Origin of the sequence: Candidatus Tiamatella incendiivivens (genome assembly GCA_015522635.1) — an archaeon.
Lineage (GTDB): Archaea > Thermoproteota > Thermoprotei_A > Sulfolobales > Acidilobaceae > Tiamatella > Tiamatella incendiivivens.
This window is the reverse complement of the sequence record WALW01000025.1, coordinates 1-57671: the sequence shown is the minus strand read 5'-3', so window position 1 is coordinate 57671 and position 57671 is coordinate 1. Positions and strand designations below refer to the sequence as shown.

53 protein-coding genes (1 of these 53 running past the window's edge) are annotated in these 57671 nt (G+C 40.6%); 26 read left to right on the top strand and 27 right to left on the bottom strand.

The features are described from left to right. Nucleotides 1-829 carry the 3' portion of a signal recognition particle-docking protein FtsY gene (gene ftsY, locus F7B60_06570; protein MCE4615173.1) on the top strand. The gene continues 101 nt to the left of window position 1, outside the view, so only the last 829 of its 930 coding nucleotides appear in the window; its start codon lies beyond the left edge, outside the window; it ends in the stop codon at nt 827-829. A gap of 11 nt (nt 830-840) precedes the next feature. Here ftsY and F7B60_06565 read toward each other — a convergent pair whose 3' ends face one another. The 4 genes from F7B60_06565 to F7B60_06550 are packed head-to-tail and all read right to left on the bottom strand — an operon-like array spanning nt 841 to nt 5365. Next, nucleotides 841-1692, bottom strand: coding sequence for a CBS domain-containing protein (locus tag F7B60_06565; protein ID MCE4615172.1), 852 nt, complete (start codon nt 1690-1692; stop codon nt 841-843). A 5-nt stretch (nt 1693-1697) separates the two neighbouring features. Continuing rightward, nucleotides 1698-2636 carry a CBS domain-containing protein gene (locus F7B60_06560; protein ID MCE4615171.1) on the bottom strand — a complete coding sequence of 313 codons (939 nt, stop codon included), beginning with the start codon at nt 2634-2636 and terminating at the stop codon, nt 1698-1700. A 43-nt stretch (nt 2637-2679) separates the two neighbouring features. Beyond that, a complete protein-coding gene (locus F7B60_06555; protein ID MCE4615170.1) occupies nt 2680-3498 on the bottom strand; it encodes a CBS domain-containing protein in 819 nt (272 codons plus the stop codon). A gap of 37 nt (nt 3499-3535) precedes the next feature. After that, entirely contained in the window at nt 3536-5365 is a 1830-nt protein-coding gene (locus F7B60_06550) for an ABC transporter substrate-binding protein (protein ID MCE4615169.1), read from the bottom strand. A 145-nt stretch (nt 5366-5510) separates the two neighbouring features. On the opposite strand from F7B60_06550, the gene F7B60_06545 reads away from it, so the two are divergent. Further along, on the top strand, nt 5511-6698 hold the full coding sequence (locus tag F7B60_06545) for a GldG family protein (protein MCE4615168.1): 1188 nt from the start codon (nt 5511-5513) through the stop codon (nt 6696-6698). Here the strand turns inward: F7B60_06545 and F7B60_06540 are convergent. From F7B60_06540 to F7B60_06530, 3 genes are all read right to left on the bottom strand, one after another. Further along, complete coding sequence (locus tag F7B60_06540; protein MCE4615167.1) at nt 6688-7404, bottom strand: DUF115 domain-containing protein; 717 nt, start codon at nt 7402-7404, stop codon at nt 6688-6690. The genes F7B60_06545 and F7B60_06540 overlap by 11 nt on opposite strands. Further along, nucleotides 7398-7871 carry a DUF447 family protein gene (locus F7B60_06535; GenBank protein MCE4615166.1) on the bottom strand — a complete coding sequence of 158 codons (474 nt, stop codon included), beginning with the start codon at nt 7869-7871 and terminating at the stop codon, nt 7398-7400. The genes F7B60_06540 and F7B60_06535 overlap by 7 nt, the downstream gene beginning before the upstream one ends. An 86-nt stretch (nt 7872-7957) precedes the next feature. After that, nucleotides 7958-8767, bottom strand: a complete 810-nt coding sequence (locus F7B60_06530) for a hypothetical protein (protein ID MCE4615165.1) — start codon at nt 8765-8767, stop codon at nt 7958-7960. A 246-nt stretch (nt 8768-9013) separates the two neighbouring features. Between F7B60_06530 and prpB the strand changes: the two genes are divergently transcribed. From prpB to F7B60_06500, 6 genes are all read left to right on the top strand, one after another. Beyond that, nucleotides 9014-9919 (top strand): methylisocitrate lyase, encoded by a 906-nt coding sequence (prpB, locus tag F7B60_06525; protein MCE4615164.1) that lies wholly within the window; start codon nt 9014-9016, stop codon nt 9917-9919. Between the two features lie 73 nt (nt 9920-9992). Beyond that, nucleotides 9993-11930 (top strand): hypothetical protein, encoded by a 1938-nt coding sequence (locus tag F7B60_06520; GenBank protein MCE4615163.1) that lies wholly within the window; start codon nt 9993-9995, stop codon nt 11928-11930. Nucleotides 11931-11961: 31 nt separating this feature from the next. Further along, nucleotides 11962-12201: a hypothetical protein gene (locus F7B60_06515; GenBank protein ID MCE4615162.1), complete on the top strand. Its 240-nt coding sequence runs from the start codon at nt 11962-11964 to the stop codon at nt 12199-12201. Nucleotides 12202-12211: 10 nt separating this feature from the next. Further along, a complete protein-coding gene (locus F7B60_06510; protein ID MCE4615161.1) occupies nt 12212-13657 on the top strand; it encodes a hypothetical protein in 1446 nt (481 codons plus the stop codon). Between the two features lie 9 nt (nt 13658-13666). Next, nucleotides 13667-14986 carry a DUF87 domain-containing protein gene (locus F7B60_06505; GenBank protein ID MCE4615160.1) on the top strand — a complete coding sequence of 440 codons (1320 nt, stop codon included), beginning with the start codon at nt 13667-13669 and terminating at the stop codon, nt 14984-14986. A 26-nt stretch (nt 14987-15012) separates the two neighbouring features. Continuing rightward, nucleotides 15013-16248, top strand: a complete 1236-nt coding sequence (locus F7B60_06500) for an IMP dehydrogenase (GenBank protein MCE4615159.1) — start codon at nt 15013-15015, stop codon at nt 16246-16248. Here the strand turns inward: F7B60_06500 and meaB are convergent. Genes meaB through F7B60_06485 form a run of 3 tightly spaced genes read right to left on the bottom strand, consistent with a single transcriptional unit; the run spans nt 16243 to nt 19340 of the window. Then, nucleotides 16243-17220, bottom strand: coding sequence for a methylmalonyl Co-A mutase-associated GTPase MeaB (gene meaB / locus F7B60_06495; GenBank protein ID MCE4615158.1), 978 nt, complete (start codon nt 17218-17220; stop codon nt 16243-16245). The genes F7B60_06500 and meaB overlap by 6 nt on opposite strands. Then, the gene (locus F7B60_06490) at nt 17204-17626 is read right to left on the bottom strand and encodes a cobalamin B12-binding domain-containing protein (protein MCE4615157.1); all 423 of its coding nucleotides are present in this window, start codon (nt 17624-17626) and stop codon (nt 17204-17206) included. Before F7B60_06490 ends, meaB begins: the two co-directional genes overlap by 17 nt. Before the next feature lie 13 nt (nt 17627-17639). After that, nucleotides 17640-19340, bottom strand: a complete 1701-nt coding sequence (locus F7B60_06485) for a methylmalonyl-CoA mutase family protein (GenBank protein ID MCE4615156.1) — start codon at nt 19338-19340, stop codon at nt 17640-17642. Nucleotides 19341-19505: 165 nt separating this feature from the next. Here F7B60_06485 and F7B60_06480 point away from each other — a divergent pair, with 165 nt between their 5' ends. The 5 genes from F7B60_06480 to F7B60_06460 are packed head-to-tail and all read left to right on the top strand — an operon-like array spanning nt 19506 to nt 22944. Next, on the top strand, nt 19506-20315 hold the full coding sequence (locus F7B60_06480) for an ABC transporter substrate-binding protein (protein ID MCE4615155.1): 810 nt from the start codon (nt 19506-19508) through the stop codon (nt 20313-20315). A 12-nt stretch (nt 20316-20327) separates the two neighbouring features. Then, nucleotides 20328-21371, top strand: a complete 1044-nt coding sequence (locus F7B60_06475) for a M20/M25/M40 family metallo-hydrolase (protein ID MCE4615154.1) — start codon at nt 20328-20330, stop codon at nt 21369-21371. Further along, nucleotides 21368-21973: a hypothetical protein gene (locus F7B60_06470; protein MCE4615153.1), complete on the top strand. Its 606-nt coding sequence runs from the start codon at nt 21368-21370 to the stop codon at nt 21971-21973. The genes F7B60_06475 and F7B60_06470 overlap by 4 nt, the downstream gene beginning before the upstream one ends. Further along, nucleotides 21966-22556: a metallophosphoesterase family protein gene (locus F7B60_06465; protein ID MCE4615152.1), complete on the top strand. Its 591-nt coding sequence runs from the start codon at nt 21966-21968 to the stop codon at nt 22554-22556. The genes F7B60_06470 and F7B60_06465 overlap by 8 nt, the downstream gene beginning before the upstream one ends. A gap of 22 nt (nt 22557-22578) precedes the next feature. Next, entirely contained in the window at nt 22579-22944 is a 366-nt protein-coding gene (locus F7B60_06460; GenBank protein MCE4615151.1) for a hypothetical protein, read from the top strand. Between the two features lie 156 nt (nt 22945-23100). Here the strand turns inward: F7B60_06460 and F7B60_06455 are convergent, their stop codons facing one another. Next, nucleotides 23101-23649, bottom strand: a complete 549-nt coding sequence (locus tag F7B60_06455; GenBank protein MCE4615150.1) for a gamma carbonic anhydrase family protein — start codon at nt 23647-23649, stop codon at nt 23101-23103. Nucleotides 23650-23654: 5 nt separating this feature from the next. Beyond that, on the bottom strand, nt 23655-25142 hold the full coding sequence (locus tag F7B60_06450; protein MCE4615149.1) for a hypothetical protein: 1488 nt from the start codon (nt 25140-25142) through the stop codon (nt 23655-23657). A gap of 168 nt (nt 25143-25310) precedes the next feature. On the opposite strand from F7B60_06450, the gene F7B60_06445 reads away from it, so the two are divergent. The 5 genes from F7B60_06445 (at nt 25311) to F7B60_06425 (ending at nt 30426) form a co-directional block, all read left to right on the top strand. Continuing rightward, on the top strand, nt 25311-26768 hold the full coding sequence (locus tag F7B60_06445) for an amino acid ABC transporter substrate-binding protein (GenBank protein MCE4615148.1): 1458 nt from the start codon (nt 25311-25313) through the stop codon (nt 26766-26768). Nucleotides 26769-26929: 161 nt separating this feature from the next. Next, a complete protein-coding gene (locus F7B60_06440) occupies nt 26930-27910 on the top strand; it encodes a branched-chain amino acid ABC transporter permease (protein ID MCE4615147.1) in 981 nt (326 codons plus the stop codon). A 2-nt stretch (nt 27911-27912) separates the two neighbouring features. Then, nucleotides 27913-28929, top strand: a complete 1017-nt coding sequence (locus F7B60_06435; protein ID MCE4615146.1) for a branched-chain amino acid ABC transporter permease — start codon at nt 27913-27915, stop codon at nt 28927-28929. 12 nt (nt 28930-28941) lie between these two features. Next, entirely contained in the window at nt 28942-29703 is a 762-nt protein-coding gene (locus F7B60_06430; GenBank protein ID MCE4615145.1) for an ABC transporter ATP-binding protein, read from the top strand. Nucleotides 29704-29709: 6 nt separating this feature from the next. Then, entirely contained in the window at nt 29710-30426 is a 717-nt protein-coding gene (locus F7B60_06425) for an ABC transporter ATP-binding protein (GenBank protein MCE4615144.1), read from the top strand. Nucleotides 30427-30555: 129 nt separating this feature from the next. On the opposite strand, the gene F7B60_06420 is transcribed toward F7B60_06425, so the two are convergent. From F7B60_06420 to F7B60_06410, 3 genes are all read right to left on the bottom strand, one after another. After that, complete coding sequence (locus F7B60_06420; GenBank protein MCE4615143.1) at nt 30556-31776, bottom strand: methionine adenosyltransferase; 1221 nt, start codon at nt 31774-31776, stop codon at nt 30556-30558. A gap of 136 nt (nt 31777-31912) precedes the next feature. Continuing rightward, the gene (locus F7B60_06415) at nt 31913-32407 is read right to left on the bottom strand and encodes a hypothetical protein (GenBank protein ID MCE4615142.1); all 495 of its coding nucleotides are present in this window, start codon (nt 32405-32407) and stop codon (nt 31913-31915) included. Next, a complete protein-coding gene (locus F7B60_06410; GenBank protein MCE4615141.1) occupies nt 32404-33588 on the bottom strand; it encodes a nicotinate phosphoribosyltransferase in 1185 nt (394 codons plus the stop codon). Before F7B60_06410 ends, F7B60_06415 begins: the two co-directional genes overlap by 4 nt. Before the next feature lie 111 nt (nt 33589-33699). Between F7B60_06410 and F7B60_06405 the strand changes: the two genes are divergently transcribed. Continuing rightward, nucleotides 33700-35166, top strand: a complete 1467-nt coding sequence (locus tag F7B60_06405; protein MCE4615140.1) for an amidohydrolase family protein — start codon at nt 33700-33702, stop codon at nt 35164-35166. On the opposite strand, the gene F7B60_06400 is transcribed toward F7B60_06405, so the two are convergent. Beyond that, complete coding sequence (locus tag F7B60_06400; protein MCE4615139.1) at nt 35158-35769, bottom strand: flavin reductase family protein; 612 nt, start codon at nt 35767-35769, stop codon at nt 35158-35160. The two genes, F7B60_06405 and F7B60_06400, sit on opposite strands and share 9 nt — an antisense overlap. A gap of 86 nt (nt 35770-35855) precedes the next feature. On the opposite strand from F7B60_06400, the gene F7B60_06395 reads away from it, so the two are divergent. The 4 genes from F7B60_06395 to F7B60_06380 all read left to right on the top strand — a co-directional run bounded on the left by F7B60_06395 (nt 35856) and on the right by F7B60_06380 (nt 39675). Then, on the top strand, nt 35856-36704 hold the full coding sequence (locus F7B60_06395; protein MCE4615138.1) for an NTP transferase domain-containing protein: 849 nt from the start codon (nt 35856-35858) through the stop codon (nt 36702-36704). Between the two features lie 51 nt (nt 36705-36755). Continuing rightward, nucleotides 36756-37088 (top strand): twin-arginine translocase TatA/TatE family subunit, encoded by a 333-nt coding sequence (locus tag F7B60_06390; GenBank protein ID MCE4615137.1) that lies wholly within the window; start codon nt 36756-36758, stop codon nt 37086-37088. Between the two features lie 104 nt (nt 37089-37192). Continuing rightward, nucleotides 37193-38098 carry a twin-arginine translocase subunit TatC gene (locus F7B60_06385; protein MCE4615136.1) on the top strand — a complete coding sequence of 302 codons (906 nt, stop codon included), beginning with the start codon at nt 37193-37195 and terminating at the stop codon, nt 38096-38098. Between the two features lie 98 nt (nt 38099-38196). Beyond that, entirely contained in the window at nt 38197-39675 is a 1479-nt protein-coding gene (locus F7B60_06380; GenBank protein MCE4615135.1) for a 4Fe-4S binding protein, read from the top strand. A 7-nt stretch (nt 39676-39682) separates the two neighbouring features. Here F7B60_06380 and F7B60_06375 read toward each other — a convergent pair whose 3' ends face one another. From F7B60_06375 to nrfD, 5 genes are all read right to left on the bottom strand, one after another. Next, nucleotides 39683-40699, bottom strand: coding sequence for a LysR family transcriptional regulator (locus tag F7B60_06375; protein ID MCE4615134.1), 1017 nt, complete (start codon nt 40697-40699; stop codon nt 39683-39685). Nucleotides 40700-40772: 73 nt separating this feature from the next. After that, nucleotides 40773-41447, bottom strand: a complete 675-nt coding sequence (locus tag F7B60_06370; protein ID MCE4615133.1) for a molecular chaperone TorD family protein — start codon at nt 41445-41447, stop codon at nt 40773-40775. Between the two features lie 101 nt (nt 41448-41548). Continuing rightward, on the bottom strand, nt 41549-42343 hold the full coding sequence (locus F7B60_06365; protein ID MCE4615132.1) for a 4Fe-4S dicluster domain-containing protein: 795 nt from the start codon (nt 42341-42343) through the stop codon (nt 41549-41551). Nucleotides 42344-42357: 14 nt separating this feature from the next. After that, nucleotides 42358-45141: a molybdopterin-dependent oxidoreductase gene (locus F7B60_06360; GenBank protein MCE4615131.1), complete on the bottom strand. Its 2784-nt coding sequence runs from the start codon at nt 45139-45141 to the stop codon at nt 42358-42360. A 22-nt stretch (nt 45142-45163) separates the two neighbouring features. Beyond that, nucleotides 45164-46381 (bottom strand): polysulfide reductase NrfD, encoded by a 1218-nt coding sequence (nrfD, locus tag F7B60_06355; GenBank protein ID MCE4615130.1) that lies wholly within the window; start codon nt 46379-46381, stop codon nt 45164-45166. A gap of 179 nt (nt 46382-46560) precedes the next feature. On the opposite strand from nrfD, the gene F7B60_06350 reads away from it, so the two are divergent. Then, the gene (locus tag F7B60_06350; protein ID MCE4615129.1) at nt 46561-46875 is read left to right on the top strand and encodes a thiamine-binding protein; all 315 of its coding nucleotides are present in this window, start codon (nt 46561-46563) and stop codon (nt 46873-46875) included. A gap of 7 nt (nt 46876-46882) precedes the next feature. On the opposite strand, the gene F7B60_06345 is transcribed toward F7B60_06350, so the two are convergent. Continuing rightward, nucleotides 46883-47347 carry a peroxiredoxin gene (locus tag F7B60_06345; protein ID MCE4615128.1) on the bottom strand — a complete coding sequence of 155 codons (465 nt, stop codon included), beginning with the start codon at nt 47345-47347 and terminating at the stop codon, nt 46883-46885. Between the two features lie 121 nt (nt 47348-47468). Between F7B60_06345 and F7B60_06340 the strand changes: the two genes are divergently transcribed. Further along, nucleotides 47469-49223 carry an AMP-binding protein gene (locus F7B60_06340; GenBank protein MCE4615127.1) on the top strand — a complete coding sequence of 585 codons (1755 nt, stop codon included), beginning with the start codon at nt 47469-47471 and terminating at the stop codon, nt 49221-49223. Between the two features lie 158 nt (nt 49224-49381). Here the strand turns inward: F7B60_06340 and F7B60_06335 are convergent, their stop codons facing one another. Continuing rightward, nucleotides 49382-49522, bottom strand: a complete 141-nt coding sequence (locus tag F7B60_06335) for a hypothetical protein (GenBank protein ID MCE4615126.1) — start codon at nt 49520-49522, stop codon at nt 49382-49384. A gap of 61 nt (nt 49523-49583) precedes the next feature. Between F7B60_06335 and F7B60_06330 the strand changes: the two genes are divergently transcribed. Then, complete coding sequence (locus F7B60_06330) at nt 49584-50672, top strand: hypothetical protein (protein ID MCE4615125.1); 1089 nt, start codon at nt 49584-49586, stop codon at nt 50670-50672. A 307-nt stretch (nt 50673-50979) separates the two neighbouring features. Here F7B60_06330 and F7B60_06325 read toward each other — a convergent pair whose 3' ends face one another. The 4 genes from F7B60_06325 to F7B60_06310 form a co-directional block, all read right to left on the bottom strand. Beyond that, a complete protein-coding gene (locus F7B60_06325; GenBank protein ID MCE4615124.1) occupies nt 50980-52641 on the bottom strand; it encodes a hypothetical protein in 1662 nt (553 codons plus the stop codon). Between the two features lie 5 nt (nt 52642-52646). Next, nucleotides 52647-53249 (bottom strand): hypothetical protein, encoded by a 603-nt coding sequence (locus F7B60_06320; GenBank protein MCE4615123.1) that lies wholly within the window; start codon nt 53247-53249, stop codon nt 52647-52649. A gap of 11 nt (nt 53250-53260) precedes the next feature. Beyond that, the gene (locus tag F7B60_06315) at nt 53261-55042 is read right to left on the bottom strand and encodes a type II secretion system F family protein (GenBank protein MCE4615122.1); all 1782 of its coding nucleotides are present in this window, start codon (nt 55040-55042) and stop codon (nt 53261-53263) included. Continuing rightward, on the bottom strand, nt 55014-57671 hold a 2658-nt coding region (locus F7B60_06310), incomplete at its 5' end, for a hypothetical protein (protein MCE4615121.1). The genes F7B60_06310 and F7B60_06315, both read right to left, overlap by 29 nt.

The window sequence follows — 57671 nt, the reverse complement described above, 5'->3', positions numbered from 1 at the left end:
TGAAGGAATGGAAGAAGAACTCATACTTGAACTTGCTGGAAGCGATATAGCATACGATGTAGCTGTAGAAATAGTTGAGAATGTTAAGAGGGGACTTTTAGGAGTTAAAGTCAAGAGAGGGACAAACGTGAAGAGACTTGTTGAAGAAACTTTTAGAGAAGCCGTACTAAAAGTTTTGTCAAAACCAGAACAAATAGATCTTCTAGATGAAATAGATATGAGATGTAAACGGAAGCAGCTAACTAAGATAATGTTTCTGGGTGTGAATGGAGTCGGTAAAACAACTACTATAGCAAAAATAGCCTATCTCTTAAAGAAAAAAGGAATAACACCTGTCATAGCAGCTACAGATACATTTAGGGCTGGAGCTCAGGAACAGTTGAAGCTTCATTCGGAAAAACTAGGATTACCTTTTATAGGAGGTAAGTACGGGGCTGACCCAGCCTCTGTAGGGTATGATGCTATAAAATATGCTGAAGCTAGAGGATATTGTGTTGTCCTTATCGATACGGCTGGGAGACTTCACGTTGATCAAGACTTAATGGATGAATTGAAAAAAGTGACGAGGATTACTAGGCCTGACTACAAGGTATTAGTTATCGATTCCCTTACAGGTAATGATGCATTGGATCAAGTTAGATTTTTCGACGAAGCCGTCTCTATTAACGGTATAATATTAACGAAAATGGATGCAGATGTAAAAGGTGGAACAGCAGTTTCTGTCATAACAATGTCAGGCAAACCAGTAATATTTGTAGGAACCGGTCAGGAATATGATAATTTAGAACTATTCGTTCCAGCAGACCTAGTTGAGAAGATATTCTCTTAGTAACAAAAAATTTACTCGAGAAGTTTACTAATAATATCCCTTGCTGAAACTATTTTGATAAGCCTACCATCATCATCTACTACAGGGTATATCTCCGATCTTGTCTGAACCATCCACCCAATAATCCGTTTCAAATCCTCGTTTTCGTGTACTTCTATGAAGTTCCTAGACATTACTTCTTGTGCTGTAATGAAAAATGCCGTGTTGCTGAAGATCATCATGTTTCTACATTTAACACCTTTCTTACAAGGAGTCACCAAAATCTCTCTGGCAAGACTATGTCTGTAAGCAATACCCACTGGTTTATTATTATCGTCAGTTACAATTATAGCGTTATGATTACTAGCACGGATATTAGCAGCAACATAGTAAATGCTATGATCCTTATTGCACGTGATAACGTTCGACGAGGCGATGGATCTAACCTTTAAGCTTGCATCAACTTTCGATTGTATGGCTATTAAAAGATCCCATAAAGTTATCCTACCGATTAGTTTCCCTTGGTAATCTACTACAGGAAGTTCGTCTAGGTACAGGTTATTGACGATCTGACTGGCTGCAGTCTTTAACGTTTGCCGAGTTCGAACTATTCTTTCATCGTTATCTCCATAAGGCTCCATTAAATCTTCAATTCTTACTTTGGTAAGAGGTTTTTGGTAGAGTTTCTTGTCCATAAACTTATTTCCTACTAGGTCTGTGTGTACGAATCCTTCCAGTTTACCCTCATCTAGAACATATATTGTTTTCAATTGAGTTCTTTCTATAAGGTCTAAAGCTTTTGTGAAGCTTGTTTTCATAGGGACTGTAAGGACATCTCTGCGATAAAACCTCGCTATCCTATCGTATAGGTGAATTTTCGGCATGAAATTCACCTGGCTAGCAGGCCATATAAGACATCGCGTTCAGTGATTACGCCAACAATAGATTCCTGCTCTATGACAGGCAATCCGCTTAGCCCTGTTTTTATCATTCTTTCTGCAACTTCTCCGATGTCTTCGTTGGGATGGGCAGCACTGTAATATGGAGTATAGATTTCAGCTATAGGGATATTTAATACGTCTCTTATATCTCCCGTTTTGACGTAATCGAATGCTTTATGAGACCCGAAGAAGGAAATTATTCCCTTGGCTGTAATAAATCCAGCTAATTTATCTCTGTCAAACACTAACAGCCTTCTGAATCCGTACTTAACGATAAGCTTCATTGTTTTCCAGAGAGTTTCTTCTTTATTTATACCTACTACCGTTTTACTCATAACTTCGGCAACCGTCCTCCCGGTAGTTTTACCGGCAAGATGCTTTACTAAATCGTGCTCTGTTAGAACACCGTTTACATTGTTTTCCTGATCTGTAACAGGTAGGAATCCGACTCCATGTTCAACCATGATTTTAAGGGCTTCATCGATCTTTGCAGTATCCTCTATGAAGATAGGTGATTTGTAAACTAGTGCTTCAATGTTCACCTTTTCCAGCGACTCGTATATATTGAACTTGAACTTTTTGCTAACTATATCAAAGAGACTTCCGCCTCCTAGGTAGTTGATCAGATCACTACTAGTTAGTACACCATAGAGTCTACCGTTAGACTCAACTACAGGTAATCCTCTAACGTTATTTGACGCTATTTCCCCTATTGCTTCAAGGACATTAGAGTCTTTCAATATTGTTATAGGAGGTTTAGAAGCTATCAGAAGAGCCTCCCCCAGCTTCTCCACGATGTGTTGGTTCCAGTTAGGTTGCCCATCGCTTCTAACCCATCTGTAACCTTCTACTCTACGCCTAATCGGAGGCGGAATATGATGAGTCATGAGTTATCACCTCGTTATAAGCTTGGATCTATTAATGAATGGATTATGTGTCTTCCAGAATAAATCTTGTTATATCTGATCTATCAATTATTCCTACTAACTTGCTGTGTTCCTCTGTAACTGGTATCCTGCCAAAGCCTGTTGAAGCCATTATTTCAATGAGCCTCCATAAATCTTGGCTGGGTTTAACAGTGATAGCAGGGGTAGACATTATTTCTTTCACTTTCACATTTCTAGCAGGCCCAGATTCTGAGTCAAGTACTATTCCAGATGAACGTTTCCGCAGGATATCATATTGAGTAAGGATGCCTATACATTTTAATTTAGAATCGACAACGGGGAGTCCCGCAAATTTTTCTTTAACTAACTTCCTTATCGTATGTGAAATCGCGTTATCTTGAGTGACATATATCAAGTTGGTTGATGACATGACTTCTGAAACTTTATTTTTGGATAATTTTTCCTTCAAGAGCCTATTTCCGTAGATCCATCTAATGAAGGCCTCAAGGCTTATGGTGCCTGTGGGATTCCCATCTTTGTTAATCAAGGGAACAGTCCATTCATCCTCGTCGACCATTAGTTTTAGTGTAGTCGGGGCATTATCCAAACTTTCAACTAAAATCTTTGGTCTCTCCATCAAACTCCTTACGTATAGGTTTGATTTGGTGGAGGTCAAGGTGATTATTGTAGCTCTATAGATTATTCCGCTAAGTAACTGACGTTCATCTGTCACAAGAGCTATTCTAGGTGCATATTTCCGGAACTCCCTTCTAGCTTTGGTTAACGGGTAGTCCGGTTTGAGTTCAAGGAAATATGAATCCTTTATCTCTTTAAGAGAAAGGGATAAGGTGTGCAGAAGCATTCACCAAAAAATAATAGGTAGTTAGTTTCTAATAAAACTACTTCTTCATAGCCCACCATGCTGCAGCTATGATTATTATGATTATTATGATTACTGTAGTCCATAGGAGGGCAGCGTTACTCTTCTTCGGAGCAGTTGAAGTTGAAGAAGACGTTGACGTCTGAGTAGTTGTACTTGTTTGTACGGGCGGTGTTGTAGTTGTCGTACTCGTTGTGGTGGTTTGTGTCGTACTTGATGACTGTGTTGATGTGGTCTGACAATCTGCTGGCAGATTCATAGGCGTCTCGTTCAGGAACTTCTTCCACATGTTAACGAGTTGGTATGCTATACATGGAACTTGCGGTGCCGGTTTGCTATGATCTGTAGACTCGAACTGTTTAAGCAAGCTGTCCGCTCTATTTATCATAGCATTCTCCCATTCAAGTTTCAGCTGGTTGAGTAATGTTGCATCACTACGCATCTTATTGTTCATGCTTGCAGCATATTTCTCTGAGAATGTTACATTCTTACCAGTAGCAGGATCCTTGAAAGATAGCGGGCTCAACAGTTTCCACGAGTAATATGCCATCCATTCATCACTTATCTTATGGTTGATCCATGCATTTGCTATTTCGCTCCATGTAGTCTGAAGATCCTGGTGGGCATTCCCTACTAGAGCAGCTGAGAAGTACTGTTGCATAACGAACTCCCAGCTAGCTGCTCTTGTATCGTTGAAAATGAAGCCTATATTCCCTAAAGCATTCTCGTAACTCTGTTGGAGGTCAGGTCTCTTCAAATCAGGTGGGGCAACTTTGAATACTGCTGGATTTATAGGAAGCCTGTTTATGTCTTTGTCAAGCCAAACCTGCTGTCCACCATACTCGCTAAGTACCCATGCTATGAACGCTAGAGCTTGAATAGGGTGCCTTGTTTTCTTAGATAAGGCAATCGGATCTCCATTGATAGCCGTTTGTTTTTGCGGCATTATATACTCGGTATGCGGGTTTATCTGCATAGCAATATAGCCGTAGAAGTCTATTGTCACACCTACTGCAATCTCTCCTTGGATTACTCCTTCTCTTACAGCATCACTTGCATCGTAAATCTTAGAGTTACCTGCAAATCCTGTCAGAATCATCCACCCTAAATCCCATCCATACACCTGGAGCATTATCTCGTATATCCTTGTGTTGCTCGTGGATTTTGTTGGATCAGCCCCTCCTACGCTTAACTGTGGTGTAGTGGCGAATATAGGGTTCGATAGGTCTACCCATGTACTAGGTGTAGGTAGATTCCATTCCTTCAGCTTGTCATGGTTGACTGTGAAGCCGAAACTACTTAAAGCAGCAGCAATCCAATATATCTTACCGTCCGAACCGAATCTCTTTAATGGTATTCCATGTATGGTATCAGGGAACTTGCTGGCTTCGTAGAGAGCGGCATATGCTGCTTTATTATTATCAGGGCTAATCGGAGCCAAGTAACCGTCGTTGTATAGATAATCGAAGAGTGTAGGACCGCCACCCCAAGCTACGTCAATAGGTGCTTTACTCATATAGTACTCAAATAATGTCGGTCCTACTTGTACGAAGTTTAGCCCTACTATGTTTAATTTTTTCGCAACCGGACTGTTAAGGAATAGTTCCTTTGTCTTTTGCTGTATAGCTATGTCATGCCTGGTTATAATAAGCAGTTTGACAGGGCCTGTATCACCGCTCTGTTTCCATAACTGTACTAGGTAGTCAAGCCAAGGATAAGGCTCTTGTGCATTTCCCCAAGGCCACGTATTATCGGATGCTTTGGTATTAATTACGGTAATAGGTGCTGCTATCGAGAATACTAGACCTACTATTAGGATTATGGAAGCTAATCTTAGAATTTTATTCATCCTCCATCCCTCGAGGCATTTTCAGGGAATATATAGTGTAATGGTTGGTAACAAAATATTTTCCTCTTATTAGATAGTAATTATTTATAAGTAACAACTATTTCCAAGGATTACCTAGAAATACCTATTATGGGGTGTAATATAAATGAATATGAAAACAGTAACAATTCTCTTAATCCTGGTAATAGGAGTATCCATGTTAGCACTGGTACCGCATCCAGCAAACGCTGAGACTTCAACAATAGTGATAGGATTTGACATGGCGCATGGTGAAAACGCAAAGTATGTGACTAACATATCAAAGACGCTTGACTATGCAAAGATCATACTAATAAATGAGTCATTCGACCAGGTGGATTTAAATCAGTTTAATATTATTGTAGTAGGACAACCAACATCCTATCTGAATCCAGATGAAATGGATGCCCTAGTTAACTGGCTCAACACGGGCGGTAAGGTATTATGGTTAGCAGGAGACTCTGATTATGGAAGTGGAAACGTTACACAAGCTGCAGTCAATGCTGTAGCTGAGTATGTTGGATCACACCTAAGAGTAGATGAAAGTGCAATATACGACAACACACATGATGCACAGAAATTCTATAGGGTTCTAGCTCAGGTATACCCTGACAAGGAAGCCTCAGCAGTAGCTGAGGGTATAACAAATCCTATACTAGCCCACGGGCCGGACAACGTTGTCTACGCCTACGATAATGGTACAGTAGATCTACTTGCCTGCTCAACACCACCAGATAATGTGATAAGAATAGCTAGATATTATCCTACTGCCTATATAGCTGATAACAATCCACCACCTCCACTTGCTATAAACCAGATATTCGCTGCCGGATTAGCTCCTGGTACAGGTGCAACTGCTGAAGCAGTAACTGGCTGTTCAAACGCCAACTACACGTTCATTGCAGCTGAAGTACTACCAACGTCTAGCCATAAAGCTTCGCTAGTTATAGTTAGCGGCGAATCACCATATGGAGACTATGAACCAACATTCGCTCCATCATATTATGGTGTGACCTTAGATGGGCCTAAGTTCATCTATAATGTATTCAAGTGGGCCTATAATTTCGTCCAGACATACACGCCTCCCGTAGCAGCGACTGTAACTGTGACTCATACAGTAACTCAGTCAGTTACCCAGACAAAAACAACTACACAAACAGTCACCAATACCATAACTCACACAGCTACGTCAACTACAACACAAGTTTCACAGACAACACTTACCGCCGAGAAATCAAATACCGGTGCAGTTATAGGTGCAGCTATTATAGTGTTTATAGCTATAGTAGCAGCTGCATATATACTCAAGAAATGAATTTAACCCTATCCCCATACAATTCCTTTATTTTTTCCAGTAATCCATAAAGGATTTCCACCTTAATTTTCTTCGTTTTACTATCTCGAGAATAGATTATTTCCTTGTGAAAGAAAACAGGTTCCCTAGAGAAACAGCAGATAATTATACTTTCAAACCCCATTTCTACGGCAAGTAAAACCGCTCTATCGCCATCTGTGAATCCACCGATATTGCGTATACACTCGTAATCTTCTGTCTGGGAGGTTACGATCAATCTACTATACTGTAGTAGCGAATTCAGGGTTGTAATACGGTAAATATTATCACCGTGAGGATGTATAGCTATATATTTATTCATTTCCTGGATAAGATAGTACAGCCTAAGAGGGCCATCAAGGTCAGAGACTACTATATCCGGTAGGGTTCCCGTTTTAAGGAAGAATGTATATGAAGCTCCGTCCACTCCTATGAGAACATTATTTTCTGATAATGTTGACTGGAGCTTTTGAAGCTGACTCAATTCAGGGCCTATTATGACAGCTGTTTTCCTATAGGAAGCCATTTCTCTTAAGTTAAGCCATATTTCGTTGACTTTTCTACAGTTGATTAACGAATAAATATATTGTACGGCAATTCTATCCCTAGAAGGGTCGAGATTCAGCAGTTTATAACCGGTCGTGAGATAAAAATCCTTGAAGTAATTATTTGAATGTTTGTTTAGCATCTCAATTCATCTAGTATCTTCAGATAATATTCTCTCGAAGTGGATCTTTTTACTGATTCCGAGCAGACGTAATAGATTTTACAGTAGTCATTTTTCTCTATAACATCTGCCTGCAGTTTAGTGTAATATACCATTAATTCTATGAGACAGCCATCAGCTCTCGAGTATCCTTTATCTAATAACTCTAAAGCACTAGACTTGTTTAACGGTTTGACTTCTATCCTCTTGTAATTTTTAGAGTGTGTTACTCTTTTAATGATCCCTTCCACATAGGTATGGATATCAGGGATAATATAGCACTGCGAATCTGCGGTGTATATTGTTTTTAGTTCTCCTTTCAGGGACTGATAGAATATTCTTGCATCTAAAACGGGATAGATGAATATTCTAATTCCATCGTTTATTTTTGAATAGAGTCTAGAGTCGTTGAATATTCTAGCATATATATAGTTGTCTGTGCATTTCACGCCTAATGGCATAAAGTAGTTGGAATTACATAAGACTGCAATTGTTTCTATATACGTATCATAGCATTTGTATGCTTTTTCCTTTTTCAGTTTGATATCACCTTAACCAGCTTTGAAAGAGTTATACATATGGCTTCTTCTGTTCTGATCGTTGTAGTTCCCTGGTCTTTTAGCGTGTTTAGTACTTCATCGTATTCTATACCTTTGTAGATGGACTTGATTCCTTTACTTGGTCCTCCGAATACAAAGGCTCGTTTCTTTGCGATCCAACACTTCGAGCACCTCTCTAGGGGGGTTCCTTTAACACTTGTTCCAAATATACCATCTGGCTTAATGTTAAGGATAATTTTGTGCAAGTCCTGTATTCTATTTACACAATGTATGGTGAAACCAGTATAATACTTCTCTTCATTTATGATTCTTCCTTCATTAACGTTTACTAGGATTAAAGAATTTAAGCGATATCTTGAGTTTGTCTTTATACCAATAGGCTTATCTAACCCTATATCTACCTCGACTCGCCTATCGCTTGATTCAACTACCAACCCAAGTCTTATAGGGTCTAGTTTTAGATTTGTTGTTACATTATGTATGGCTAAGTTGAGAGGATACGCTATTCCTACCTTTCTAAGAGTTTCACTTTTCTTAACATACTTCTTAAGGTACGGTGGCATTAGTAAATATTTAAGAACACTACAGAAAGTTTTGAAGTTTCCATTTTTCCTCTCGTCACAATATATTATAACACCGTCAGCTTGGAAGATTCCTAGAATCCTTGCAATTCTTGATACAGTCAGAGTCTTTAATTCCAGTGTAGGTTCAACAGAGAGTATAGAAGATGGTATGATTATTATATCTGAAAACGGATTGTTCTTTAAAATATTCTTTACTGGCATATTTATAGGAACCTAGTAGGTTCTTTGGTTAGCGTCTCCCTTTCTTCCGCTTCTTTTTCTCTTGGGTTCCTACCATCGCAGCTTTCTTCCTAGCTTCTTCTTCAACTTCTTTCCTCGTTGAATCCATGAACAGTGTAGTTTTCTGTCTACCTCCCATTTATATCACCAAGTAATAAAGCATGGCTGGAGCATATTTAATAAGGTTATATTTCTGTTTTTACATTAAGTATCAATCGGTGTAAGGCGATGGCTTTCCTTTTCCGGGATAAACCCCAAGAGAATCCAGCTGGAATGCTCAAGGAACTAATGCAGAGAAAGAAAACAACCCCTGTAATAGGTGTATTCAACCCTGCCAGTGCTTTGCTAGTGGAATCGATGGGTTTTGATGCAATATACCTGAGTGGTGCAGCCTTAACAGGTAGTCTAGCGATGCCCGATTTAGGGCTTATAACACTCACCGAATTAGTCAAGTCAACCCGGTACATAACAAGGATAACTAATCTACCTTTGATCGTTGATACGGACACAGGCTTTGGTGAAACCATTAACGTTCAAAGAACGGTGAGAGATTTAATCGGCGCTGGAGCAGCAGCCATTCAAATAGAAGACCAAGTCCTTCCGAAGAAATGCGGTCATTTAAAGGGCAAGAAACTAGCTCCAGCCGAAGAAATGACCAGGAAAATAATTGCTGCAAAAAGGATTGCCAAAGATAAAATGCTTATCATTGCGAGGACTGATGCTAGAGGTGTTGAAGGCCTAGACGAAGCCTTAAGAAGAGCCAAGCTTTACGAGCAGGCAGGAGCTGACATAATTTTCCCTGAAGCACTAACAAATGAAGAAGAATTCAGAGAGTTTTCAAAGAAAATCAATATACCACTCTTAGCGAACATGACAGAGTTCGGGAAAACTCCATATTTCACTGTTGAAGACTTCAGCAAATGGGGATACAAACTAGTCTTATTCCCGGTAACTCTACTCAGAATATCCTTAGGAGCTATGAGAGATGCTCTGAGAGTAATAAAATCGGAAGGAACCCAGAGAAACATACTGGATAGAATGATGACTAGGCAAGAATTCTATGAACTCATAGGTTATTATGAATATGAAAAAGAGGATAACACCATTTACAAACTTTCCAAGGAGATCTCCTAACTTTCATTATTAATATTTCATACTTTAAACAACCTTCTCTAGCTAGTGCCCCTTAATACATATGGGGCATCAAATGAGTAAGTCACTCCATAAAAAGGGATTATCCAATCTAATAAGTGCTCTTTTACTAATAATTATATTAGTCAACTCTATAGTTGTATTACAAAAATATACTAACTACTCCACAGGTGTGATAGAAGAAGAGGTTCGCAGTAATATTCCCACGAACCTAGAGACGATCAGACTGTCTAATGGAACCGTATTAGTCTACAATAATGAAGACAGAATAATTAGAATTAGATATATAATTTACTCCAACTCCTCCTATAAGAAAACAGATTTTCAGATAAACCCGAAAAGTAACATTCTATTAAATGAAAGCGATGTCACTGCATTGATAACTGATGATTCGCACGTCATCATAGTCCCGAAAAAGCCTATTCCCATATTAAGTAACGAGCTATACCAATCTTGTATCCCTTTAAAGAGGGATCTGCAAGTAGGTATAGGAGATGGTTATTTATCAAAGGTATTTCAATATGTCGTATATCCAGCTATCAATAGTATCGTGCTAAGAAAATATGCTGATTATTCTCTGGATAATTACCTTCAAGTTGATTTAAGTAAAATAAATAGCTTAAGATTCGATGTAGCATACATAAAAAGGAATTCTACTTTTATAACAAGCAATTTCCACGGATTCAATAATGAAACTTTAATTATAAATGTAACTAAAGCTGGCTTTGAAACTAGTTATAAAAAGAACTACGTATACGATTTTAATTCGAGCAAGTACTTAGAAGATGTAAAGGAAATCGACTTAATTCCTATACTAGGTTCGGTGGTTTTAGACGATGAAAACGCGACAGTCACCTATCACATCCATTACTCTTCACTAATATCTAGGCTTTACTTATATGTTAATGGGGAATTATACGATACCATATCTAGTGGAAATTACTTCTCAATGGGTTCAACCTTTAATGTAACTATAAAACGTATAGGTATACATCAGCTACTATTTCTTCTGAAGGCTAGAAATGCTAACTATAATAGGATTATCCCGTATTCCTCGAATACAGTCCTATCACTTGGAACAGGTGTTAAAATAGGATCAATCGAAATTAATACAACCATAAAACTATATCCCTCCATTGTAATAGTGCCTCCGCCATTAGATACCGAGTTTGCATTGCAGTTAAACGGAACAACCCCCATTTACGCTAATGTTCGAAACGTCTTCCAGTATTATTCTATGCACATATATCCTAGTTACATATCGCTTATTACAAGAGGTTTCAGGTTAAAAGGAAATGGAAGTTTAGTATACAGCAATGAGTTAAACAAACCATTAATATTGTTCTACTCATACAAGAATAATTATCATTTCACAGTAACCCACGGCCCATTTTTAGGAGTCATTGGTCTAGCATATAATGGATACTCCCGGTATCTTAATTACTTTGTAATCCCGTATGTGTCAAATGATTCTCCTGTTTTAGAGATAGTTAAGGATACCGTTTCAAAACTGTTATTCACCAAAGCTTTCTCCAATAACAATTCTATATGCACTTGTTCAATTTCCACTATTTTCCTTCAGAAGCTTTATACTCACTCAACGGAAAATGAGGCGTTAGCTGTATACAATTACATGCCAATTATAGGTAATCTCCTCCTCAATTACCCCCAAGCTCTATCCGGTGGAGACAATATTGTAATCCTACCAGTCCGATACCTTAACCTCTCAGACACTAAGTCTCTAAGATTAGTTCAGTATAAAGCCATCAACGGTAGTATCGAGGAAGCAAAGCTATGTTTCAACTCGAATTACAGGGGATACATCGTTATAAGAGGCTACCCTTATTCGATGGTATACCTAGTAAAGCCTAGTGAAATAGTACCGCAAGGAGTTAATGGAGTTATTATCGGAGACAATTATATCGTTGCAAAAATACCTGCAAACGGTACTGTTGCAATGCCTTTTACAACACTATCGCAAACGACTCCCTAATATCTTCAGCGTCATTGAACGGTGAGAAAATGTGGATGCAGTACAATTTATACAAGACCTGACAACGAAGGTTACTACTATAGCATGGTCACTCTTCATATTAACGTGGAGTATCGGCTGGACTCTGAAAGGCTCACCAATACCATTCACTAAACTAAAAAGAGCAGGCGATAGCCTCGTAGAAGATTCTATATGGGCATCTTTCTGGTTGGCTATGGGGACAACAGTTTTTGCATTAGTCAGTTATGTCGTTCGATCAGTAACAGGGTGATAGTTAAGTAATGTTAAACGTCGATGACTTCGTTGAAGTAGCCTTTTATCTGTCCTTTTTAACTTATTATCTAGGAGTGCTAATCTATGCACTACCTTTTCCTATTTATTCCTTGAAGAGATGGGGGCCAAACCTAATTAAAGACTCTATCCTAACTTTCACTTTATTGGTATCCATAGACTTCATTAAAACAGGAATAATTGAACTAGCCAAAATACTGGGATCCAGCTGGGAAGGCTTCTATGCATGGACGGACACTACACTGGATTTCCTAGGCCAGCAACGGCTTCTCCTAATAGCTTATTACACAGCATTTAAGGCTTTGAAATCCTTAATCCTATACGGAGATATATTAGGCCCCGTAATAAGGCTAGTATCCTATAATATGATAACAATAAGTTTCATGAAAATATCGGGTTATTTCTTCCAATCTTATTGGTTTGCTCTTATCGCTATGGGAATAATGCTTATTGCAATGCCTTTCCGACTCGGTAGATCTGCAGGAGCATGGCTTATCTCGCTCTCCATAATATTCTACATTGGTTTACCATTACTACCAGCTTTCACACAAGCATTTACACCGCCAATGTCTCCAATCTCAACTCACCCGAATGATCTTCTGAATTGGGGGATAAGCTACCCGATAGTTAGAACAAGCTTCTATAACGCTGAACCACCCATTAATACGTCATTTCCTGTGGAGTTTAAGGTTATGGAAAACGGAGGACGGGTTTTGATTGCTAGATATCTTTCAGACGGAGGATATATTGACGCTAGTTTAGCTGAGAAAGGCCTTCCTTCGAACAAGGAGTTTTATACCTACTTTATTATTGACGGAATTTCGTTCCCTGCAACTCCATATCCAGTAGATCCCTCCACAGATTATTCCATTAAGGAATCCAGGGTAACTCTTGATATAGTATCTCCCTTCATCCTGTGGATGGACTCTAACTATGCAATTATATATAGAAGCTTACTCGAAGTAAAAATCTCATCAATATCCATAGATGAAAAATCCTCTACCGGTTGCATGATCTCAATAAAATATAGCGGGCCCAGTCAAGCTTATATTGGCCTTAGAATACCAGATGGCATAAGAATTGATGTTATATCTTGCGAAAACTGCAACTTTTCCAGTAATGGTAAATGGGAGTGGTTAGGATTATCCGGCACCTCATATAGGATAACATCCGTCAACCAAGCAAACACTAGCAACTTAATTATTCGCCTAGAGGGAAAGAAAACAGGAACTCCAAACTACGATAAATTAAGATACTATTATGTCAAGGACTTCCTGGGAGTAACTACAGACTCAATATATTTCATTATATCAAACGTGTTCTTCCAACTAATGCTCATGCCAATCCTGTATATAGCCATACTTGTACTGATAGCGAGACAGCTGGCTAAGCTTCTAGGAAGCAGGGTATTCCCATACATACCCATACGGGGGTGAATTCGATAAGTGAACTATGTATCCCTCATCATTGCATTGTCACTTATATTGATAATTAGAAATATCTATAAATCGGGCAAACCAGTCATAGGATCCAGAGTATCTCCCAAGAAATACTCGATCAATGCAGATGGGATATTAAGACTGGAAAGCTCTTTTCTCTCTTCAACTAACAGTTTGTTCTGCATAAAAATCAAACTGAACCTTCCATATACTACATTAGTTTCTGCGGACAAATTTTCACAAATATCGAGGAAAATAGCTCACCTATCAACAATAAATGAAAAAATTTACTCATATATAATCGATACGTATGTTCCGCTAGATAAACGGAGAACCGCTAAGAAACTAGTCAACATTAAAAGGTATGAGGAATTTATTAAATCGAAAACCAGCGATGAATACGATCATCTTATAAGTAAAATAAATGATATAGGTTTTCACAATACAAAAGTAATCATTCTATGCTCTAATGATACTAACGAGCTGGAAAAACACATAGAGTTCCTAGGAGTAGAGTTATCATCATTACTCGGATCACATCCAAAGAAAATCGTTGAAAAAGAAATTTTTCGCGATCCAAACCTTATCGTCGATCTAATAAAGAACCAGATCGCAATAAGGAAAAACACAATATACGATGATTTCGAAGCCCTAGTGACTCCAGGAGCCCCTGAATCCTCTAATAACATATGTATTGGAAGAGGCATCGAAGGTTTGCTATACTGTTTGAAATGGGTTGATGATTTCGAAAGGCATGTGGGAATCATCGGACCCACCGGAGCAGGTAAAACAACGCTACTCTACATAATCAGCTCGAGTTTTCTCAAAAAGAAAGTAAATGTTAACATTATAGATCCGAAAGGAGATTTATTGATGCTACTGAAAGATAAACATTTAACAAGTTATACAAATCTCAACATATTAAATGAATTCGATGAAAACACCGTAAAGAAACTCGTCGAGGATAAACCTAGTATAGAAAAGGTTCTGATAATAGATGAGGCATGGAGAGTCTTACCTGGCATATTCAAATCTAATAAAGCCCATCATCTCTTCAGGGAATCTAGAAGCAAGAAGCTAAGAATAATATACGCAACGCAAAACCCCTGGGATCTGAGTTCGACGGTTTACTCCAATACAGGTACCTTCATAGTTTTTGCTAATCAAAATCTAACATACATTAGAGGGGTTTCAGAGATAACTGGACTAGGTATAGAGGAGTTATCTAGTTTGAACACTCGATTAAAGTTTCAAGCTATAGTCCTTAGAAATGGGCATTTTAAACCCGATAGAATAACAATATTTAAAATCAACAATGTCCATTGAAACCGGAAATCAAGGAGGTTTTGTAAATGAATCGATTAAGTGATAGAATACTAGTATTCGACGATGTTGTAATAATACCAGGGCTATCTAAGGTAGAACCTAACCAAGTTGACTTGACAACCAATCTGACGGATAAAATCAAGCTAAGTATCCCGATAGTCTCTAGTCCTATGGATACGGTTACTGAAGCAGAACTAGCGATTAAATTATCTCAACTAGGAGGACTAGGCGTTATTCATAGAAATATTAGTATAGAGGAACAGGAGAACCAGATCCTAAAAGTAAAAGAAACTGAAGCCACGAATCTCATCGAGGATTACATGAATCCTAATAGGTTTGTTAGGCTTGAAAAAACTAGTTCGGGATATAGAATAGTTATAGAGAACCCTGAAAACGTTACGCTCGATGAAATAGTAGAAATATCAGCCTATCTCAGGGTAATGATGGAATATAAAGGTAAGCCAGCAGTAGACGATGACGGGAAACTCGTGGTAGGAGCTGCAGTATCGCCTTTTGATAGTAAGAGAATAGAGAGGTTAAACGGTAAAGCAAATGTACTTGTAGTAGACGTTGCTCACGCGCATAATGAAAACGTTATATCTTCGCTTGCCAAATTATCCCCTCAATTAGAGTCCGATCTCATAATAGGAAACATTGGTACAAAACAGGCTACATTGGATGTGATTTCTAGAATAGAAAATGTAAGCGGATTACGTGTAGGTGTTTCCAGTGGAAGCATTTGCAGTACAGGAGAAGTAACTGGTGCAGCTGCACCCACCCTATGGGCAGTAATGCAGGTTAGGGAGGCTCTAGAAGAGCTTGGTCTGCATGGAAAAACACCTATAGTGGCCGATGGAGGCATAAGAAATCCTTCTGATATAGCCAAATCCTTAATCGCTGGTGCATCAGCAGTTATGCTAGGGAGATTCCTAGCAGGAACAAAGGAAGCTGCATCCCCCATAGTAACTATTGGAGGGAAGAACTATAAGTTATACAGAGGTATGGCCAGTTCATCAGCTGTTCATAGAAGGTATGCCGCAGATAGATACGGTAGAACAGTGAAAAGAATCTCAGAGGGAGTAGAGGGGTTTGTCGAGTATTCCGGGTGTCTCACAGAAGTAATTGAAAGAATTATTAACACACTACAGGCAAGCCTAGGATATGCAGGAGCATCCTCCATAAAAGAAGCGTGGAATGCGAGACTAGGAATATTATCAGAGTCAGCTAAGAGAGAAATAAAACCTCATGACCTGCTTCTATGACTGGTCAACCCTATCTATCATTTTTGAAACAGCTTTCTTCGCTAGCATACGGGTAACAGAACGATAATCTTTGCCTTCAACTATCCTTTTCTTTAACGTACCATCTAAATCTCTAAAAGATTCCTGCAAACTCTCCGAGAAAACACGCTCAAGCAAAAGCTTAGAAAGTAACAGCCTCCTCGAGACAAGTTTCTCTTTAGCCAATCCCTTGCTCTTAACATGATTCCAGTGCTCCTCAATAATATTGACTAATTCTTTAATACCCTGTCCCATTATAGCAGATGTTTTGACTATTCTAGGCACCCAATCCTTTTCGATAAGGCCAATGTCCCCCTTATCTAAAGAGAACTTCAAGTACTCGAAGGTCCTAGAAGCCTCAGGTTTATCACTCTTATTGATAACATATATGTTCCCTATTTCCATCACGCCAGCTTTCAAAGCTTGAATATCGTCTCCTGCCCCAGGCATTGTAACAACGATAATCGTGTGGGCAGCATTCATTATATCGACATCCGACTGGCCCACGCCGACAGTCTCAACTAAAATTTTGTCATAGCCCAATGCGTCAAAGACTTCTATAGTTGACATGCTAGCTATGCTTAGCCCTCCCTTCAATCCTCTGGTTGACATGCTCCTTATGAAGACACCTCTATCCGTAGCAAACTGTTGCATCCTAAGCCTATCACCCATAAGTGATCCTTGCGTGATAGGGCTAGAGGGATCGATAGCAACTACAGCCACTTTATAATTCTGTTTCCTATATTCACCTATCATTTTAGAGATCAATGTTGACTTTCCAGCTCCCGGAATACCAGTTATACCTATTACTTGCGCGTTGCCACCATGGCTTGACATGTATTCAAGTAGTTCAAGCACGTCTACACTGGAGTTTTCTACGATAGTTAAAAGACGACCTATAGCTCTTAGTTTCCCCTTCTTTGCCTCTTCAAATAACTCAATTATGTCCCTCAACAGAATTCCTCTCCTCATAGAGCCTCCTAACAGTATCTACAATGTATTTTAGAGAAGTCCCAGGCAAGAATACCTCTTTAACTCCTATCAGCTTCAAGGTATCAACATCAGGGATCGGTATGGTTCCCCCGACTACTACTGGAATATCCGATCCACCCTCTCGTTTTAACAATTCTATAAGTCTCTTAACATGATGGACGTGCGCGCCGCTGAGTATACTTACTCCAATAACATCCACATCTTCTTCTATGGCTGATAGAACAACTTGATCAGGCGTCTGCCTTATCCCAGTATATACCACTTCCATACCTGCATCCTTCAGTGCTCTAGCAATAACCTTAGCTCCTCTATCATGACCGTCGAGACCTATTTTAGCTACTAGCACCTTAACAGGCTTCTTTTCCATATTCACTGACACCTCAGTAAATAGGAGGTTCCACATAAACGCCATATACTCTTTTCAGCGCATTCATAATCTCTCCTAGTGTAGCATAAGCTCTGACAGCTTCTAGTATATAAGGCATAACATTTTCTCCACGAGTAGCTGTTCTCTCGAGCTCAGCTAACGCATTTTCAACCTTCTCTTTACTCCTCATAGATTTTATAAACTTCAGCCTTTCAGTTTGCCTCTTCTCTATTTCTTCTTGGTTAAAGTCAAGTAGAGGGACGTTTCTAATCTCATCAACATCTTCATCTACGAATATATTCACGCCTACAATGAACTTCTTGCCTTCGTCTACGTCCTTCTGGAATTTATACGATGTCTCGGTAAGCTCTCTCTGCGGGAATCCTTTCTTTACTGCTTCAAGCATACCTCCCATTCTTTCTATCCTATCTATATATCTCCAGGCTCTCTCTTCTATTTCATCGGTTAGCCACTCAACATAGTAGCTACCTGCTAAGGGATCAATGGTGTCTGCAGCGCCCGACTCGTATGCTATTATTTGCTGTGTACGAAGAGCTATCTTTGCAGCGAATTCGCTGGGTACCCTGAAAGGCTCATCGAAGCTATTAGTGTGAAGGCTTTGGGTTCCCCCTAGCACTGCCGCCAGAGCCTCGATGGTTGTTCTGACAATGTTATTCCATGGCTGCTGAGCCGTTAGGCTTACACCGGCAGTTTGTGTATGAAATCTCATCCATAGGCTCCTCTCCTTTTTCGCATGGAACCATTCCTTCATTATTTTAGCCCACATCCTTCTGGCTGCTCTGAACTTCGCGATCTCCTCGAAAAAGTTTATATGCGAATCCCAGAAGAAGCTAAGCCTATGAGCAAAGCTGTCTACATCCAATCCTCTTGATATTAATTGACGGACGTATTCTATTCCATCAGCTATTGTGAACGCTAGTTCCTGAACAGCATCTGAACCGGCCTCTCTAATATGGTAGCCACTGATGCTTATTGGATTCCATTTCGGAAGGTTCTTTACACTCCACTCAATCAAGTCCATTGCTACTTTAACAGCTGGTTCGGGAGGAAAGACATAGCTTTTCTGAGCTATGAACTCTTTAAGAGGATCGTTTTGAGTTGTACCCCCTACTTTCTCGTAAGGTACCCCTTGCTTCTCTGCTACTGCAACATACATTGCAAGTAACACAGGAGCTGGTGGATTTATCGTCATATTGGTAGTTACTTCGCCCATATTGATGTTGTCGAATATTATCTCCATATCCCTCAATGTATCTACAGCGACTCCCACTATACCTACTTCGCCTCTAGCCATGGGGTCGTCCGAGTCGATACCTACTAGTGTAGGATAGTCGAATGCTAGGCTTAACCCTGTTTCTCCGTGTGATATGAGGAATTTTAGCCTCTGATTGGTTTCTTCAGGCCCTCCGAAGCCAGAGAACATCCGCATAGTCCATAATCTTCCCCTATACATAGTGGCGTGTACTCCTCTAGTATAGGGATACTCTCCAGGGAATCCTAGTTTTTCATAGTAGTCAAAATCATTGATGTGTGCAGGAGTATATATTCTGCCTACTTCTATGTCACTTAGTGTCGTGAATTCATCCATCCTTTCAGGATAACGTTTTAGGCTTTTTGGCAGAGTCTCCTTTTCCCACCTTTTCAGGTCTTCTTCTATTTTCTTCACAGCTTCTTCTTTGAATAAACGGGGCAAGGTTTATCCACCTATAAATAGAATTATCCACTAATTGGTTTCTTGTTTATAAAGGGAAATAAAGTTTTTACAGCATGTTTTCCACTATATGGTGAGTGTTGGATAAGATATCCAACAACAATAAAAATACTACATAACCAATAAGAGTAAACAGTGGTGTCGGGAATGAAAATTTACTCCGAGATCTTAGGAAAACATATACAATTACCCGATGATCCGCAGAGAATAGTTAGCCTAGCACCAGCAATAACAGACACTATATACTCATTAGGAGCAGAAGACAAACTAGCTGGTGTAAGCGTATTTTGTGATAAACCCCCAGAAGCCAAAGAGAAACCTAAGGTCGGTTCTTACTATAAAGTGAACTATAGAATTCTAGAACAACTAAAACCGGATCTCATACTAGTAACGACAGGAGCACAGAGAGATAAGATTTATGAACTGGAGGAGAAAGGTTATACCACCGTGCCAATTCCGCTTCCAGTGAACCTCTATGATATACTTTCAAACACGGTAACGGTGGGGATAGTCATAAATAAAATGTCGGAGGGTAGGCTGTTAGCCCAGAAAATGATGAGTAAGATACATAATCTAGCAGCTGAGCAGTCTATAGGCACTGTTTACTATGAAGTAGATCTAGGAGGGCCAACCAGCATAGGTGGAATAACATATATAGATCATGCGCTGAGAACTATAGGGCTTAACAATATTTTTGGAGATCAGAGAATTACATGGATAATTAATCCTGATCCCAAGCAAATACTTGAAAAAGATCCCGATTACATAATATATGAGCCGAAACCTTACTCCAAGTACACCCAAGAGAGTATTATTCATAGGTTGAGGGAAAGGGGTTTACAGAAGTTAAGAGCCTTAAAGGAAGACAGGTTAATAATAATAGAACCAAACAGCCTAGCGCATTATGGCCCAGCTCTACTCGATATTTTAAAAGAAATAAAGTACAGAATAATCTAACCGTGATGGAAGATGGTAGCCGAATTAATCAAACTCCTGAAGGAGTCAATGATCCCTCCAGGTCCTTCAGGATTCGAGGATGAAATAAGATCCTATATAACTAGGAAACTAGAAGAAATAGGATTACAACCATCACAAGATAATATGGGGAACGTTTACCTGTCTCTAGGCCAAAAAGATTATGAGGAGACTCTAGTAATCGCGGCACACATGGACGAGATAGGTTTACTTGTTACAGGTATAGATGAGAAAGGCAAACTATACTTTATAACACTAGGAGGAGTACCACTGAACATGCTGGATTCTATGCATGTAAAAGTGAAAACCGAGAACGGATATGTTCCAGGCATTATAGGTATAATTCCACCTCACCTCAAGAGAGATGATAAACAGCCTTCTAAATTAGAAGATTACAGAATTGATATAGGAGCCGAGGCAAAGGATGAAGCAGCCGATCTAGGCATCGAACCCCCTAGCCCTGCTGTACTCGAGCACAAATATGTTGAACTACGAGGAGGGGAAGTAATAGCCGGGAGACCGTTAGATGATAGAGTAGGAGTAGCAATTCTCCTAAAGCTAGCGGGTATTCTAAAAGATAAGAGAGTAAAGAATAGGAAAATCATTCTCGCATGGACAGTTCAGGAAGAAATAGGTTTGAAAGGAGCGTACGCTTTATCTCATATGTTAAATGCAGACTACATGATAGCAATAGACACGATCACATGTTGCAGGCCGCCCTATACGGGTGGATATGGGCTGGGTAAAGGGCCGGTATTAAGACTGGTTGATAGGGCATACGTATCCTGCATCCCCCTCTCGAAGTGGATCATGCAACAGGCAAAAGATTCAAGACTCAGCTTACAGATAGCGGTAGCACAGGGAGGCACAGATGCAGCTGCAGGCACGCATGCAGGCATATGCTCTACAGCTATAACTGTTGCGACAGAAAATACTCACTCCACTGTTGAGAAGGCCTATAAAAGGGACATAGAACTCTCATACGAGTTACTCGAAAGAGTTGTTGAGGAATATTTAGAGAAGGGAATAACAGTATGAGCTACTACAGTTTGCTTAGAAAAGCTGTGACACAGATTAAGGGGGATCCTGAAGTATCAGACGAGACTAAAACAATAATCCTGGAAAAGGCGAGGGTAATATATGATTTACTTGGAAGTATAGAGACACTCACGATGAACATAGAAGAATATTGTGGGAAGCCTCAGGTAGTTATAGACGATAAATTCACTAACACTGAGGAAATTTACAGTCTATTATCCGATCTATACGATAAAATACTAAAATGTTACAGGAAGCTATCATACAATACTAACTTGCTAAAATCCCTCTATATAGCATCATTCACAGCTGCTCTTTCCTCTATAATGTTAGCTGTTACAGTTCAAGGCTTATCCATATACAATATATCAGTATACGCGATTGTTCTTGCACTCATCGTAAGCGGGTTATCATTATACAAATACAGACTAGGTGCATACTCAATACTAGCCGGCTCTATAATAGAATTCCTATTCGAGGTGTTTACACTAGAACAAGCCACAAACTACGTAGTATTCTTGGCAATATCTATACTCCTCATACCCTTAGTGACATCATTTTACATTGTAAAGAATAAAACTATGGGGTTACTCATTGGTTAGAATAATTCACATAACAGACATACACTGCGAAACTAGAAAGCTTAGATCCGTTCTTGATAGAGAAGAGTTTGATATGGTCATTGCTACAGGCGATTTCGAATGCATGGAATCTCTAGAGATATTATATGAAGCCGGAACTAACGTATTAGCCGTCACGGGTAATACTGATTCTCCTCATATAGCTAGGAAGCTTAAAGAGTTCGAATGGAATGTTGGAGGTAGAATAATCACTATTTACGGACTGAGAGTGGGAGGAATCGGAGGAATAGAACCGGGGTATAGTTTAGAGAAGCTTGAATCCTTACTGGAGGGGGAGAAGGGACTAGACATTTTATTGACTCACTATCCTCCGTATCAGATGTTGGATAAAACTATATTTGGAGTACATGTAGGTTCGAAGAATATAATGAGATTCATAGGTAAATATCAACCTCGAATAGTGTTATGCGGCCACATACATGAATCAAGAGGATATATTGAACTGGGTAATACCCTCATAGTTAATCCTGGCCCTTTATTACAAGGTTATTATGCGTTAATAGATGTAGGAGAGAAAACATATCCCTCCCTAAAACATTTATAGACATGTAAGCGGTGGCTTAGGCTTGCAAGGATGTGACAGGATAATCCTCGACGAGCTCAGGAAATTGTTATCAGAAAAAGGATACCGAGTTGAAACTGTATCCAACACGGTAAGGGTAATAGAGGAAACCGCACCACAAGTGTTCCTGGAAATAAGATCATGTGGAGACCGTATAATAATCTCTCTGGGGTTTGACATAAAATCATTAATTGACGTTAATCCTGACGAGGAATTTATAGAGAATATGCAGAGGACTGTTGATGAACTACTGGTTCAAGCGGACTATATTGGGAGAATTATAAGCCCAACATGCAGAGTAGAAAAAGACTTGGACAGCGTCATGGATGTATACCAGAATATAGACAATGTTATAGAGGAGTATTCATAAATCCTATATATAGGGATGAAGAGAGCCGGTTCAGACAGTCAAATCTCAATGAAGCCTGGATGATTAGGCGGTGGCTGGCTGACCTTTAACTACTATATATTGTTAGAAGACTGGTTTTACGGTTCCCAGATTCAACGTTCCTAGTTTATTCTAGAATTAATCGTTACATTTATCGCGCCGGTTTGAAAAAAGTCTTTTATATACTGGTATTTTTCTATGAACAGCCTCGAGTTCCTTTTTAACGACTTCTAAATCTTCGTCTGTAATGTTTCTAATAGTCTTGCCGGGAATCCCGATAACAAGACTTCTCCTTGGAATTATTTTACCAGGAGGAATAAGTGCTCCAGCAGCAATGATTGATTCCTCTCCGATAACGGCTCCATCCAATACTATAGCTCCTATTCCCACTAGACTACAGTCTCCTACTATTGCACCATGTATGATGGCTCCGTGGCTTACCAGGGAGTTTTCTCTTATACTGACGGGTTTCCCTGGGGGAGCCTCCACGAGCGAATTCTCTAGTACTACGCTACTTTTCCCTATATCAATTCTATCATCGTCTCCTCGTATGATTGTTCCATATAGAATTCCAACGTTTTCCTCGATAGTGACGTCTCCGACTATTCTAGCAGAAGGATCTATAAATGCAGTGGGGTGTATTCGAGGGGTTTTACCGTTGAAGGAGAAGATGTTTCCGGCATTCAATACCGTTATTCCCTCATATCTCCATTCTTAATGTAGTTTAAGTGGAAGCTGAAAGCTTTTTCCAAGATGGATGGGGAGTGACCTTCACTCTTGACTGCTTCATTATAGTAACTCCATAGTTGATTCTTATATGTAGGATGTGAGCATCTTTCTATGATCACCTTAGCCCTCTCCCGCAGGCTTAGACCCCTGAGGTCACAGTACCCTTGATCTGTCACTATTACGTCTACATCGTGGTCTACTGTATCTACGTGTGTAACGAGAGGTACTATTGTGGAGATTCTCCCATTCTTCCTTATTGAGGGTGTGATGAATATGCTTAGGAAGGCTCCTCTAGAATAGTCGCCGCTACCACCTATGCCATTGATCATGTTTTTCCCTAGAATGTGAGTGGAATTCACGTTTCCTAGTATGTCCACCTCCACCGCAGTGTTTATTGCTATAACGCGGAGGCGCCTAATCAACTCAATGTTATTGGTTATATCCTGCGGCCTCAAAACAATATCTTTCTTGATCTCTTCAGCCTCCTGATAGACTCTTTCCAAGTTTTTTGGAGAAAGCATGAGACTAGTAGCTGACAAAGCATCCATTTTCTCTTCCAGGTACATGTTTAAGAGACTATCCTGAATAACCTCTGTCCATGCTTTTAATCCTTTGAACCCCGCTTCACCCACAGCTTTGAAAACAGCATCGTTAACGGCTCCAACACCACTTTCTAATGGGTAGAGATTTCCTGGTAATCGCCCATTCTCAATCTCCTTTTGGAAGAACTCAAGTAAGTTCTCGGCAATGGCTTTCTCAACTTTACCAGGCTCAACCGGTTTTCCACCAACATCGATTCCGCTAGATTCTACTATGCCTAGGAGCTTTCCTTTCGGTAACCTGACTATAGGGGATCCTATCCTGTCTTCAACGTTTCTCAAGGGTATAGGCTCTCCTGGTTGGGGTACATATATGTCATGTATACCATTCATTTCCTCACTAACATCTCTATTAACTTCAACAATCACATATCTAGCCTTTTCCACGAAAGCAGTTATAGCACCAATACTACCAGTAGGTACGAATCCGTCATCAAGTACTTGGGCTGCTTCAACAATAGCAAGATCTATATTCCCAACAACTTCATCAAGCCAACCATACCTAACAAGGAAAGGCCACTCACCTAAATGATAATCCATGAACTCGACAAGCCCCTCATTTATCATTTTCCTCATAACAGGATTGTTCTGATAAGGATACCTTCTAACCGCAACCCGTTTCTCAGCAAAAATACCGTCCATAGCATAAGCACTAGCTCCGGTTAGAATAGATATCTTAACACTCTTTGATTCAGCCTTCTCAGCCAGATACTTAGGCATAGTCTTCGGATAACCAACACTCCCAAAACCACTCGTCCCTATTACAAGACTGTTATCCACTGCTTTATCTATAACAGTCGAAGCTAGTTTCTCAGGATCCGAAAACATGTAATCGCTTGAGGTCAAACTCATTCTACACACCTCTGAGAAGTAATATACAGTATTCTTTGTGTTCCCTTATTTTGACTTCTGTTTTTATTGTTCACATCAACATTTTCTGATTGATATGTTTATATACAATTAATCTAAATTTATAAAATACAGATATACCCATTCTCGCTAATGGAGGTGTAAAACAGTATGAACAAACTCGTTAGTAGAGTTTTAGTTAGCATAGCTCTAATAGTCATGTTGGCATCTGTAGCATCTCCGTTGACAGCCATTGCAGATACGCACCCCCAAACGGTTTCTGGAAATGTGATAAAAATTGGTATGAGTATTAGTTTAACTGGTAAATTCTCGATAGAGGGAAAGCAATCTTTATGTGGTGTTGAGGCTGCCATAGATTATTTCAATAATAATGGAGGAGTACAGGTTAATGGGAAAACATATAAGTTACAACTAGTCTATTATGATGATCAATCAAGCAAAACCTTAGTCTCTAGCTTATATGCTAAACTGATAACAAGCGATAAAGTGGACTTCCTGCTAGCACCTTATAGTAGTGGACTAACAGCTGCAGCAGCACCTCTTGCTGAACAATATAAAAAGGTAATGCTAAGCCATGGTGGTGCAAGTGACTCAATATTTCAACAGGGATACAAGTATATCGTGCAAATTCTAGCTCCTGCTAGTCAGTATTTCGCTACTTCTCTAGAAATGCTCAAGGAATACCAGAGTCAGATAGGAACGGTTAAAATAGCATTTATCTATAATGATAATGCATTTGCTAACGCTGTTATGAACGGTGCAATGAAGGAAGCTCAAAAACTCGGGTTGGATGTTGTTTATAATAAGAAATACGAGTCAGGCACCACAGACTACTCGAGCTTTATATCTGCAGCCAAGGCTGCAGGAGCAAACGTGTTAATAGGAGGAGGCCACTTTAAGGATGGTGAGGCGCTAGTAAGTCAGGCACATAATCTCGGATGGCATCTTAAGTTCATCGGAATATTGGTAGCACCAGCAGAACCTCAGTTCTATACGGATCTTAAGGACGTCGCGAATGGAGTCGCTTACCCCTCACAGTGGGATGTATCAATAAACTTTGACCAGAACTATGCCAAGAAGTTGGGCTTAACTTGGTTTGGACCCACTAAAGACGAATTCTTAAAGTACTTTAAACAGGACTGCCCTAACATGGAAGAAGCATCATACCATACGGCGGAAGCCGGTGCAGCTGTAGTGTTCCTTGTAAAAGCTATAGAAACAGCTAACAGTCTGGATAGTACTGCTGTTAGACAATCAATGAACAACTTAGACCTCATGACATTCTTTGGAAGACTGAAAATAGATCCTCAAACAGGCCTACAGATAGGTCACAAGATTGTTGTGGTTCAATGGCAGAACGGCAAACAGTATGTAATTTATCCGACTGACGTAGCTACCGCTAAACCGCTATTTATGGCGCCTTCTTGGTGGCCTCAGACAACCACAACTACGACAACTACTACGAGCACAGCTACAAGCTCACCGACGCCTTCACCTACACAGACAACAACCACACCAAAGAAGAGTAATGCAGCACTATGGGCAAGCGTCATCGTAATAATAATCATAATAATAATTGCGGCTGCTTGGTGGGCTATGAAGAAATAAAGTATAAGATATTAGTATTAACTTAATCTTTTTTGTTTTTTTATTTTTGGTATTTCAAATCAATATACTTTTAAGAAAAGTAATATTTGATAAACATTTTTATACTGCTATTATTTAGTGGATAAAAAGTGGTAGCATGAATTATGTAGGGGGATAGATGAATGTTAGAGTTAACAATTACGGGTAACGCTATAGCAAGAGGTCTAATAGTCGGTCTAGTGTATGGTAGTTTACTCGGATCGGTTGCAATAGGACTTACAATAATATGGGGTGTAATGAAAGTAGTAAACCTAGCTCATGGACACCTTGTTGTATTCGCTGGAATGCTAACAGCATTTCTATACCTAACATATGAAGGATCATTATGGTTTTCTCCACCAATGGCCTTCCTATGGATGGGATTGTTAGGCGCAGCATTCGGTGCCTTCTTCTACTTTGTTACACTACACCCTATCATAGGACACGTAGATACAATGACTCTAAAATACGAGATGTCTAGTCTAATGGCTACGTTCGGTTTTGGAATAGCCTTATATGGAATACACTACGTTATCTCAGACTTCGTACATACATACAGTACCACTCCTTCCATAGGATATTCGATAGGAGGATTTGGGCATACCTATATTAATTTTCTAGGAGTAACATTAGAGAAATCAAAATTACTAATGTCTGCTTTGGGTTTCGTGCTAGTTATCTTAGCATACGGGGTTATGAACTGGACATCTATGGGTTTAAAAATAAGAGCTGTAGCTCAGGACGCTAGAGCGCTTTCAATCGTAGGGATAAACCCTGTAAGAGTAAAGGTAATGACTGCCATAGTTGCCACTGCGTTTGCAATGGCGTCAGGCGCGCTTTTCTTGGGGTATTCTAACTCTATTTCGCCTGACAGTGAAAGCATCATTGCGCCTTTATGCTTCGTGATAGTAGTTTTAGGAGGATTAGGAAGTGTACTCGGAACATACTTGGGAGGCATATTGCTCGGGATAATCTATATGCTAACACTAGAATTAACCGGTAACACCCAGCAGATAGCTTTCGCAGTGGCATTCGCCGCGCTCATAATTGCATTGGTACTGAAACCAAATGGTGTGTTCGGAGATATAGAACACAAGTTACATGCATGGAGAAAAGGTGAATGAAATTGACTAGTGTTATAAAGCGTCCAGGATTTCTAATGTCAACACTGATTGTAATATTCTTCCTTTTATTGGGTTATTTAGGCAGTAGTAATTTGATTCCTAGAGTATACATTGCAAACGGATCAGATTTAATGTTCTATATTGGTATAGCATTGGCAATGGCTGTTATAATGAGTTATACTGGATATGTAAGTTTCGGGCACTCCGTGTTCGTGGGATTAGGATCGTTCTCTACAGCATATATCTTGGCTATAGCTAATAGATCTCGTATTTTGTCTTATGTTTCTATGCATGGTAGGATTAGCAATGAGATGCTAGCAGTTTTCTTTTCGGAAAGCATATTATTAGCGGTCGTTTTGTCGGTACTGATAGCATGGATTGTCGGGTATGCTGTTTTGAGGTTGAGAGGAGCATTTTTCGCTATTGCTACGATAGGATTAGACTATGTAGTGATGTTTTTAATAATATACATTACCTCAATGCTTTCACCATTTGGAGGGAAGGAACTAACAAATCCAAACATGGGGCTTTCTGATACTACTTTCTACTGGATGCACTTCATTTTATTCATTATAACAATATATCTGGCATATTTTATACGTATAAGTAAGTTTGGATACGGACTTGCAGCTATTAGAGAAAACGAGGATGCCGCTGAAGTCATGGGAGTTGATACGTTCAGATACAAGATATATGCTTTCATCCTTGCAGGGTTAATAGGAAGTCTATGGGGGGTTGCTAGTGAATTCAGGAAATCTTATGCTGCACATGATTTTAGCCTTCTATTCAGTATAAAAATGATCATAATGGTTGCTGTAGGTGGAATTGGCTCATTCATAGGACCTATTATTGGTGCAGTTATATACTATATTCTTGACTGGTCTCTTTTAACTACAGTTGGAGAACTTACTTATGTTATACTTGGGGCTACAGTTGTTGTTATAATTGCTTTCTTTCCTGAAGGAGTAGTTGGATTGCTGAAGAAGAAATTACCTAGGCTAAGAAGATGGTTAGAGTAAAGGTGATGTGTTGTGGCTGATATTCTGGTAGTGGATAACGTGACGAAACGGTTTGGGGGATTAACTGCTTTAAGCCAGGTGTCTTTTAGAGTGAGGGAAGGGGAGAGATTTGGTATAATAGGTCCTAATGGGGCAGGTAAAACAACACTGTTTAATGTGATAAACGGGGTATATAGACCAGATGTTGGAAAGGTTATATTTAAAGATACTGATGTGACTAATTGGTCTCCTCATAAAAGGGCAAGGTATGGTATGGCTAGAACACACCAGGTTGTTAAACCTTTTAGTGATTTAACCGTTCTAGAAAATGCTATGATTGGTGCATTGTTTGGGCCAAGGCATGATTCTATAAGTGAAGACGAGGCTAGGGAGATAGCATTAGATACGCTTGATTTTGTTGATTTAAGAGAAAAAGAGAATCTGCCTGCTAGTTTGTTGAATGTTCAAGAGAAGAAAAGACTCGAGTTGGCTAGAGCATTGTCCTCTCAACCGGATCTCCTGTTACTCGATGAGGTTCTTGCAGGCTTAGTTCCAAGTGAGATTGATGTGATGATAGGGTTATTGAAGAAAATAAACGAGGAGAAAGGGATTACGATTGTTATGATAGAACATGTTATGCATGCTATAATGAATTTCGCGGAGAGAATGATTGTACTGGATTTCGGTAGGAAGATAGCTGAGGGATCGCCGACTGAGATAGCTAACAATCCAGAGGTTATTGCTGCTTATCTAGGTAACCCTGAGTTAGCGTTGAAATTTGTTCAGAAAAGGTGATTAGAAATGAGCGTCGTGTTAAGAGTTGAAAATCTGGTTTCTGGTTATGGTGAAACAGAAGTACTCCATGGTGTGAACCTCAGGGTAGAAAAAGGAACAATTACTACTTTACTAGGCTCAAATGGTGTCGGAAAGACCACTACATTATGGACGATATCGGGAGTATTAAAAGCCTGGGATGGGATGATAGAGTTTAACGGAGAAGATGTAACCAAATTGCCAGCACACCATAGAGCTGAAACAGGCTTAATTCTTGTTCCTGAAGGCAGAAGACTGTGGCCTCAGTTGTCAGTATATGAAAACCTATACTTGGCTTCGTTTACGAAAAGGGCTAAGGAGAAATTTGATGAGAACTTGGAGAAGGCTTTCAACCTCTTCCCCAGACTAAAAGAACGATTAAACCAGAAAGCAGGCACGCTCAGTGGTGGTGAGCAACAAATGCTAGCAATTGCAAGAGGGTTAGTGTCAAACCCGGAGATACTAATGATGGATGAGCCCAGTCTAGGCTTAGCGCCGAAATTAGTTCAAGACATAGGAAATGTAATTAGAAGACTTAGAGACGAGGAGGGGCTCACGGTGCTACTTGTGGAGCAAAGTGTTCAAATGGCTGTCAGCATAGGAGACTACGGTTATGTAATGGAGAATGGCAGGATTGTTTTAGAAGGAGCAATAAGCGAGTTAACTGAGAACCCGAAGTTCAAAGAAGCCTACTTAGGAATGTAATTCACTCATTTCTTTTTATATTTCACTTTTACAGGATCTCTGAGCGTCTTCATCTCCTATTTTATAATTAAGGTAGGCTTAGCCGGGTGCCTATTACATACTAACATGCTGGAAGAAAGGGTTAATTCGCTAGAAGAGTATAGTTTCTCCATTGAGAATGATATCAGTAATGCCCATTATATTACCCACTATCTCATTGATGATTCCACGTATCTCTTCCTTCTCACTGGACGTAAGCTCTCTCCCCTCTCCCGGATTGACCATTACGCTAGCTGCCAAGGGCTCATCAATAGGTCTTCCAATCTGGCTTAGCAGTTTTACATAAACCTCCTCAGCGTCACTAACAACGTCTGCGATCTTGTTAGCAGCTAGCATAGCTGCGACGTTGTATATCTTACCGACATGGCTCACAGGGTTTTTACCGGCTGTGGCCTCTAAACTCATGGGTCTTAGCGGTGTTATTAACCCATTAACTCTATTTCCACGCCCGGTCATTCCATCATCTCCATGTTCACTGCTGGTTCCCGTGTATGTTAGGTAGAAGATACCTTTCTCTGGGGTGTCTCCAGTGTTTATATACACGTTTACATTGTAGTCTGGCACGATTTTTGAGGCTAGATCCAAGACTTTCTCTCTAACTTCTTCCTTCACAGACAGATAATCCTCTTTATCTGCGACGAGGCTGGATACGACAGCCATAGCTATAGTTAAATCTATAGTGTCGCCTTCCCTTAGCCCCATCACTTTAACGTCCTCACCTACAGCGGGAATCCTACTCTTAACTTCCTTGCTATTTAGAAGCCTCTCTGTTTCAAATACGAGGGATTCTAGTGGTGAAAGTGGTGCATAACCTACTCCAAAGCTCGTATCATTGGATCTAGGAGCTGATCTCGCGGTGTCAAATATTCCAACTAGATCAGCACTTCCTTTACCAATCTTATAATCCACTATAACATGTTCCTCGGGTTCAAGGAATCTCATGTTTTCTTTTATCCATTTTTTGACTGCTCCTAGAATAATAGACCCTACAGGAACTTCGTCTACTCCATTATTTGTTTTCACGGTGGTTACTGCTCTCCCAGATACTATTATATATATAGGGTGTATTATTTGACCTCCTCCGAAGTAGACTTTAGCTTGACCTCCGACTAGGAGTGTTTTATCCAAGTTGTGGTGCAGGATCCTACCGTATTCTCTAAGATAATACTTGCTCAACTCTCTGCTAGCTATTTCACTTGCAGAGTCAGCTATGTAATCAGGGTGGCCAAGGCCTTTCCTCTCCACGAGTTCTGTTTCAAGTTTGTAAATAGGAGGATGCCTGTATTCCTCTATGAATAGATTTTGAACCATTCTATTCCACCTTCAAGAGTCTCAGCCTTTTCGAAAGCCGTCTTAAACATGTACCTTGAGAAAAATAATGGTCGAGAATAACAAATAAATCAGTTTCCTCCGGGCATAAACGATTATATGCTGACTCGTATTATCCTTAATTATTGTGGACTTTTTCTCCCCAAATCTCACGGAGTACGTGCAATAGTTTATCCTCGATTATATCAAATAAAACTTTTAGAGCATCGGGATTACCGGGAACGACAAATACTATAGAAGAACCTGAAATAAATCCTGTTACCCTAGAAGCCCAAGCAGCCTTCACGCCATTATTAAATGAAAAAACCCTATGTAAATCCCCTACACCGGGCAGTTCTTTGCCAGCTAAGGGCTCTACTGCCTGGATGCTTAAATCCCAGGGAGATGCCCCGGTTCCACCTGTCACTATTATTACTCTACATCCGCTCAACAATAACCTGTGTACTGCATCGCGTATTTTAACAAGACTGTTGGAAGTATAGATAGTGTAGGGCGTCAAGCCTAGTTCGTTGGCTTTATTGTTAAAAAACTCTAAAGAAGAGTCAGGCTTCTCTCCATTAACTATACTGTCACTAGTCACTATTCTGCAGATAATTTTATCGTCTGTTTTCAAATGTCTGTCTCCTCTAATTGCTTAAGCACGTATTCCCTGGTTTCAACCAGCCCAGGCAACTCTTCTAATAGTCTACCGTTCTCCATAATCTTCCTTGTCATTTTAACGGGTTTAGACCCGTCTGGGCATTTCTCTGGGGGTTCCTCGTCAAGTAGTGTAATGTGATCATGCATTCCTAAGCAACGGTAAAGTGCTTTTGCCCCCGGTAGTTTCCCCCTCTTCGTTATTTTCTCCCACCCGTTTCCCCTGTCTACCTCGACTATATCCATGCTTATATCAACATTCTTAGGCCACGCTATACTAGTACCCACGCCGAAACCGTCAACTACGTCTCTCAGCTCCGTGATATCCGCCTCATTTATGCCTCCGCTTACGATTATATTCACATTCTTATATCCGTTAATATCAAGGGTCCACCTAACCTCTTCAACTATATCCCTCATCCTCCCCCTCCTGCTTCCAGGGGTATCCAGTCTTACTCCCCCTAGCTTCTCACCTAGCTCCCTAGCAGCCAGTAGGGATTCATATCTTTCATCCATAAAGGTATCTACTAGAGCAATGATAGGCGAGTCCTGCCCATATATTTTGGCATACCATTTCCATGCCTCTACTTGATTACCAAATACTATAATCAAAGCATGAGGCATTGTGCCCTTAGGTTTTAATCCTAAATACTTCTCAGCTAGTAAACCACTTACCGCATCCAGCCCTCCTAGGTAGCTATATTTATCGAGGACCAGTGAGATTGCGGGGTGACTACTTCTTAGGCCAAAGAATAGAACAGTTTTATTCCCTGCAAGTTTCTTAATTCTTGATGACTTAGTTGCGACACTAGTTGCATGCCTTAGTATACCGAGAATAGCCGTTTCGAACATAGCCATATCAACATACTTGCCTTCTATTATCATTAGGGGCTCTTTCTCCTTGTAAAAGGTGCCTTCTGGTATGGCGTAAACAGTCAAATCCTTGTTTTCTAGAATGCTAATCGTCTCTGATAACCCGGCGAAAACAGCCCACTTATAGTTGCTCGGAAGCTTGTACGAGTGAACCTCCATTCTAACTCTAACATCCGATAAGCCGGATTCTTCAAGGATTCTCTTTGTACGATAGAAGTAAATATCAGTAACTAATCCTTTCTTTATTTCCTCTTCAGTTGGTATCATAATTTTCTTGTCAACCATACTCTTCACACTCCCTAACCATTTATAGCTGTAATCTCAAGGGTGAAATAAGTACAAGGTCTATAATAATATACTTGTTTACATATTATTCTGATGAATAGTGTATAAACAATGCCTACACTGGTCATCGAAGCTGATAGCGTATTAGACAACAGCTTACATCATATTGGAAACAACATAGCTGTAGACACGGCAACCGGAGTGGTAATAGGCATAGATAGGGGAGAGATAAGCTATGCCAAAACCGTCAAGATAAAAGGATACGTTTTTCCAGGTTTTATCGATGCACATATACATCTAACAGGTACAGGAATAAAACTCTTGGGCGCAAGCCTAGAGAATACGAGGGATCCCGAGGAAATAGGTAGACTGTTGGCAGGCGTGAGTGGAAGCATAGTTTATGGCAGAGGCTGGGATCAAGAGTCTTTTAACACTCCTGGAACAATCCCCACTAGGAGAATTCTCGACAAGTACGTTCAGGATAGACCTGCTATTGCAGTGAGGGTATGTGGTCACATGGCAGTTGCTAACACTTTGGCTCTCAGAATAGTTGAGCCGCAAAAGAAGTATCCAAAATTCGTTGACGCTGAGAAAGGAATACTGCTGGAGGATGCAGTAGAATATACGGTTAACACGCTACTGGAAAGGAATGGAAATACGATAGAGTATGTACATGCTGCCCTAAAAGAACTCGCTGAAACGGGAATAGCGGGATTGTCTAGTATGAGTTGCACTCCAAGCGAATACCGTTCTCTCATAACCATATCTCGGCAACGGAATATTCTTCAAAAAGTCTCATGTTACCCGGACTATTATAGGATAAACGAATTCCAAGAGATACCTGATCCAAATATATCTTTAGCAGGGATCAAGTTATATGCAGATGGCAGCTTTGGGGCTCACACCGCAGCACTCGAGGAACCGTATGCGGATAAGGAAACACATGGTCAATTACTTCTAACCTCAAAGGAAATAGAGAAAATAGCTAGAGAAGCCCTCTCCAGAAATCTCCGAGTAGCAATCCATGCAATAGGGGATCTTGCAATATCAGAAGTCTTAGAAGCCTATGAGAGACTAGGATTGAGTGATCATGGTAGAATAGAACATTTCAGTTTGGCGGATGATGGTGATATTGTCAGGGCTTCAGCTTTAGGAGTCCATATAGTTGTTCAACCCTACTTTAGGATCGGGGACTGGTGGCTTGATAAAAGGTTGGGCATAGGCAGAGCGTTAGAAACTTACAGATATAGAACAATGCTAAGAAACAGAGTAAAACTATCGTTTTCAACTGACTCTCCTGTAGACCCTTACCAGCCTTGGGAGACACTTAGAGCAGCTTACTCTGATTGTGATACAATACTCTGTAATGAAAACGAGTCACTAAGCCCCAAAGAAGCATTCAAAGCCTATACAATTATGGCTGCAAAAGCTTCCGGTGGAACAGTATCTGAACTAGGAAAACTCGAAGTTAACACTAATATAAGCTCAATAGCGTGGAGTCCTAATGACCCTTCCAATAAGGAATGGAGGGGGCCGGCGAGGTTACTACCATTAGTTCTACAGGATAAGCTACTTTGAGTCAAACATATTTCTCCATGGCTTCTTTATACCAATCCCCCATCGAGTATTGACTACTGAAACTCTACTACAAGGAAAGGCAAAATAATGTTTAACCAGGTGAAGAACGGGTTTTTTCTCCTCTATAATCCAGCCGTTTTCATCATCGTAAGCATCACTATCCGCATATGCAGCCTCAACATGACCTACAAACATTGTAGAAGAATCGAAGTCGACTTCTCGTATAATCCTACCTACTAAAACCCCCATGAATCCTTCTGGAAAAGGAATATTCTCATCTACATCCCAAGAACGCAGTTTAATCCCAGTTGTCGAGATCTTATCACTTTCCCGCTTGCTCCTAGTTCCAACATACTTAACGAGGTCTACTTGAGAGGAATCCGGGATAGCTATAGAAAACCAAGGATACTTCTCAAGAAGAGACCAGGAGTAATTACCCTTCTCAACCACAATCCCTATCTTCCTCTGCCTTTTAGATAGAGGGGTAACCCAGCTCAACGTCATGACGTCTAAGTCACCCTCAACCATAGAACCGGTAAACAATAAGAAAACAGGTAACGGCCTCAGCAATCTTAGTTCCCTATCACTAACCCGCTTATACACCAAGGAATACACCGACAAAGGTTGGTTAGAAACGTCACCAATAATAATTACCTCTACATACTACACGCGTTATACAAGGATAAGCTATGAAGGATGCGGCTGGCATAATACTAGTAGGGGGGTCATCGGAAAGGTATGGCAGGCCGAAGGCCCTAGAGAAGATTGAGGGGAAAACATTCCTAGAAAGAGTATTCAAAGAATTATCAGAGCTCACAAGTAGCATACTAATATCATACTCGGAGAGGACTCCTAGAGAAGCGGTTGAACTAGCTGTTCAACTAGGAGGGAACCTAGTCAAAGATCAAGAACTACCATGCAGCGGGCCTCCAAGAGGGCTTTCAAGCATAATGTCACTTGATCCTATATATACGTCATACTGGATAGTTGCAGTTGATTACCCCTATATAAAGGCTGATACTTTGAGTAGACTGGCTGAGATAGCTGATAAAACAGGTGTTGAAGCGTTATCGCCTCTACTCCCCGGGGGATACCCAGCTGTCACAGTAGGGTACGTAAAGGGTAATGCGCTTCAAGCTATCCGAGACTCTTGTATAACTCGTAGGCATTTAACGAGAACAACCGATCTCTATAGAGGCGCAGGAATTTCCATGTACCCTGAATGGTCTTACTTCACGGATTCCTATAAAGAATTCTTAAATGTAAACGATCCTGGTATGCATAATATTAGAGTCTCACCTCCTATTCAGGAACAACTTATTCTCGGTCAAGGCAATTTTTTCTCTAAAGCACTTTCATATATAAAAGGCAAGAAATATCTGACTGCTAGAGTTATGTATATAGTAGAATCAGAACAGTACAAGTCTTTGGGGCTCACACTGTTTTCTATTCACGCAAGAAAAGACGCTCATCGGGTTGCAGAGCTAGAAAAACTAGTCCTAATGGCTAATGAAAATCAGATGGAAAACCGTATATAAGCTTATTACCACAAGTTGAAACATGAAATACGGACAAAAGAGGTGTCTGGAGTGGGTGCGTTTCTCCAAGGAGACGAGCTATTAATTCTACTGGTTATACTGCTCCTAATACTGGGGCCAACAAAGCTCCCCCAACTAGCTAAAGGTCTAGGACAGGCTATGAGGGAATTCAAAAAAGCCAGCCAAGGATTGTATGACGAGGAAACCATAGGTCAAGCTAAAAAGCTTCACGCTGCCTCTGAGTCAAGTGAATCATCAAGCGATATTGATATGGATTTAGTTAAGAAGCTGGCTAGCAAACTAGAGGTATCTACTGAAGGCAAGAGTAATGCTGAACTTGTGAAAGAGGTACTGGCAAAAGCTAAAGAGAAAGGTATTATCTAAAAATATATACAAGTAATAGAGCTGAGCCACGTTATAACTACATTCGAATTCGCTGAACCTATAGATAACATAGTTTTTGTGATGAATAATAATGGTGCGTGATATTGAATGAACTAAGGAGGGAGAGAGTTGAAGACGGTATACCACCTCATGATAGGGAAAAACCTATAATGGATCACTTGGTAGAACTCTCAATACGTCTGAGAAGAATTTTTATAGCGGTAATAGTTACTGCAGGAGTACTATCATTCATTCCTGTCGACTTTAAATACTATATTCCACTAGTCAGTTACTTTCCAAATGCAGTTATAAGCTATGTTCTACCTAAAACTGTTACTTGGCACGGGAAAACGTTTGCTGTGCATATAGCACAGTATAATCCGTTTGCAGGATTTAACCTCTTAATAAAGACAGCGTTACTTCTAGGGCTTTTAGGTGCAAGCCCTGTAATAGCACATGAAATATATGCCTATGTGGAACCGGCGTTATATCCCAGTGAGAAAGGTAGGATAAAGTCTCTTGCAATCGCGGCGATAGGATTATTTCTAGTAGGTATCGCGATTGCCTTCTTTATAGTTCTCCCATTTGCTTTCAGAATAATGATAATAACATCAGCCGCTGTAGTAGGAAGTAACACATTAATAGCATTTTCAGATGTAGAGCAGCTCTTTTCCACAATAATACTGATAGCACTAGCTACGGGAGTAGCCTTCGAAGTCCCATTGATAGTATATCTGTTGGTGTCGTTTAATGTTGTAGAAGATAAATGGTTCGTCGGCGAGAATAAAAAATATATTTTCTTTCTAAGCATGGTTTTAGGAGCAGCTATAAGCCCGGATCCTAGTGGATTGGGAATGGTTGTAATAGGTACAGGCATGTTTGCTGCAATAATGTTGGCAGCAAAGCTTGGAGCTAAACACAAAAGACGCGGAAATGATGGGATACCAGTGCCGACTGAAGTTATATCCCCTGAACCTATCGTCCTTCAGGATCAGAACAAGGATGCTTAAATGGAGAATCCGGTGTAAGCCCGGGGTTCTACCCTGTGGAATCTATAGAGAATGGATTAATATTCCTATCACATAGACGCATCTAGGTGTGATTAATATTGGTTGTAATAACGACTAAGAAGGTAATAGAAGAAATCGGGCAATTAAACGTATACACCCTCATTTATGATAGTGAGGATGAGTTAGAGGACTCTATAATATCAAATGCAACTAAGGATCAGCCTGTTCTAGGATTATACTCTAGGGCATGGGAAAACTATCCTAATATCCGTAAGGAGATAGAGAAAAAGGGATCGAACTTTTATCTATATCATCCTCTGGATACACTGGAATTTAATTATATACCAGGTATAGATCCACGCCACCTTGTTCATGCGAAACACTCTGCCCTATTATCCTTCATGGCGCAGAAAGCCCTCTATAAAATTAGGCCAACAAAGACGGTGGATAGAAGAGCAATGCTGACATCCCCGTTTAAGTCATTATTTGACTACTATCCTGCTCCCATGTTAATACAGCCAGAAACCTGTAAATCATGGAAATATTGTAATGCATGTGTAGAAACATGCCCCTTCGAAGCCCTTTCAGGGAAACCCCCGCAAGTTAATCTGGATAAATGCACGGGATGCGGGTTATGCACGGGATCATGCCCGTTTGGATTAATACTTATGCCTCAATGGAACATAGAATCTCTAACCTACCTTCTTTCGATAATTCGGAGGTACTCCTCACAACCGGGTTATGTTGTTGGTGTGTGTAATGATTTACTTGCTAAGCTAAGTAAGCAAGAAATAAGAGTCAGTTACCCAACTGTTTTCGTTAACGTTGAGTGTCCAGGCTGGTTCTCAGACTATCATATACTGGCTTCAGCCTCTAAGGGATTCCAAGTATTGGTATACTGTAGTGGGGAAGAGATAAACTCTTGTGGGAGTAGGGAGATGTTTGAGCCGAGGCTAAGGAACATGGAACCGCTAGGAACCTTGCCAAAAATACTGATACAACCAAGTGAGTTAGCTGAGGCGCTGAGCAAGCCTCCTACTATAAAGATTTTGGAAGAGGATTATTCTGTTGTTAAGGAAAAAACAGACGCCTATAAGATCTTGTCTGCATTAGGGGTTGAAAGAGTAAAGTTTACAGATCCTGTTGTAGGCCTTGTGAAGGTCGATGATGAAAAATGCTTGGTATGTGATGCTTGCTCTAATCTATGCCCTTTCAGGGCGCTTGAAAGAGTAAATGATGGAGATGAAACTCAGTTAATTTTTCACCCGGATAGATGTACGGCATGCGGGATATGCGAAAAAACATGCCCATATGATGCTTTAAAGCTAGACTATGAGTTTAATAGGGATATACTGAAAGAAGAGGCGCACATATTAGCAAGAGATGAAATAGCAAAATGTAAACGCTGTGGGAAACCAATAGGATCGAAAAAGCATTTACTTGCACTGGAGAGAAAACTCAAGGAATCAGGAGTTGACGAATGGGTTCTCGAGCAACTATGGCTTTGCCAGGAATGCAAAATGAAGACACTGATTGAACGCCAATTACTCGGGGGGTCTAGAGAAGAGTCTAACTAATTTTCCACTATATCTGCTTGTAACCAGGTAGTTTCCCGATTAACTCGTTTGTCAAATCGGAATTGAGGGTTTCATAGAAGGCTTTCACTCCTTCAGAACCTCTCCTCTCACTTGTTGTAAAGCACTCGTATTTCTCCCATTTAATATTAATACCTTTCAAGCCGTAAAGCTCGCTATAGTATCTAATGGTTATTCCAGCGTCAACTCTGCCTGAAGCTATTTCACGGGCGACTTCTTCGTGCGTAAACTTGACATTGTCATAACCCATAACTCGGGATCTCTCTATTCCGTTTTTTTCTAGGAGTAAGTCAAGGTATAGTCTTGTACCACTACCAGCATTTCTATTCACAATTCTAGCCTTCCCTGAACCGATAAGCTCAAGTACATCCTGTACACTAGATGCATCTAGACTGGGATTCACAGCAAAGACAACTTCTCTCTCGAAGCCTCCGAGGCGAATAGGATTCTCTATATAGTATTTACGTAGATATGAATAATTATAAGCGTCTTCCTCCGGATCGTAGAGATGCATACATGACACATCACTCTCTCCTAGTGAGAGCATTGCTAGAGCTCTGAGGGAACCACTACAAACCCCCTCAACCGGGAGCTTACCCCTCACCCTCTCTACTAGGATCTCTATAATATGATCGTGGCTATAGGCAACTATGAGGGACGGCTCTACTTGAGCGCTACTTCTAGGGAACAATGGGCCTAAACACTCAATGAGTTTTTTCTCTCCAGCTAAGTAAGCATTAAGCAACTCCTCTGCTACCTGGGTAAGCCGGGCGCCGCCCCTACCTCCCCCGCCCTTCCAAGCTTCTAGCAACCTTTCACCTAGAACCCGTTCTGCTCTATTTAACATATCCCACGCCTTGGAATATGGCACTCCGAGTGATTGAGATGCTTTAAGGAGTGATCCCTTATTCTTAACTCCAAGTAATAACTTGGATGTTAAGCTGTCAAGAACTTCTTTACCGTCTACTTCCACTATAATATCATAGCGTATCCTAGGGTTTTTCAATCCATAGGAGCCTCCGTTACACCTGTTATAATATCTGGTTCAGGATTGATGGTAAAAAGGATGAATATAGTACTCACAAATATCTCTCGGAAAACAATAGGGATTCAACTGTATCAACTGTTTTTACAATAAGGCTGTTTCTACCGTGTTCTCTGAGGCATGAGCCTAGTTCAGTAACCCATTTTAAAAGATGGTCCTCAAGGAAAGCGTTTCTAAGCTCGCTTATATCTATAGGGTTAACATCGCTCAACGAGCCTTTCAAAGCTAGGGCTTCAGCATCATGTAGTGCAGCTAGGAACTCAAGTTCAACGCTAATATGGTCAGAGCCGAAGGCTTTCTGTTTATCAGCCTCAAGACCTAGCATCGAATAATATCTATCTAGGCTTTCCGCAACAGCGGGAACCTCAATCATCTTGTATCCTCCTTTTACGACATATATACTTTCGAAGGGCGGGCACTTAACGTGTTTGAACCCTGAAACGGTTAGGGAGGAGAATTCCATGGCAAACTTTTCCCAGCAATCCCTGTTTCCCAAACATTCATTCAATTCTCCTACAAAGATTTCAGCATTACCCAATGCCTCACTTATTTTAGGATGCCATCCCTCTAATTCCAGCTCTATACCAATTAACTCATCTATAATATCATTAGTGTGTGACTCTAGTAACGGTTTAGACGTTGATGGGGGGAGGAAGGCCATGCTTAACAGCCTATATGCCTTTGAATACGTTTCATGAAGCTTCTCCAAAACTTAACACCATAAGGAATAGCCTCAAATGGGGGTGTTTATATAATTAATACAAAAAAGGAGTAAAAAACTCGTAATGGAAAAAACTCGATGCAGTGTTCTTAGTCTCCCCAAGCCTTGGTTTCCTTCAGCTTCTCCTGCTGTATTTCCTCGACATTAGGCTTGTAGTGCCCTGATGTCACATAGTAGACTCTAGCTGCTGTATGCCTCACTGGACCGTGAGGGGTACCTGGTATGGCATTGTTCCTCTGCACTATCTGGTAGACCTCGCTGTTCGAGTCGTCTAGGTCACCGAATATTCTTACATGAGCTGGACAGGTTTCTACACATGCCGGTAGTAATCCTTTCTCGACACGGTGGTAGCAGAAAGTACATTTGTCTATAGTTTTCGTCATTAAATTAACTTGTCTAGCTGCATATGGACATGCCGTTATACAGGCGCCACATAATATACACTTGTTTGGATCTACTAATACGATTCCTTCCTTCGTCTGGAAGCTAGCGTGTGTAGGGCATACTGTTACACAGGGGGCATTATCACAGTGCTGGCATATCCTGTGATACAGCATCATTCCCGGCTCAGGGAACTTGCCGCCTTCTATTTCATATATCTCTGTTCTTAACCAGAGTTTATCAACCAGCTCTCTCGCTTTCTCTTTAGCTTTCTCCGGGTTGCTATCTAAGAAGCCTTCGCTTTCTTCCGCAGCTTTCTCAACAATATACTCAGCCGGGGGCATCTCTGTATGGAGACCTAGTAGTCCTGAGAGAAAGCTTGGTTTAGGCTGGAACTCTAGCTCTCTCACGTCACTATTAAGGTTCTCAGCTACACATGCCGCCTCACAAGCACCACAACCCATACATCTATCTATATCTATAACCATAGCATATCTAGTCATTTCACCTCACCTCCTCAAGCCTTCTTTATAGACACGACTATGTCACCTAGGATCGCACTCCCTGTAACAGGGTCAATCTCGGGTGGCACAATCTTATTATAAGGCACAGTCTCATCAGGTCCAGGAGCGAACCTCAGTCTAGGGCTTTCAAGGCCATAGGCGAATGGAACGAATACCGTGTCAGGCCTTACTCTTTCCGTTACATGCACTCTCGTATTATAACATTTTCCAAGGACACTGCATACCTCTACCATATCACCTTCAGAAACCCCCAAGTAGGCTGCCCTACTCGGATGAATCCATATCCTCCTATAGTTCTCGCGAGTTAGCCTCTCGAGAAGAGGGTTATCAGCGGTACTCGTATGAGTCATTGTAGGGACTTTCCCGTATATAACGTAGAATTCATTACCATTCAACTCTTCATTTACCTGCTCAACTCTAGGAGGCACCCAGTCTATTAGAGGATGCCATTCAGGCTTTATTTCACCCTTAATGTTCTTAGCTACAACCTGCAACGTTATACTGTAGATCTCTAACAATCCTGTTGCCGTGTAGAGCTTGTGGTTTTCCAGAACTTCCATATTCTCCTTCAGAACGTCCTCCTTATCCTTGAATACTACGAATCCCTTAGTTCTAAGATCCTCTAGAATCCCATTCTTTGACAACCCGAACTTAGCAGCAAGACCCTCAGCCTGAATCTCCTGGATTTTCGCTAGGAACTCGATGCCTTTCTTACTATCTCCAAGATAGCTTCTATCAAGGGACTCGAATAATGCCGCCATTTCATTCTGCTGTTTCTCAGGTAATCCGAGTAATCTAGCAAACACTGTACCATATTCTTTGGCTTTCCCTAGCTCTTTAGCGAATAATCCAGCGAATACTGTGAAAGGCACACAGTTTCCTACAGGGTTCTCAACTGCAGGTACACCAGTGTATAGCGCCCCATATGGTACGAATTCCACCGGTCTAATAAGGTCATAAGATTCTAGGTATATGCAATCATTTAGTACTACATCCGAGTATAGAGAAGTGTCTGTAGGAAGTACATCGTAGTTCATAACTAGGTTAACATTTTTACTCTTCAATGTATTCTCAAACCAGTCATCACCATCTATGGTCGTCCTAGCTATATTCGCACCCACATTGAGTATCACCCATCCAGGCTCCTTCTTTATAAGATCTTTCAACGGCATAAAGCTCCTTCCAAGATTGAAGAGAACTCCTTTGGTAGTACTACCGTCACTAAGCTTTAACTCCTGGTTACTCATTACCTGCCATATAGGGCTCCACGGAGGTCCCATGAATTTCAACGGGTTCCACGCAGGCGCCGGCATTCCAGCCGGGTTTAAATCACTCTGAATATCCTCGAGGGCAGAAGCGCTAATTAGGAAGCCTCCCCTATTACAGTAGCTACCTACTAGTGCGTTAAGGATACCCATAGCTCTCCACGATTGGAAGCTATTATAAGTCTTGGTTCCATGCCATCCTGTGTCAATTGCCGCTGGTTTCGTTGTAGCAAATTCGACAGCTATTTCCTCTATCTTCTTAGCAGGTATACCTGTTATTTTCTCAGCCCACTCCGGGGTATACCCGTTCTTATCAAGGTGCCTATACAGGGCTTCTAGAGCTGGCACGTATTTCTTACCGTCTACATCATATTCTCCTCTTAGGGCTGGCATTTTCGCTTCAGTATTACAGACTACGTTATTGGTGAATAGGTCATATACTTTGAAGCATTTAACACTCCACGGCCTCGGATATGGCATGTTTTCATTGGGCTCCCTTCCCTGAACCCATTCAACGTTTAATGGTTCAAGCGTCTCCGGATCTACGAGCATTGAAGCGTCACTGTATTCCCTCAGGTAATCCTCGTCGTAAAGCTTTCCGTCAAGTATTACATACATTAAACCGAGGAGGAATGCTAGGTCAGTCCCAGGTTTAATGGGAACCCACTCATCCGCTCTTGCTGCTTCCTCACTAAGCCTTGGATCGACGACTACTAGCTTGAACTTCCTGAGATCCTGTCCTACTCTGCTTGCATGGCTGACGCTTATACTCCCGAACGGGTTCCTCCTAATGGACAACAAGTATTTCACATTATCATAGTCTATTATTATAGATCCCTGTACTCCTACTCCTACTACACTGCTCCACCCTAGGACTTTAGGTAGGAAGCACGTTGCTATGGGTTGGCTGAACGCGTTACTGAAGCCTAGACTTATTAATAAGGCGAATATTTGCGGTCTATATATATCGCATCCGAACCATCCTGCACTCCATATAACCTTGTCTTTCTGAGCCATTGCTGCTGCAGCTTTGAACTGGTCTCCAGTTTGCTGGTAGACTTTCTGATATTCCTGCATCATATTCTGGTATATAGGTTTCACTGCACTCACTACTTTGTCAAACGCCTCATTCCAGCCTGCATCTCTGAACCGCCAGGTCCCTCTCTCGCCTCCACTTCTGATTAGAGGTTTCATTAGCCTATCAGGATTGTATAGGCGGTATATACCCATGTTCCCTCTCGCACATACTGTCCCCCTATTAAAGACGAACCCGTAGGGATTACCGAATATCCTCTCTGCCCTGCCATTCACTACTCTTGTCATTATGCTACAGCCTTGTGGGCACATTCCACAATGCCCTGGCTTGTACTGTATTTTCGGCTTACTCGCAGCTTCCATACTTAAAGTATCTGCTTTCTTGAGTGTTTCATAGCTTACTCCACTGATACCGACTAGTAAGCCCGTTATCCCAGCGATCTTGAGGAAGTCTCTTCTGGTTATACCTCCACTCATCTCAAACTCACCTCACCCTACTTTACTTAAATATCCATAAGTGTTTAGGTTTCTCACCCTTTTCTAATGGGAGGATCATTTCCCCGATAGTCACGAGGAAGGCCCATAACGCGACTGAAAACGCTACCAGGTACACTTCTACTCTATCGAGTGCGAATTGGTAGGGATAGTACCTGACGTGGTATGGGTTAAAGTTATTTGTTAATCCTCCGTAGCTGAATGTTATTCTAGCCATTTGCCCTGCTATAACAAATGTGTAAACGAAAATGTATCCGCTTATGGCTGATATGATTGAAGCAACAAACGTTGGCCCCATATTGTTCCTAATGTAACCCCAGACTGCTAGGAAGAACGGTAAGACGAGTCCTAATCCTACAGAGAACCACCAGAAGTACCCGGAGAAGCTTCCATGGAATATTTCGTGGAAATACTCCCATCTTGGCGGGTAGTCATAAGAGGTTATGGCCTCCCAGCCTATGATGAATCCTACTGCCAGTATCACTATCATTAATACTTTCCCATATGTTTTCGCGATAAGTTCTCTCAGTCCATTCACTTCCTTTCCCATGGAAGCATAGAGTATGGGGAGGTATATTGTTAGCCAGGCTGCACCCATGAATATCGCCATAACCACGAATAACACTGAGACGTATGCTCCACTCCAGGCTGGTACTGCTGTGCTGGAGCCGAATACTGCTCCCAGGTTACCGTCTAACAGTAAGTCTGCTAGCAGTGTGATGAGGCTGATGGTTAATCCAAGGGCTCCAGCTTTCTCTAGTTTACTAGGCTCATGCGCATCTTCCAGGATGTGGTGTATGAGTTCTATGAGAACCATTATTGCGAAGAAAACGTATAATGCTCCCATCCACGCGATTCTAGACGTGTAGTTGAAGCTTGTCAGCATGGCTGTGAAATGGTCTAGTCTACCAAGGTCTATGAGGATAGGCGTCCATGCAGGTATTAGTGAAATGAGTGAAAGCCATATCGCATGCTTAATGATTTTTTCAAACACGTTCTTAGGGCCTTTATAGCCGAAAACAGTGTAGAGGCTGTTTACAGTGCTTGCCCCTGTTGCTATTAAGGCGAAGTAAGCGTATGTAGGTACCATTACGCCCCAGGCAATAGCGTCCTTGGATTGCCATGGCTCCATGTTATGATAGTATGCCGGTAGATATGATATTGTTGCTCCTATTATTATCAGCAGGATTATTAACCAGAGATAGAGGGCTGCTTTACTCACGCTATATCACCTAGGTTAATTCTGCATTTAGAAACACACCTTTATTCTAATATATAATAGTAACTTCCTGTTTACGAGAAAAAGGGTAATAAACTATGTTAATTCATATTATTTTCACTAAAAATAAACAAAATATTATATAGAAAAAGAAAATAACTAAAAAAGCATGGGCGTATGGAATGCCTGTAATAGCAATGTTCTACATAGTCCCCATCACAGGGAAACCGAGCGTCAGCCACTTAATAGCAAAAGCAGTGAAAACCGTAAAAGATAAGGGATACAAGTTCCAAGTCACTCCAACCGCCACAGTGTTCGAAGCACCTACAGTCAGAGACGCCTTAAACACTATCGCCGACGCAGTCGAGGCTGTTGAAATAACAGGAGAACTCTACAGGATCATAGTTGAGATAAAAATAGACGAACGCCTAGATAAGCCTCTCGTTATCGATGATATGCCTAGGAAAGTATATGAAAAATTAGATGATCACCCGTAAGTAGTTTTTAACACATACTCTTAACAATTCTTAAAGCTTCATCAGCATGCCTTTCAGCTGGCTTAACATTCTTCAAAACCTCTCTAACAGTCAGATCAGTATTAAGTACGAAAGTTACTCTGCGAGCACTAGGTTTCTTAGTACCTTCCTTCAAAACGCCGTATTCCCTGGCAATACTCCCATCAGGGTCACTGAGGAATATTATCCGCGTCACATTCAATTTCTCTGCAAACCTCCTATTCCTCTCAGGAGGGTCCGTGGATATACCTATAATAACAGCGCCACACTCCTCAAACTCTTTGGATAATTCATCGAATCTCACAGCCTCTCTGCTACAACCAGGTGTCAGGGCTCTAGGGTAAAAATAGAGTACAACTATTCTCCCCTGGAAATCCACTAGGCACACCTCCCTACCTTTATGCGATAATACGCTGAAACTAGGCGCCTTATCCCCCGGCTTCAGAGGAGGCATATTTCCCACCAGTATTCCTACTATTATAATGGTTAATTTTTATATGATAAGTTACATAAATATATATTACAAACCAACCTAGAGGTAAACCCCCAAAATCCTGTTTAGAGGTGAACTGAATTTGAGTGAGGAACCCCTTACTCCTCAAGAATCCTTGAATAACTTCCTAAAAGCAAGAGATTTTCTAACATCCAAACCATTATATGATATAGCGGCGAAAGAGTTCAAATGGCCTAAACTAGGGAGATGGAACTGGGCGGTACAATACTTCGACGGATACCTAGCTGAGAAAGCCACTCACCCAGCGGTCATATGGGTCGACGATGAGCTGCTCGACACGGGCGATAAGAAAGTCCTTACATTCCACGGTTTAAGGGAGGACTCGAATAAGCTGGCGACTGCATTACTAGAATCAGGCTATAAGCCTGGTGACTCAATACTAGTTATGACAGGTAATATACCTGAGCTATTCACAATATTCCTAGGCCTACTGAAGACTGGGATAAAGATAGTTCCAGCAACAGTACTACTCAGCCATAGTGATATAGAAGACCGAGTGAAGAGAGCCGCCGTCAAAATGGTTATGACGGACTCAAATGGTTTCGAGAAAATGAACTTCCTAAGAGAGGATCTGGCAAAGCTTGGGGTAAGAGAATTCATATACATAGGTGAAGAGGAGAAACCAGGTTGGAGACTATTCACCGACCTCTTATCCTCTGGAAACCCCAATTTCAATAAAATACTAACAAACGCGGAGGATGATGCTCTAATATACTTCACAAGCGGTACAACAGCAAAGCCAAAAATGGTATTCCACACCCAGACGAGCTACCCAGTTGGGCACCTCACTACCACGTATTGGGTAAGTGCGCAATGGGGAGACAAGCACTACAATATATCCAGCCCAGGATGGGCTAAATGGGCATGGAGCACATTCTTCACAGCATTTGACAGTGCAGCGACAAGCATGGTATACAGCTTCTCAAAGTTCACAGCATCTAGAGCCTTGAAATTCGCGTCGGAATACGGTGTGAACACGCTGTGCGCACCGCCTACAGTTTGGAGAATGTTCATACTCGAAGACCTCAAGAAATTCAACTTCGACCAACTGAAGGAGGCAGTAAGCGCTGGTGAACCATTGAACCCGAAGGTAATAAACAAAGTAAGAGAGGATATGGATATAACGGTGAGAGAAGGATACGGCCAAACGGAGACAACTCTACAAATAGGATACTTCCCTGGAATAGAAGTAAAACCCGGAAGCATGGGTAAACCAGCACCAGGATACCATATAGTCCTCACAGACGTAGATGGCAACCCTGTTCAACCAGGCTATGACGGTCAGATAACGATAAAAATAGAACCAGAGAAACCCTACGGATTACTAAGATCATATGATTCGCCTGAGAAGAACAAGGAGGTATTCCGGCAAGGGCTCTACTGGACGGGAGACGTAGCATACCTAGGGAAAGACGGTTACCTATACTTTGTAGGCAGAGCAGACGACGTATTTAAGAGCAGCGACTATAGAATAAGCCCATTCGAAGTCGAAAGCGACCTAATAAAACACCCAGCAGTTGCAGAAGTAGCAGTAGTCTCATCACCCCACCCGATAAAATGGACAATACCCAAGGCATTCCTAAAACTGAAGCCGGGAATGCAACCGTCACCGGACCTAGCCAAAGACATATTCCAGTGGTCAAAGCAGAATATGGCACCCTACAAGAGGCCTAGGATAATAGAATTCGTGGATGAACTGCCTAAAACGATTAGTGGTAAAATAAGGAGAGTAGAGCTAAGAGCACTCGAACGCCAGAGAAGAGAAAAAGGAGAAAGAGGACAATACGAATACTTCGAAGAGGACTTCAAACAATAAATAATACATGTTTTTTTATCTCTCCTCTACCAACACTATTTTACACAGCTTAAATACAATAGAGCCGTAAATATGAGCACTCGACAATCCATCCCAAGAATTAGGATTAGTAAAAACGGGGGTTTAAGATAAGAAATGAATGATAAAAAGAGAAAAGGTTATCCTATAACGTCACCATCTGTTTGGTATCCACCGCCAAGTAGCATGCCAGTCTTAGCGGCTATAACTAACGCAAAAACCAGTATCGTTAGAGCCTGTGGATCTGATAGTAGCATGGATAGTTTTTCTCCTATTTTCAAGTTTGACCACCTTTATGTTGGTTTCATTTATTAGAATATGTGAGGTGCTTACGAATCAATGTTGTTAAACCGAAAAGACTTGAATACGTTAACAAATCTAACTGATTTTATAACCTGGCTCACATGCCATGACTTCCGAAAAGAAGAGGCTCCCGGAATATCTAGGGTGGCGGTCTATAAGAACATAAAGAGACTTGAAAATAAATTCTTTGCACATCATATAAGAGACCTGAGGATATTTGAATTAGTTCTTCTTGTCGCAAAAATAACTGATAAAAATATAGTGAGAAAAGTCATGGATTATATTTCTACAAAAAAAGCAAAAAAAGGCCTAGATTTCCTTCCAGCAAGTTCTTTCATTTCAAGTGTAGTTATATTGATGTCTGGAAGGGCAATTGTTTCCTACTATATTCCAGCTGACTTTATACAAGATATTCTAACTGAAATTCTATACGGTGACGTTTATAAAGAAGCTAAAATAGGTAGGTCTATTCCTATATTTAATTGCTGTAAATATGGAGATTTAGATTGCAACAAAAGAAATTACTATAACGTTTTAAATCCCCCTCAAATAGAGAGATCACATTTGTTGGATTTTGTAATTATGAGTGTCCTGGATAACAATCCGTTTAGCAGGCTACGGGATATAGCTAATATTTCTAACATTTTAGAGTCAAGGTTTATCGGTGATATAATGTTATCTATTGGTGATAAGAAGTCGTTTCTACGTAGGAAGCTTCGTTATCGGTTTATCCTCAAAAGGTATCAAGTCTTATCAGCTCATAAAGTTGTTGGCCGAGTTATGCTACCCATCAATAGGTATTTTGATCATGTAAGTTTTTTCCTTCAGCTTCCTCGAGTCTGTGCTCCCGTAGTTTATGGCATCTTGGCTTCCTATTTGTCTTCTCCTAGGATGATTCTTACTGAAGGTGAAGTTATTGCTTCTGGCCTAATTCCTAAAAAAGCTCTTGAAGTTGTCATGAATGAGTTGAACGAGTGTAGGGATGTTAACCTTGATATCCCTACAAAAGGATGGGTTTACCCTCTTCCTTTCGAGTACTATGACCCGTTTAAAGAGGAATGGGTTCCAGAGCCAGTAGATGTTTATAGGGTATTTAGGAAGATGGGATTACTGGAGAGGAGGTCTTAGTATTCATTATCAGTTTCTCATGTGGGCATACTTATAATTCTATTGTAGTTTCGGACTTGAAATCAAGTGTTTTTACATTCGGCATGATATTATTTTCATTAACTCTGATTTATGTTTACTTTTGATTTTATTTGGTATTTGCGGGTGTAATAATGCCGTTTTCTTTTCTAGTGGAATGGAACAGTTCGTTATTTCAGTATTATAGGTTTTATTCGCTTGATAGTTAAGCCAGTAGTATCTTTTAATTTTATCTATATTGTGGATTGCTGTTGATTATGAAGGTTAATAATTATGTTAATAAAATTGTTTATGATGGTTGTTGCATTAGGACTATCGATAAATATTCTATTCCTACCATGATATCCCCCATATCATCATATTGTTGCGCTGGGAATGGATCCCTGAACTGTAGTGCTACATAGTAGGTCTTACCGGTCTGCGGTACTAGAAGTTGGATAGTATCTATCTGGTAGTTCCAAGATGGAGGATATGTGTCTTCTAGTTTAGTCAAATACTGATATCTTAGAGTATAGTAGGATGAGAGTGTTTTATTCTCCGGGTCATATAACCCGATATTTAGTATCCAGCTATCATAATTATTGGCTTGCTCATCTCCTCCTATATTATCATGGAAATAATATCTAACAGTAATCTCGACAGCTACATATTTATTACTGTCGATAGGGTATCCTGTGAACAGGAGTGTTAGAGGTATTTTACTATAGTCATTTAAATCCAAGTTGTTCCAAGTATCACCATCATAGCCATAATAGCTGTAGTAGCCATCTTCTGTGATGAATAAAAGTTCTGTATACCCATTGTTGTCAAAATCACCGAGAACCAAATATGGAGTGTATGAAACATTGCCAGATGACCCACAGCTACTTTCTCTGACATATACATATACATTGTTTGCAGTACCATTTAGTTGAAGCTTATCCCCAGGATTCTGATCTTGACCGTATAGTTTTATACCAACAACATTTGCAGGGTTGTTCGTATTATCGCTGCCGTTTATAGATATATACCCGGTGTACTCGTATGATATGACTCTAACGGCAACGTATTTATCTAGAAGTGAACTGAGATCGGTTACACTGGTAGAGTTTTTGATGACTAAGTTGCTGTTATATAAATAATCTGTTGAAAACAATATAGAATACATTGGTGGGCCTTCTCTCGTAAGCGACCAGCCTCCACTAAATCCTACAGCTGCGACAGTATAACTTACAGTTCCCACAACATCCGCATCCTTATACTCTTTATATAAGCACCATAAACCGGAATCAGACGAGGCAACAGTCATTCCATAACCAGGATCCTCAGGTGATCCCGGTGCAAGGACTTCTGAAGAGTTGACTACTTGTACATCAGATCTAGTTTGTAGATCTGTAAGTGAGGGAACTGTGAACATGATAAGTGTTGTAGAAAGGGAAGACGCTGCAGTGCTAACAGGGGGTTTGAACTGAATATATGTACCATATTGCGTCACGCCCCCAGCCTCCGCACTTTCTAAATCGTAGTTTAATTGTATTTCAATTCTAGATTCAGCTCCAGGAGGTAGGACTAGGCCTTTACCTTGCTGTATTGTACCAGTCACGTTTATTTGTTTTATAGGATCAGCAACGCTAAACGTAGTACTCGTTAAATTAATGACGAACAATATATTACTGCCAGTAGTGAAGTTAGCTTTCACAACAATATACTTGACGATAGAAGTGCTCAGGCCAGAGTTCTTCATTTTGAGGTTTATAAGGTTTGCAGAGGTCTTAATGACACCATCAATTGACTCTGCATGTGATAACGCACGGTATTCTTGGTTTGCGAGTAAATTGGAATAAGTAACATATTGTGTTCTCAGATTATACACGGAATATGCTAATACACCGAACACGACAGGTAATAGGATAACCGCTACTATTAAAGATGAAATACTCCTTCTAACCCTGAGACGATTATTTTTCTTCAACACCATCACCCTGACGTGGATAGGCTAGTTTCAATGGATTCATATTCATAAAACCTAGTATCCACCTGTGTCAGAGATATTATTCTCGCCTTCATAATAGATGGATTATTAATAGTAGCCTTAATATGTGTTAGAGGAGGATTATACGGCATTTCTACAGCGTAAACATCTCCGGAAACCCCGAAGTCACTTAGCTTATAATACTTACCGTTTTGCAATATGATCACCTTAGCTGGATCCAGCTTCAATATTGAGAGAGTAGTATTAGGGTACAACACGCTTGACCCGCTAAAACTATTAGCTTCATCTATTGTTATAGGAACAGGGATATCATTGCTATCAAACCCTATTATGGTTATGAGTGTCCTGATCTTAACGTTGAAAACCATGTTAACAGTGAACTCCAAGCTTTGATTGGTATGGTCAAACTCTAGCACTTGAAGGATATTCTTCTGCGCCTCCGCTACTATATTCGGTGGCACATTACTAGTCTGCTGCGTGAAAGCCGAATTAACATATCCTAGGTATGCCAGTGAAATTGCAAATGCGAACGACACTAAGATAACCTCGCCAATAATAGTAGACATCGCTTTCATACGTCTCAGCACTCCTTATCCCCTCATACTGGATGATAGATCCCTATTTTATTTGTTAAAGCAAGAGTTATAGCTATAATTGTCAGTATAATACCGGCATGAAAGAACCCAGCCCAAACATTCTGCCTCCTAAGAAGTCCAATAATGAATGCCCCAACGAAAGATGTTAATATCGTACCATACGCGAAGTAGTGAGACACAGTCGCCAAGTTTGCTGCATTATAAGTTGACTGGGATCCAAATAATCCCCCGGCTCCACCACCATGTATCCCGGTGTTCACCACTGCAACAGGGTTAGTCGTTATGAAGAAAGCTATCCCCACAACTTCAACTATAATAATAACATAAGGAGTCAAACTTATTGACCTCAACTCACTTCTCATAGAATCAATAACATCTATTAACTCCCTTACCATCCTCTCCATGAAATTAAAAGTCTCTTCAGTAGCAGAACCCAACACTATGGCGTCGCTTAAAAGAACAGCCATAAACCTAACAACCTTGGACCGTAACTGAGAAAACGCGAGGGCGATAGACAGCCTCATAGGCATGCCAGTACGAATCCCCATCTTCAGAATCCTGAGGGCAGAATTTAGAGGTCCATAGATAGGTTCCATATTCAAAAGAATCTGCTCTAAAGGAACACCAAGCCTTCTCTCCGAAGCTATGTTATGAAGGAAATCAGTGAACTTCCTCATTAACGCCTCTTCACCCTTATTTTGTTTGCTATAAGCTCTAGACGCTGCAAAACAAGGTACGGCAAGGCCTATAGATAACCCAACCTCATTGTAGAAAATAGTAGATCCGTTAAGCATATCAGCTAGCACGTACCCTACTATCAAGCCTATTGGTAGCCAAGCTATAAACATGTATAGTGGATACCGACTAGGAGCCTCCATTCTCGGCACTTTAAGATATATCATCCAGAATATAGCAAATGAGAGCATGGGTATTAAAACAATAGAAGTTAACGCATAAACGGGAAGTGAAAGAGCTAGTTTACCTGTAGCAGATGTTACTTGGAGAATATTAAGGAATAAAATTGAGATCATAACAACGCTATACATCATTGCCATCATAGAAACAGAACCTTTCAATTGTTCAAGATACTTCCTCTGATCCTCCATAGTTAGATCCATAGCTCTCTCAAGAAAATCAGTAACATTTCCCCTAGTTCTCAATACATTAGCGAACCCGGTCAGTGTACTGCTGAGAGCTTTATGGGGAATAGACAACCCTACTTCCTCTATTGCATGCAGAAGATCGAACCCAAGCGTTTTTGATATAGCTGTTATTCTCTTCATGTAAGAGGCCACAGTAGGATATACTGTTGAGATGCTCATCCTATTCAAGAAGTCCTCTAAGGATAAACGGGTCCTCGCCAGTACAGCCATATGAAACATAAAATACGGTAGTTCCCGGGAAATGTTACTCTTGTTCTCCTCAACAGCATTATATATTTTCACAACAGGCACAAGAGGCAACATTCCTATTACTAAGAAAATAGATATAGCTGTAATGAAATTGAAGGGCGAAGGTATAACCGGGTACAAATAAATAATAGCGAATACTGCATAGACACCGGCAATAAACGTATAGTAAAAATACTTCGCTATCAAATAGACCGGATGAACCCTCATATTACCCTCAATAGCCTTCCTATCAAGCTGTAAACTCTCAACAATTTTAAGTGCTATACCGCCGAAAACGGCTACACTAATAATGTCTATGATAGATAAGAAACCCATACGCCTTCCTTTCCTGGTTTTAGATTTCCTATTTTTCCTCCTCAGTGCTAGCTTCACTTTCCTCCCCCTCTTCTTCCTTATACTCCTCGCCAAGGAGCTCTGAAATCTCCTTTATACTCCTCACCCGCTCGACAGTCTTCTTAGACATCCAGTAAAGAATCCCTAAAGCAGCGATAACTCCGACACCAGCAAAAATCAAGTTAGAATACAATACGAACAATCCTTTCAATGTTGGTTTAGTAAGTAAGATAACATTATTTTCGTTTGCCAGGTCAAATGAAATAGTCTCCGTAGAGTATAGGTTACTTTCAAACTTAACAGTATACCAGTCAACGGGAAGGGTCAAAGTAACCTCTCCACTAGGAGGAACAGGCATAGCTTTGTATATGCCGGATATTGACCTTATGAGTAGAACTCCATTCCTAACATTGCCGATAACGGATGAAACCTTTATTAGAATGCTTTTAGTTTTCCTGGGAACAGTAATATTGATATTCCCATCTCTATCAATATTGATTTCCTTCTTAATACTATTATAGAGCTGGTTACCGCTAATCGATACTATGTTCCTACCTGCAGGAAGTATAAGCGATAAATTCTTCACCTGCTTATATTTAATCCCACCAACCTCAATTGTAACCGGGCTTCCAATCGATTGTTTTGTAACATCATCCAATAAAACCAGGTTAACAATATAGTATTGACGTTCTGCCTTAACATTAACCACTTTCTCTTCCGGAACGTTAACAATAACAGTAGTCTTCTTATAGAGTTTAACACCATTATAATAAACAAGCGGCTCTACCTGCAAACTATGTTTACCCTTAGATAAGTATACAGTTGTATTGGTCGAGCATCCTCCACTAGTACAAACCATTACCGTCGAGTTGATAGGCTCGCCTGTACTCGTGTCAATAACTTCTAACTTCAAGGGATACAACACGTATTCAAGTGTTAGATTGGTTGCTGTATCGCTTCCTACATTTATTGCGAATGCAATGTCCTTATAATACGGCACAAGCTCAGAATCAACCAAGCTTACAGTATAAGTACCTGGTTTAACCCAAGCTACCACAATAGAGCTTTTCCTCAGGATTTCCGATAAAATAGTAGCATTACCGGATTTGACCGTGAGAACAACTGGATCCTTGAGGAGCACCGATTGAGGATCCCTTACTAGCAAAGATAACTGATAAATCGTTCTATTGAGAACAATGGTTTCCACCATGTTTCCCGTCACATTTAATATTGTCTGTGTTTGCGTAACATTTGAATAATCAGGAGGTGGAACAACCAACACAGTATGGGAACCTGTGTTCAATGAGAACTCGATGGTTCCATGACTAGATGTTCTACCAGCATAGACGCCATCTACGAATACCCTCGCGTCGCCTACTTTGTGGCTCCACGGATCTATGACCGTCAAATTGACTTTGTACGGAATATAGCTTTTAATAGGGAAAGGTTCTTCCGCGCGTAGTCCCGAAACTATTAATGTGGAGTCACTTGTTGAGAACATGAACGTGTCATATGGTGAAACATAAAGATACTCTGATGAGACAGGTAGACCAGCTGTTTCATAGATAAAGATGTCTTTCAAGCTCTTAATTGAAACCGTGTGTACAGAGGTAGGTGTTTGCACAAAAACATAGTCCTTACTTACACCAACAAACCTTCCTCCGGGAAACGACATGGTTGTTAGAAGTTTCTGAAAGCCAATATCGAAAATGTATAATGTCCCGGAGGAAGTCAATACACCGAGGATCCCATTATACAGTGATGCACTAATGGGCGGGGAATCAAGACCTATACCCATTGAACGCCCTGTAACCATATCTATAAACATGAGGGTTGAATGAGTAGAGTCGTATACAACGATTTCCGAGCCTGTAGAACTCACTATATAGGAGGCCGGCCCAATAGGTTTTACATAAGTGACAGTAAATCCTTGAATCACCACCGCGTAATGCCTCGCTAGACCTGTGGGCGGTGGCACCATGTTTTTACCTGGAACTGTTATTACCAGACCTGTCTGCTTAATATTTGTAGAATTGAATATATACAAGTACCATGTTTCATTAAACTGGACAAAAATATCCATTTCGCTGATAGGTAAAGGTACATATATCTCTCCTGACCCGGATATACGCGTCTGGAAAGAGAAGTCGTAGTCCTTAAAATAAATGAGGATCTCAGCATTATTAACTGGTTTTCCTTTGCTATCCACAATAACCAACGGTATAGTAGTGTAGTCATTTACTGTTGGTGGAAGAATAGGATCATAAAGCAGTGTAATTCCATTAGTATTAGGCACCATATCTATAACACTTCCCAGTAACAATCTATTCGCATTAGTTATATTCTGATCTATAGTCGATATATAACCCCAAGACCGAGTATCAATATCGTACGCATAAAGCTCCTTGCCTCTCGGTGTATTGATTAGCATATAAACAATTCCACCAGAATAATATGCCTTACTCAGTGTTCCAAATCCCACCAAGGTTCTATAAAGAACATTGCCCTGACTATCAGCAATCAAAACATCACCAGCTTTAGTATATGCTATAACTTGCGTGGGATTATTAGCCGGGTAACACTCAACATAACCCTCACTCCCAACCAGAGGAATAGACTTATAGATCTCCACACCCCGAATAAAGACGAGGTCACTCCCCATAATTCC

Bases quoted from the DNA above. Each gene is read 5' to 3' on its own strand.
- F7B60_06565 (MCE4615172.1), bottom strand. From the start codon at position 1,692: ATGCCGAAAATTCACCTATACGATAGGATAGCGAGGTTTTATCGCAGA.
- F7B60_06560 (MCE4615171.1), bottom strand. From the start codon at position 2,636: ATGACTCATCATATTCCGCCTCCGATTAGGCGTAGAGTAGAAGGTTAC.
- F7B60_06555 (MCE4615170.1), bottom strand. From the start codon at position 3,498: ATGCTTCTGCACACCTTATCCCTTTCTCTTAAAGAGATAAAGGATTCA.
- F7B60_06550 (MCE4615169.1), bottom strand. From the start codon at position 5,365: ATGAATAAAATTCTAAGATTAGCTTCCATAATCCTAATAGTAGGTCTA.
- F7B60_06545 (MCE4615168.1), top strand. From the start codon at position 5,511: ATGAATATGAAAACAGTAACAATTCTCTTAATCCTGGTAATAGGAGTA.
- F7B60_06540 (MCE4615167.1), bottom strand. From the start codon at position 7,404: ATGCTAAACAAACATTCAAATAATTACTTCAAGGATTTTTATCTCACG.
- F7B60_06530 (MCE4615165.1), bottom strand. From the start codon at position 8,767: ATGCCAGTAAAGAATATTTTAAAGAACAATCCGTTTTCAGATATAATA.
- prpB (MCE4615164.1), top strand. From the start codon at position 9,014: ATGGCTTTCCTTTTCCGGGATAAACCCCAAGAGAATCCAGCTGGAATG.
- F7B60_06520 (MCE4615163.1), top strand. From the start codon at position 9,993: ATGAGTAAGTCACTCCATAAAAAGGGATTATCCAATCTAATAAGTGCT.
- F7B60_06510 (MCE4615161.1), top strand. From the start codon at position 12,212: ATGTTAAACGTCGATGACTTCGTTGAAGTAGCCTTTTATCTGTCCTTT.
- F7B60_06500 (MCE4615159.1), top strand. From the start codon at position 15,013: ATGAATCGATTAAGTGATAGAATACTAGTATTCGACGATGTTGTAATA.
- F7B60_06490 (MCE4615157.1), bottom strand. From the start codon at position 17,626: ATGGAAAAGAAGCCTGTTAAGGTGCTAGTAGCTAAAATAGGTCTCGAC.
- F7B60_06480 (MCE4615155.1), top strand. From the start codon at position 19,506: ATGAAAATTTACTCCGAGATCTTAGGAAAACATATACAATTACCCGAT.
- F7B60_06475 (MCE4615154.1), top strand. From the start codon at position 20,328: ATGGTAGCCGAATTAATCAAACTCCTGAAGGAGTCAATGATCCCTCCA.
- F7B60_06470 (MCE4615153.1), top strand. From the start codon at position 21,368: ATGAGCTACTACAGTTTGCTTAGAAAAGCTGTGACACAGATTAAGGGG.
- F7B60_06450 (MCE4615149.1), bottom strand. From the start codon at position 25,142: ATGAGTTTGACCTCAAGCGATTACATGTTTTCGGATCCTGAGAAACTA.
- F7B60_06445 (MCE4615148.1), top strand. From the start codon at position 25,311: ATGAACAAACTCGTTAGTAGAGTTTTAGTTAGCATAGCTCTAATAGTC.
- F7B60_06440 (MCE4615147.1), top strand. From the start codon at position 26,930: ATGTTAGAGTTAACAATTACGGGTAACGCTATAGCAAGAGGTCTAATA.
- F7B60_06425 (MCE4615144.1), top strand. From the start codon at position 29,710: ATGAGCGTCGTGTTAAGAGTTGAAAATCTGGTTTCTGGTTATGGTGAA.
- F7B60_06420 (MCE4615143.1), bottom strand. From the start codon at position 31,776: ATGGTTCAAAATCTATTCATAGAGGAATACAGGCATCCTCCTATTTAC.
- F7B60_06410 (MCE4615141.1), bottom strand. From the start codon at position 33,588: ATGGTTGACAAGAAAATTATGATACCAACTGAAGAGGAAATAAAGAAA.
- F7B60_06405 (MCE4615140.1), top strand. From the start codon at position 33,700: ATGCCTACACTGGTCATCGAAGCTGATAGCGTATTAGACAACAGCTTA.
- F7B60_06395 (MCE4615138.1), top strand. From the start codon at position 35,856: ATGAAGGATGCGGCTGGCATAATACTAGTAGGGGGGTCATCGGAAAGG.
- F7B60_06365 (MCE4615132.1), bottom strand. From the start codon at position 42,343: ATGACTAGATATGCTATGGTTATAGATATAGATAGATGTATGGGTTGT.
- F7B60_06360 (MCE4615131.1), bottom strand. From the start codon at position 45,141: ATGAGTGGAGGTATAACCAGAAGAGACTTCCTCAAGATCGCTGGGATA.
- F7B60_06350 (MCE4615129.1), top strand. From the start codon at position 46,561: ATGCCTGTAATAGCAATGTTCTACATAGTCCCCATCACAGGGAAACCG.
- F7B60_06345 (MCE4615128.1), bottom strand. From the start codon at position 47,347: ATGCCTCCTCTGAAGCCGGGGGATAAGGCGCCTAGTTTCAGCGTATTA.